Origin of the sequence: Planotetraspora silvatica, from assembly GCF_016863315.1 — a bacterium.
In the GTDB taxonomy this organism is placed as follows: domain Bacteria; phylum Actinomycetota; class Actinomycetes; order Streptosporangiales; family Streptosporangiaceae; genus Planotetraspora; species Planotetraspora silvatica.
Window position 1 is genome coordinate 1 of sequence record NZ_BOOQ01000044.1, and the last position, 57,671, is coordinate 57,671.

Annotated in this window: 49 protein-coding genes (1 of these 49 running past the window's edge); 19 read left to right on the top strand and 30 right to left on the bottom strand. The window is 70.6% G+C overall.

Annotated features, from left to right (window positions below; translation table 11 throughout):
• Positions 1–292 precede the first annotated feature (292 nt).
• Both Psi02_RS29760 and Psi02_RS29765 read left to right on the top strand, forming a co-directional pair.
• Positions 293–1,318, top strand: a complete 1,026-nt coding sequence (locus Psi02_RS29760) for a sensor histidine kinase (protein ID WP_203979157.1) — start codon at positions 293–295, stop codon at positions 1,316–1,318.
• Positions 1,315–1,962, top strand: a complete 648-nt coding sequence (locus Psi02_RS29765; protein ID WP_203979158.1) for a response regulator — start codon at positions 1,315–1,317, stop codon at positions 1,960–1,962. Before Psi02_RS29760 ends, Psi02_RS29765 begins: the two co-directional genes overlap by 4 nt.
• A gap of 10 nt (positions 1,963–1,972) precedes the next feature.
• On the opposite strand, the gene Psi02_RS29770 is transcribed toward Psi02_RS29765, so the two are convergent.
• From Psi02_RS29770 to Psi02_RS29800, 7 genes are all read right to left on the bottom strand, one after another.
• Entirely contained in the window at positions 1,973–3,244 is a 1,272-nt protein-coding gene (locus Psi02_RS29770; protein ID WP_203979159.1) for a DUF6114 domain-containing protein, read from the bottom strand.
• A gap of 103 nt (positions 3,245–3,347) precedes the next feature.
• Complete coding sequence (locus tag Psi02_RS29775) at positions 3,348–3,944, bottom strand: DUF6230 family protein (RefSeq protein WP_203979160.1); 597 nt, start codon at positions 3,942–3,944, stop codon at positions 3,348–3,350.
• A 270-nt stretch (positions 3,945–4,214) separates the two neighbouring features.
• Positions 4,215–5,153, bottom strand: a complete 939-nt coding sequence (locus Psi02_RS29780) for a cation diffusion facilitator family transporter (protein ID WP_203979161.1) — start codon at positions 5,151–5,153, stop codon at positions 4,215–4,217.
• A 43-nt stretch (positions 5,154–5,196) separates the two neighbouring features.
• Positions 5,197–6,339, bottom strand: coding sequence for an SIS domain-containing protein (locus Psi02_RS29785; RefSeq protein WP_203979162.1), 1,143 nt, complete (start codon positions 6,337–6,339; stop codon positions 5,197–5,199).
• Complete coding sequence (locus Psi02_RS29790) at positions 6,336–6,509, bottom strand: Trm112 family protein (RefSeq protein WP_203956999.1); 174 nt, start codon at positions 6,507–6,509, stop codon at positions 6,336–6,338. The genes Psi02_RS29785 and Psi02_RS29790 overlap by 4 nt, the downstream gene beginning before the upstream one ends.
• A gap of 5 nt (positions 6,510–6,514) precedes the next feature.
• Complete coding sequence (locus Psi02_RS29795; RefSeq protein WP_203979163.1) at positions 6,515–7,870, bottom strand: phosphomannomutase/phosphoglucomutase; 1,356 nt, start codon at positions 7,868–7,870, stop codon at positions 6,515–6,517.
• 94 nt (positions 7,871–7,964) lie between these two features.
• Entirely contained in the window at positions 7,965–8,330 is a 366-nt protein-coding gene (locus Psi02_RS29800; RefSeq protein ID WP_203885029.1) for a DUF3499 domain-containing protein, read from the bottom strand.
• 128 nt (positions 8,331–8,458) lie between these two features.
• Between Psi02_RS29800 and Psi02_RS29805 the strand changes: the two genes are divergently transcribed.
• On the top strand, positions 8,459–8,932 hold the full coding sequence (locus tag Psi02_RS29805; RefSeq protein WP_373317707.1) for a metallopeptidase family protein: 474 nt from the start codon (positions 8,459–8,461) through the stop codon (positions 8,930–8,932).
• 11 nt (positions 8,933–8,943) lie between these two features.
• On the opposite strand, the gene Psi02_RS29810 is transcribed toward Psi02_RS29805, so the two are convergent.
• The 4 genes from Psi02_RS29810 to Psi02_RS29825 all read right to left on the bottom strand — a co-directional run bounded on the left by Psi02_RS29810 (position 8,944) and on the right by Psi02_RS29825 (position 15,805).
• Positions 8,944–10,497, bottom strand: a complete 1,554-nt coding sequence (locus Psi02_RS29810) for a DUF5719 family protein (RefSeq protein ID WP_203979164.1) — start codon at positions 10,495–10,497, stop codon at positions 8,944–8,946.
• Positions 10,494–13,397, bottom strand: coding sequence for a glycosyltransferase family 2 protein (locus Psi02_RS29815; RefSeq protein WP_239095273.1), 2,904 nt, complete (start codon positions 13,395–13,397; stop codon positions 10,494–10,496). The genes Psi02_RS29810 and Psi02_RS29815 overlap by 4 nt, the downstream gene beginning before the upstream one ends.
• A gap of 178 nt (positions 13,398–13,575) precedes the next feature.
• Positions 13,576–13,833, bottom strand: a complete 258-nt coding sequence (locus Psi02_RS29820) for a WhiB family transcriptional regulator (RefSeq protein WP_203885026.1) — start codon at positions 13,831–13,833, stop codon at positions 13,576–13,578.
• Between the two features lie 190 nt (positions 13,834–14,023).
• Entirely contained in the window at positions 14,024–15,805 is a 1,782-nt protein-coding gene (locus Psi02_RS29825; RefSeq protein WP_203979165.1) for a hypothetical protein, read from the bottom strand.
• Positions 15,806–15,977: 172 nt separating this feature from the next.
• On the opposite strand from Psi02_RS29825, the gene cofD reads away from it, so the two are divergent.
• Together cofD and Psi02_RS29835 are read left to right on the top strand one after the other, a co-directional pair.
• A complete protein-coding gene (cofD, locus tag Psi02_RS29830; RefSeq protein WP_203957004.1) occupies positions 15,978–16,916 on the top strand; it encodes a 2-phospho-L-lactate transferase in 939 nt (312 codons plus the stop codon).
• 108 nt (positions 16,917–17,024) lie between these two features.
• Positions 17,025–18,350, top strand: a complete 1,326-nt coding sequence (locus Psi02_RS29835) for a coenzyme F420-0:L-glutamate ligase (protein ID WP_203979166.1) — start codon at positions 17,025–17,027, stop codon at positions 18,348–18,350.
• Positions 18,351–18,387: 37 nt separating this feature from the next.
• Here the strand turns inward: Psi02_RS29835 and Psi02_RS29840 are convergent, their stop codons facing one another.
• The 7 genes from Psi02_RS29840 to Psi02_RS29870 form a co-directional block, all read right to left on the bottom strand.
• Positions 18,388–20,145, bottom strand: coding sequence for a substrate-binding domain-containing protein (locus Psi02_RS29840; RefSeq protein WP_239095275.1), 1,758 nt, complete (start codon positions 20,143–20,145; stop codon positions 18,388–18,390).
• 156 nt (positions 20,146–20,301) lie between these two features.
• On the bottom strand, positions 20,302–22,953 hold the full coding sequence (locus Psi02_RS29845; RefSeq protein ID WP_239095276.1) for a bifunctional FO biosynthesis protein CofGH: 2,652 nt from the start codon (positions 22,951–22,953) through the stop codon (positions 20,302–20,304).
• A gap of 65 nt (positions 22,954–23,018) precedes the next feature.
• Entirely contained in the window at positions 23,019–23,981 is a 963-nt protein-coding gene (locus Psi02_RS29850) for a DNA-3-methyladenine glycosylase family protein (RefSeq protein ID WP_203979168.1), read from the bottom strand.
• An 80-nt stretch (positions 23,982–24,061) separates the two neighbouring features.
• Positions 24,062–25,165 (bottom strand): mannose-1-phosphate guanylyltransferase, encoded by a 1,104-nt coding sequence (manB, locus tag Psi02_RS29855; RefSeq protein WP_239095277.1) that lies wholly within the window; start codon positions 25,163–25,165, stop codon positions 24,062–24,064.
• A 15-nt stretch (positions 25,166–25,180) separates the two neighbouring features.
• Positions 25,181–26,308 (bottom strand): glycosyltransferase family 4 protein, encoded by a 1,128-nt coding sequence (locus tag Psi02_RS29860; protein ID WP_239095278.1) that lies wholly within the window; start codon positions 26,306–26,308, stop codon positions 25,181–25,183.
• 260 nt (positions 26,309–26,568) lie between these two features.
• Positions 26,569–27,498: a lysylphosphatidylglycerol synthase transmembrane domain-containing protein gene (locus Psi02_RS29865; protein ID WP_239095279.1), complete on the bottom strand. Its 930-nt coding sequence runs from the start codon at positions 27,496–27,498 to the stop codon at positions 26,569–26,571.
• Between the two features lie 5 nt (positions 27,499–27,503).
• Complete coding sequence (locus tag Psi02_RS29870; RefSeq protein WP_203979170.1) at positions 27,504–28,355, bottom strand: class I SAM-dependent methyltransferase; 852 nt, start codon at positions 28,353–28,355, stop codon at positions 27,504–27,506.
• A gap of 124 nt (positions 28,356–28,479) precedes the next feature.
• On the opposite strand from Psi02_RS29870, the gene Psi02_RS29875 reads away from it, so the two are divergent.
• Positions 28,480–29,478: a lysylphosphatidylglycerol synthase transmembrane domain-containing protein gene (locus Psi02_RS29875; RefSeq protein WP_203979171.1), complete on the top strand. Its 999-nt coding sequence runs from the start codon at positions 28,480–28,482 to the stop codon at positions 29,476–29,478.
• A 14-nt stretch (positions 29,479–29,492) separates the two neighbouring features.
• Here Psi02_RS29875 and Psi02_RS29880 read toward each other — a convergent pair whose 3' ends face one another.
• The 3 genes from Psi02_RS29880 to Psi02_RS29890 all read right to left on the bottom strand — a co-directional run bounded on the left by Psi02_RS29880 (position 29,493) and on the right by Psi02_RS29890 (position 33,815).
• A complete protein-coding gene (locus Psi02_RS29880) occupies positions 29,493–30,572 on the bottom strand; it encodes a glycosyltransferase family 4 protein (protein WP_203979172.1) in 1,080 nt (359 codons plus the stop codon).
• 13 nt (positions 30,573–30,585) lie between these two features.
• Positions 30,586–31,485 carry a glycosyltransferase family 2 protein gene (locus Psi02_RS29885; protein ID WP_203979173.1) on the bottom strand — a complete coding sequence of 300 codons (900 nt, stop codon included), beginning with the start codon at positions 31,483–31,485 and terminating at the stop codon, positions 30,586–30,588.
• A gap of 110 nt (positions 31,486–31,595) precedes the next feature.
• Positions 31,596–33,815, bottom strand: coding sequence for a hypothetical protein (locus Psi02_RS29890; protein WP_239095280.1), 2,220 nt, complete (start codon positions 33,813–33,815; stop codon positions 31,596–31,598).
• A gap of 139 nt (positions 33,816–33,954) precedes the next feature.
• On the opposite strand from Psi02_RS29890, the gene Psi02_RS29895 reads away from it, so the two are divergent.
• The 5 genes from Psi02_RS29895 (at position 33,955) to Psi02_RS29915 (ending at position 41,792) form a co-directional block, all read left to right on the top strand.
• Positions 33,955–35,385 (top strand): phospholipid carrier-dependent glycosyltransferase, encoded by a 1,431-nt coding sequence (locus Psi02_RS29895; RefSeq protein WP_239095281.1) that lies wholly within the window; start codon positions 33,955–33,957, stop codon positions 35,383–35,385.
• A gap of 260 nt (positions 35,386–35,645) precedes the next feature.
• A complete protein-coding gene (locus tag Psi02_RS29900; protein WP_239095282.1) occupies positions 35,646–37,649 on the top strand; it encodes an LCP family protein in 2,004 nt (667 codons plus the stop codon).
• A gap of 275 nt (positions 37,650–37,924) precedes the next feature.
• Positions 37,925–39,679: an acyltransferase family protein gene (locus Psi02_RS29905; RefSeq protein WP_203979175.1), complete on the top strand. Its 1,755-nt coding sequence runs from the start codon at positions 37,925–37,927 to the stop codon at positions 39,677–39,679.
• Positions 39,680–39,787: 108 nt separating this feature from the next.
• Positions 39,788–40,924, top strand: coding sequence for a glycosyltransferase (locus Psi02_RS29910; RefSeq protein ID WP_203979176.1), 1,137 nt, complete (start codon positions 39,788–39,790; stop codon positions 40,922–40,924).
• Positions 40,925–41,033: 109 nt separating this feature from the next.
• Positions 41,034–41,792, top strand: coding sequence for an acetoacetate decarboxylase family protein (locus Psi02_RS29915; RefSeq protein WP_203979177.1), 759 nt, complete (start codon positions 41,034–41,036; stop codon positions 41,790–41,792).
• Between the two features lie 25 nt (positions 41,793–41,817).
• On the opposite strand, the gene Psi02_RS29920 is transcribed toward Psi02_RS29915, so the two are convergent.
• The 6 genes from Psi02_RS29920 to Psi02_RS29945 form a co-directional block, all read right to left on the bottom strand.
• Positions 41,818–42,708 carry a glycosyltransferase family 2 protein gene (locus Psi02_RS29920; protein ID WP_203979178.1) on the bottom strand — a complete coding sequence of 297 codons (891 nt, stop codon included), beginning with the start codon at positions 42,706–42,708 and terminating at the stop codon, positions 41,818–41,820.
• A gap of 190 nt (positions 42,709–42,898) precedes the next feature.
• Positions 42,899–43,657 carry a CDP-alcohol phosphatidyltransferase family protein gene (locus tag Psi02_RS29925; RefSeq protein WP_203979179.1) on the bottom strand — a complete coding sequence of 253 codons (759 nt, stop codon included), beginning with the start codon at positions 43,655–43,657 and terminating at the stop codon, positions 42,899–42,901.
• Positions 43,635–44,675 (bottom strand): iron-containing alcohol dehydrogenase family protein, encoded by a 1,041-nt coding sequence (locus tag Psi02_RS29930; protein ID WP_203979212.1) that lies wholly within the window; start codon positions 44,673–44,675, stop codon positions 43,635–43,637. Before Psi02_RS29930 ends, Psi02_RS29925 begins: the two co-directional genes overlap by 23 nt.
• A gap of 83 nt (positions 44,676–44,758) precedes the next feature.
• Positions 44,759–45,490 (bottom strand): phosphocholine cytidylyltransferase family protein, encoded by a 732-nt coding sequence (locus Psi02_RS29935; protein ID WP_203979180.1) that lies wholly within the window; start codon positions 45,488–45,490, stop codon positions 44,759–44,761.
• A 134-nt stretch (positions 45,491–45,624) separates the two neighbouring features.
• The gene (locus tag Psi02_RS40850; protein WP_275415292.1) at positions 45,625–46,230 is read right to left on the bottom strand and encodes a DUF5941 domain-containing protein; all 606 of its coding nucleotides are present in this window, start codon (positions 46,228–46,230) and stop codon (positions 45,625–45,627) included.
• Between the two features lie 37 nt (positions 46,231–46,267).
• Positions 46,268–47,851, bottom strand: a complete 1,584-nt coding sequence (locus tag Psi02_RS29945; RefSeq protein WP_275415293.1) for a CDP-alcohol phosphatidyltransferase family protein — start codon at positions 47,849–47,851, stop codon at positions 46,268–46,270.
• 98 nt (positions 47,852–47,949) lie between these two features.
• Here Psi02_RS29945 and Psi02_RS29950 point away from each other — a divergent pair, with 98 nt between their 5' ends.
• Together Psi02_RS29950 and Psi02_RS29955 are read left to right on the top strand one after the other, a co-directional pair.
• The gene (locus Psi02_RS29950) at positions 47,950–49,356 is read left to right on the top strand and encodes a bifunctional cytidylyltransferase/SDR family oxidoreductase (RefSeq protein ID WP_203979182.1); all 1,407 of its coding nucleotides are present in this window, start codon (positions 47,950–47,952) and stop codon (positions 49,354–49,356) included.
• Between the two features lie 34 nt (positions 49,357–49,390).
• A complete protein-coding gene (locus Psi02_RS29955; protein WP_203979183.1) occupies positions 49,391–51,253 on the top strand; it encodes a CDP-glycerol glycerophosphotransferase family protein in 1,863 nt (620 codons plus the stop codon).
• Here Psi02_RS29955 and Psi02_RS29960 read toward each other — a convergent pair.
• Positions 51,158–52,216: a glycosyltransferase family 2 protein gene (locus tag Psi02_RS29960; RefSeq protein WP_203979184.1), complete on the bottom strand. Its 1,059-nt coding sequence runs from the start codon at positions 52,214–52,216 to the stop codon at positions 51,158–51,160. The two genes, Psi02_RS29955 and Psi02_RS29960, sit on opposite strands and share 96 nt — an antisense overlap.
• 59 nt (positions 52,217–52,275) lie before the next feature.
• On the opposite strand from Psi02_RS29960, the gene Psi02_RS29965 reads away from it, so the two are divergent.
• The 5 genes from Psi02_RS29965 (at position 52,276) to Psi02_RS29985 (ending at position 56,404) form a co-directional block, all read left to right on the top strand.
• Positions 52,276–53,820, top strand: a complete 1,545-nt coding sequence (locus tag Psi02_RS29965) for an LCP family protein (RefSeq protein ID WP_203979185.1) — start codon at positions 52,276–52,278, stop codon at positions 53,818–53,820.
• Between the two features lie 216 nt (positions 53,821–54,036).
• Positions 54,037–54,861 carry an ABC transporter ATP-binding protein gene (locus tag Psi02_RS29970; protein ID WP_203979186.1) on the top strand — a complete coding sequence of 275 codons (825 nt, stop codon included), beginning with the start codon at positions 54,037–54,039 and terminating at the stop codon, positions 54,859–54,861.
• Entirely contained in the window at positions 54,858–55,637 is a 780-nt protein-coding gene (locus tag Psi02_RS29975; protein ID WP_203979187.1) for an ABC transporter permease, read from the top strand. The genes Psi02_RS29970 and Psi02_RS29975 overlap by 4 nt, the downstream gene beginning before the upstream one ends.
• A 42-nt stretch (positions 55,638–55,679) precedes the next feature.
• Complete coding sequence (locus Psi02_RS29980; protein ID WP_203979214.1) at positions 55,680–55,874, top strand: helix-turn-helix transcriptional regulator; 195 nt, start codon at positions 55,680–55,682, stop codon at positions 55,872–55,874.
• Entirely contained in the window at positions 55,871–56,404 is a 534-nt protein-coding gene (locus tag Psi02_RS29985; RefSeq protein WP_203979188.1) for a hypothetical protein, read from the top strand. The genes Psi02_RS29980 and Psi02_RS29985 overlap by 4 nt, the downstream gene beginning before the upstream one ends.
• A gap of 32 nt (positions 56,405–56,436) precedes the next feature.
• Here the strand turns inward: Psi02_RS29985 and Psi02_RS29990 are convergent, their stop codons facing one another.
• Positions 56,437–56,973 carry a GNAT family N-acetyltransferase gene (locus Psi02_RS29990; protein WP_203979189.1) on the bottom strand — a complete coding sequence of 179 codons (537 nt, stop codon included), beginning with the start codon at positions 56,971–56,973 and terminating at the stop codon, positions 56,437–56,439.
• A 53-nt stretch (positions 56,974–57,026) separates the two neighbouring features.
• The gene (locus tag Psi02_RS29995; RefSeq protein ID WP_203979190.1) at positions 57,027–57,173 is read right to left on the bottom strand and encodes a hypothetical protein; all 147 of its coding nucleotides are present in this window, start codon (positions 57,171–57,173) and stop codon (positions 57,027–57,029) included.
• Between the two features lie 196 nt (positions 57,174–57,369).
• Here Psi02_RS29995 and Psi02_RS30000 point away from each other — a divergent pair, with 196 nt between their 5' ends.
• A protein-coding gene (locus Psi02_RS30000) for a glycerophosphodiester phosphodiesterase (protein ID WP_239095283.1) crosses the window boundary here: on the top strand, positions 57,370–57,671 show its 5' portion. 604 nt of this gene lie beyond the right edge of the window; only the first 302 of its 906 coding nucleotides appear in the window; the start codon lies at positions 57,370–57,372; its stop codon lies off the right edge, out of view.

The window sequence follows — 57,671 nt, forward strand, 5'->3', positions numbered from 1 at the left end:
GACCCCACGACCCCAGTGACCCCACGACCCCAGTGACCCCACGGCCCCGGCGACTCGGGTGACCCCGCGACTCGAGTGACCCCGAGGTCGCTCTCTGGAGTGACGACACCTCAGGGAGATCGGCGGACAATTCCAGGCGTGAACCTGACGACAGGAATCGACCAGGTCGAACGGAACATCGCCTCGTTCGATCTCCGCAAGGCGCTGAGTTCCCCCATGGATCTCCTGATCGGCGTCACCCTGGCCGTTCTTCGGGCTCCTGGGCGCAAGGTACGCAAATGGGGCCATAGAGATGGCGGGCATCGTCCTGGCGACTGGACCGCAGGTCATGCGCCGCGCCTACCCGTGGCTGACCGTCGTCCTCACGTTCCTCGGCGCCGTCCTCATCGCGATGTTCCCGCAGATGCCCGCCGCCTGGGTGCTCCCCGTGCTCATATCGGCGGCGCTGTCCTTCTACACGATCCAGCGCGAACTGAACCGGCGGGCGGCCTGGCTCTTCGCGGGGGTCATCGGGGTGCCCCTGTTCCTCGTCGCCGCCGGTGGCGCCTACGTGTACCGGTACCCCTTTTTCCTGATCGCGGCCGTCGGCGGAGCGGTCCTGCTCGCAGGGGTGACCATGCTGGCCGACGTACGGCGGAGCCGGACAGAGGTCAGGGAGGTGCGCGCGGACAATCTGGAGACGCTGCGGGAGCAGGCGGCCATGGCCGAGCGGGCGCGGATCGCCAGGGAGATGCACGACGTCGTCGCCCATTCCATCTCCATGGTCGCGGTCCAGGCCGAGACCGCGCCGTACACCATCACGAACCTGAGCGACGAGGCCAAGCAGGAGTTCGCGGAGATCGCCACGGCGGCCCGCGGGACGCTGACCGAGATGCGGCGGCTGCTCGGGGTGCTCCGCGCGGACGTTCCTCCGGAGATGGCACCGCAGCCGGGGCTGGCCCAACTGCCCGAACTGCTCGAACATCACGGCGGTGACGTGGATCTCGACATCGTCGGGGAGGATAAGGAACTCCCGCAGGCCGTGGACGTGTCGGCCTACCGGATCATCCAGGAGTCCCTGACCAACGCCAGAACACACGCTCCGGGGGCCCGGGTCTCCATCGAGATCACCTATCGGCCCACGCTGCTCGCCCTCAGGATCGCCGACGACGGCCCCGGCCCCTCGGCGCAGGAAGACACCGCGGACAGACCGCGCGAGACTCCGGGGCACGGGCTGATCGGCATGCGGGAACGGGCCGTGGCCCTGGGCGGCTGGTTCGTCGCCGGACCGGCCCCGGCCGGAGGCTTCCTCATCCAGGCAGGGCTTCCGCTCGAATGATCAAGGTTCTCGTGGCCGACGACCAGCCGGTGGTGCTCAGGGGGTTCACCGCCGTGCTCGCCGCACAACCGGACATCGCCGTCGTCGGCGCCGCCGCCGACGGCGGAGAGGCCGTACGGCTCGCGCGCGCCGAACGTCCCGACGTCGCCCTGCTCGACATCCGCATGCCGGTCATGAACGGCATCGAGGTCGCCCGGGCCGTCACCGGGCTGGGCGCCAAAGCACTCATGATCACGACCTTCGACCTGGACGAGTACGTCTACGAGGCGCTCCTCGCGGGGGCGAGCGGCTTCCTTCTGAAGGACATCCGGGCCGACGATCTGGCGGACTCGGTGCGCGTCGTCGCGCGTGGGGACGCGCTGCTCGCACCACAGGTGACCAGGCGCCTGATCGCCGAGTTCACCGCGCGACGGCGGGCCGCGGCGGCGACGTCGCTCACGCCACGGGAATCGGAGGTCCTCCAGTTGATCGCCCGCGGGTTGTCCAACTCCGAGATCGCGGCGGAGCTGGTCGTGACCGAGCACACGGTGAAGACCCATGTGGCACGGCTGTTGGCCAAACTCGGCCTCCGCGACCGCACCCAGGCCGTGATCCACGCGTACGAGACCGGGCTCGTCCGGGCCGGGGACCGTGACCCCGGCTGACCCCGGCGGGTCAGGGCGCGACGACCAGCCGCAGGCCCTCGGCCTGGAGGGAGTCCGCCGTGACGTACGGCTGCTCGCTCACGATGTCGGTCATGGTCAGCGGAAGGTCCAGCCTCGGCACCAACTTCAGTGCCCTGACCAGCACATTGGGGTGCTCGGCCGTGAACTCCTGGTGCAGGCCGAGGAGCGTGCCGGTCATCTTGGTCGTGTAGATGTCGACGTTTCCAGCGAAGGTGAAGGTGCTCCCCGTCAGGGTGGTGCGTCCCATCGTCTGCCGCGGCCCGGACAACACTGCCCGGTCCATGGTGAACCACAACATCTTGACCGTGCCGTTCTGGGTGGGCAGTTCCACGACGCCGTGGAACTTCATCCCCGTCATGGTCAGCGACGGCGCGCTCACCGACGCCGCCTCTGTGGCCACCACCGGCGCCGCGGGACCGCTGATCGCCCCGGTCGCGTGCAGCGCGGTTCCGGACATCAGGACCAGCGGCAGTGCGGCGATCGCCAGCACCCTGCCGCCAGGGCCCGCCTTCCCGCCCGGTCCGGCACCCGAACCGCCGCCACTAGGACCGTGACCCAGACCGTGACCCGGGCCCGCCGTACCGTCATCCGGACGGCCGGCGCTGTGGGCACCGCCGCCACTGCCGCCACTGCCGCCGCTACCGCCACCACCGGTCGAACCACCGTCGCCGGGCAAGGGCTCCCGGCCCGGCGCCGCGGACCCCTCGGCTCTAGCCGAATCACCGCCCGAATCACCGGCTGAGACACCGGCCGACGCGTCCTTGACCCGCCCGATCCACACGCTCGAGGCGCCACCGGAGGGCTCGTCAGGAGAGGCGGGAAGCGCGTTCGCGAGTTCGTCGCCGCTGACGACGCGCCGCCGCGTGAAGGTCAGCCCCGTCGCCGCCGGCGGGGCCTGCGAGTCAGCCGGCTCGTCCGCGGCGGGCTCGGGGGTCCAAGCCGCCGCGAGCGCCCCTCCGACGAGGCCCAGCAACATGCCGACGAGGAATCCGCCCAGATTGGCGTAGACGAAGGACGCGAGCGACACGAGCACGGCCACGACGCCCAGAAAGATCCGCTGGCCGGGCTGCCACCACAGCAGCAGGCCGACGGCGATCAGCACCAGCGCGATCAGATAGCTGGCCCCGACCGTGCCCGACTGGATCACCAGGGGCAACGCCTGCGAGGCGAACGGGATGCTCAGCAGTTCCACCCCGCCGAGGATGGTCAGCAGGCCGCCCCAGAAGGGCCGGGTCCTGCGCCACGGCGTCGCATCGCTCACGAACGCCTGCCGAAACGGCCGGACGACGTGTCCCCGGGCAGAGACACCCGAAGCGGCACCCGGAGCAGAGGCACCCGGAAGACGGGCCCCGACGGCGAGGACATCAGAAGCACTCGTGCTTACCGGGCTCGACCGTCAGCTTGAGGCCGGGCAACTTGAAGGTCGCCGCATTGACGGCCCACGAGACCTGCTTGAAGCCGGTGATCGTGACGGCACTGGCCTGCTGCCCGAACATCCCCGAGGCACCCGCTCCGCCGGAGACCGCGTCGAGGGTCCCGGCGTCCCTGCCCACCTGGATGCGCGTGAAGACGGCGTTGCCCTGCAACTGGGACGCATCGACGATCATGTTCTCCGCGACCACGGGGCTCTTGCCCGTCCCCGCGGTCAGCTTGATGGTCACCGCGCCCACCGGCGAGTCGACCAGCACGGTCTGGCACATGTTCGTGAGCGTGGCGTGCCGGATGCCCGACACCGCGACGGGGATCTTCTGGCCCTTCTTGTTCTGGACCAGGCTGCCGTACTGGACGAACCCCTGCCCCCGGAGCTTGTCGGCGGAGACCTTGAAGGTGTCGCCCGAGACCACGAACGACGCTCCGATCGCGCCTTCCGCGGTGGCTCCGACGAGCACCGAGGCGATCGCGATCGCGGGCACGAAGACCAGCGCGAAGCGCTTCCATCGCACACGTCCCTGCTCGACCATGGGCACCTCCCGCGAGGCAAAATGGGTAAAGCCCAAGTTACCCACGGGTACGGAGAGGTAAAGGAAACACGCATCACATTTTCGTCACGCTGCGCTCCAGGTCGCAGTGCGATCGGCGGGTACCACTGTCGCCCTCAACCTCGAAAGATTCCGAGATATCCCGATAAATCGCGACGAGTTATGTCCCCGGCGCACCATCACGGCGCAGCGGAGAGGCGCAGCGGACGCGAGAGCGGCCGGTGACCCGACGGGGCGTCGAGGGTCGTCCCGTCACCGCACCTGCGATGAGGGCGCCTGCTCGGCGCGATCGAGGTCGGGCTCCAGGTAGATGACCCGGGCGATCGGGACGGCGGCGCGGACGCGCTGCTCGGCCTCGTCGATCCCCCTGGCGATCTCGGTCGCCGTGTCGTCGTGGTCGACCGCGATCTTCGCCGCCACGAGGAGCTCCTCGGGGCCCAGGTGGAGCGTGCGGAGGTGGATGACCTTGGTGACCTCGGGGGCGTTCTCCAGGGCCGCGCAGATCTGCTCCTCGACCTCGGGCGCGGCGCTCTCCCCGATCAGCAGGGACTTGGTCTCCATCGCGAGGACGAAGGCGATGACGGCGAGCAGCACGCCGATCATGATCGTCCCGATGCCGTCCCAGACGGCGTCGCCGGTGACCACGGCCATGGTCACGCCGAATAGCGCGAAGATGAGGCCCAGCAGCGCGCCGAGGTCCTCCAGCAGGACGACGGGCAACTCGGGGGCCTTGGCCCTGCGGATGAACCTCACCCACGACGCGTCGCCCTTGTGGGGCAACGACTCCTTGATGGCGGTCCTGAACGAGAAGCCCTCGGCGATGATGGCGAAGATCAGCACACCGAAGGCCCAGATGGGCGACTCCACGGGGTGCGGGTCAGCGATCTTGTGCCAGCCCTCGTAGATGGAGAACAGCGCGCCGATGCTGAACAACACGAGGGCCACGACGAAGGCGTAGAAGTACCGCTCACGGCCGAACCCGAACGGGTGGGTGCGGGTCCGCGCCCGCTCCGCCCGTTTGCCGCCCAGCAGCAGCAGAGCCTGGTTCCCGGAGTCGGCCACCGAGTGGACGGACTCCGCGAGCATCGATGACGACCCCGTGAAGATGAACGCCACGAATTTCGCCACCGCGATCGCCAGGTTGGCGCTCAGCGCCGCGATGATCGCCTTGGATCCGCCACTCGCACTCACAAGAACTCCTCAGGAATCGGCCAAAAAGATCCTAGAGCGAAATTCAGGCCCTGAGTTCCGTGACGTCCGAAAACGACTCCGGGTCGATGCCGTATCCCAGCGCGGCATAGACGGCCGCGTAGTCGCCCAGACCGATCAGCGACGCGAGCCGCTCCAGCGGCTGGACGCCGTCGGCCACGACCTCGGAGACGGGAACGCCCCTGTCCTCGGCCAGCCCGACGGCCGCCGTACGGTTCCTGACGACCTGCTCCTGCTCCTCGGCGTCACGCAGCAGGACGAGGCGCAGCTTGGCGCCCTCGCCACCCGGCTCGTCGGCGAAGGGGTCGGCGAAGACGTCCCGCCCCGCGAGGGGCCCGCTGAACGCGGCGAGCTGATGCCGGCTCTCCGGGATCTCTCCCCAGATGGCCGGATATTTGGCGATCTCGTTGAGCCGGAACGCCAGCCAACGGGCCGCGGCCCCGGCCAGGGGTGAACTGCCCCAGATCATCGGGACGCTCCCCGCCAGCTCGGTCGCGAGCGTCTTCCCGGGGTTGATGAACGACTCGCTGGACGGCCGGCATCGGTGGGCGATGTCCTCCAGCCGCACGGCCGCCGCCTCGAACACGTCCTCGCCGGCCTCCACCAGCCCGAGCGCCGAGGCCGCGACGACCAGCGGGACGGCGAGTTCCCACAACGTCCCGCCCGGCCGCGCGGCCTCGCCCTCCAGCGGCACGTACGGCCCGCCGGCCCGCGTCACCACATGCTCGAGCGGGGACCGCGCCGGTCCGACACCCATGATCGAGGCGCCGCGCCGGGCGGCTTCCGCCGCCGGGGCGAAGGTCTCCTCGCCGTCGCCGGGACGCGAGACCGCCATGACGATGTCGGCGGCGCCGACCCAGCCCGGCAGCCGGTGGCCGCGGACGGTGACGACCGGCAACGGCGCGCCGTACCCGATGACGGCGTCGAGCACGTCGCCCGTCACGGCGGAGCCGCCCGTGCCCACCACCACGATCGCCCGGGGACGGCCGAACCGCGCGAGGGAGGCCACCTGCGCCTCGACGGCGGCCCGGTAGGCGGTGCGCACCCGAGCCGCCGAGGACGCGACGGCCCGCAGCACGCCCGAGGGATCGCCCTCGGCCAGATATGCCTGGTCGTCGAGGCGATCCGGCTCGAACACCGTGCCGGGCGCCGCTCCGGCGTCGGTCATGCCTTGCGAGCCTCGTCGACCAGGAGAACCGGGATGTCGTCGCGGACCGGATAGACCAGCCCGCACTCCGAGGACGTGCAGGCGAGCTCGTCGGTGTCGCTCTCCACACGCAGGGGGGACTTGCACGCCGGACAGGCCAGAATGTCCAGCAGCCAGTCGTCGATCTTCAACTCGGTCAGCTCCTTACCACAGCGAGCACTTCGTCGCGCACGGTGGCCATCATGTTCTCGTCGGTCGCCTCGGCGTTGAGCCGCAGCAGCGGCTCGGTGTTGGACGGGCGCAGGTTGAACCACCAGCCGGAGCCGGTCACGGTGAGACCGTCCAGCTCGTCGAACCTAACACCCTCTCGTCCCGAGAATGTCGCGCGAACCCTGTCGAGCGCCGCGCCCTGGTCGGAGACCGTGCTGTTCAGCTCGCCCGACGCCGCATACCGCGCGTAGGGCGACAGCGTCTCCGACAGCGGCCTGTCCTGTTCGCCGAGCGCCGCCAGCACGTGCAGCGCGGCCAGCATCCCGGAGTCGGCGAACCAGAAGTCACGGAAGTAGTAGTGGGCCGAGTGCTCGCCCCCGAAGACGGCGCCGGTCCTGGCCATCTCGGCCTTGATGAACGAGTGCCCCACACGCGTGCGCACCGGGACGCCGCCGTGCTCGGCGACGATCTCCGGGACGCCCTGGGACGTGATCAGGTTGTGGATGACCGTGGCCCCCGGATGCCGGGCCAGCTCCCGGACGGCGACCAGCGAGGTGATCGTGGACGGGGAGACCGACTCGCCGTTCTCATCGATCACCCAGCAGCGGTCGGCGTCGCCGTCGAACGCCAGGCCGATGTCGGCTCCCCGGTCGACGACCGCCTGCTGCAGGTCGCGCAGGTTCGCCGGCTCGAGCGGGTTCGCCTCGTGGTTGGGGAAGGTCCCGTCGAGCTCGAAGTAGAGCGCGGTCAGCTCGATCGGCAGCCCCTGGAAGACGGGGGGAACCGTGTATCCGCCCATGCCGTTGCCGGCGTCGACCACGACCTTGAGCGGCCGGATGCCCGACAGGTCGACCAGCGATTTGAGGTGCCCGGCGTAGTCCGTCAGCAGGTCCCGCCGCGTCACCTCGCCCTTGCCCGGGACGCCGCCCAGACCGGCGGCCAGCAGCTCGGCGGCACGGTCGCGGATCTCGGTGAGGCCCGTGTCCGCGCCCACAGGCACCGCGCCGGCCCGGCACATCTTCATGCCGTTGTACCGCGCGGGGTTGTGGCTGGCGGTGAACATGACCCCGGGGAGCCCGAGGGCGCCGCTGGCGTAGTAGAGGAGGTCCGTCGAGCCGAGGCCGGCGTTCACGACGTCGGCGCCGCGCGAGGTCGCCCCGCGCGCGAAGGCCGCGGCCAGCGGGACCGAGGAGGGCCGCATGTCATAGGCCATCACCATGGCCGCGGCATCGGTCACCTCGACGAACGCCGCTCCGACGGCCTCGGCGGCCTCCTCGTCGAGCTCGTCCGGCACGACGCCGCGCACGTCGTACGCCTTGAAAATCCTGCTGAGATCGGCCACGACAGTCCCCGGACTCCTTGATGTCTCGCACATGAGCCTATAGCGCCTGATCGTTCCGTACGGCGGGTGAAATCGCGGTGCCGTTACGAGGAGGTCACCGCTCCCGGTTGGGCTGGGCCGACTTCAGGACCCGGAGGTGCCCTCGCCTGCCGACCTCGACCGCCTGGCCGATGGGCTCCCCCGCGGCGGGGGCGGGGCGGGCGGCCTCGCGGACCGCGTTGGCGAGCGCCTCGAGATCGTCTCCGCTGGGCGAGCCGGCCTCCGACGGGAGGCGGACGACCTCCCAGCCGCGTGGCGCAGTGAGCCGTTCCGCGTGCTCCGCACACAGGTCGTAACAGTGCGGCTCGACGTACGTCGCCAGGGGCCCGAGGACGGCGGTCGAGTCGGCGTAGACATACGTGAGTGTGAAGACGGCAGGCTGCCTGCAGGCGGTACGGGAACAGCTGCGGACGGGGCTCACGGAGGGACCGTATCCGGTCCGCGTGCACATTGCCACCACCCCGAAGCTCTTATCGAGCGTGTCGCCACAATTCGGACAGCGGCGATACGGCTCGCCGCGCGTCACGGGCGGCGCTTTAAGCTGACTCCGTGACAGAGCCGAGCGAGCGTGGCGACATGCCGCAGCCGAAGCGACGCGTGCGCCGACGTGATCGGCACGGCCGCGGGATGCGCGGCCCGCTGGCCCCATCTCACGTGCCCATCTCGAAGTCCCGCGGCGAACGGTTCGACGACCTGGTGCTCGAGGCGGTCGACCGGCTCAAACCGCGCTGGGGCGCCCAGCTCGCCTCCGTCGAGTTCGCCGTCGAAGAGGTCCCCCCGGTGAACGAGCTGATCGACGGGCCCGCGAGATTGTCGTCCGACCCCATCCCCTTCGGCAGGGCCGATCCGGCGAGCGGTGGGGATCCCGCCGCGGTGGTCGTCTATCGCCGCCCCCTCGAGGCGCGCGCACGAGACCGGGACCAGCTCGGCACGCTCGTCTTCGACGTCGTCGTGGAGCAGGTCGCCAGCCTTCTCGGTCAGACCCCCGAGACGATCGACCCCGGATACGACGACCGCCACTAGAGCGGCCCTCTTCACGGCAGGACGGCGCTCGGCGAGTCGGCGGTGGGCGGGACGAGCGCCCAGATGGTCGCGGGAGCGAGCGGCTGGACCGTGATCAGCTGACCGCTGGGGGTGTCCTCGATGAGCACCCGTCCGCCGTACACGGGTCCCGACCCGGGCTGCGGCTGGATGACGACGCTGAACCCCGACTCGCCACCCGGCGGTGCGGCCAGCTTGATCTCCTTGGTCCGGGCGGCGGGCACCTTGACCTCGACGGGCTCCGGCACGGCGCCCCTCTTCGGCACCAACTGGACCTTGAGCGTGGCCTCCGCGGACGGGGCCGACAGGACCAGACGTGACTCCTGCTTGCGGGTGACCCGGTTGTCCGCCACGACGCTGCCCAGATCGATGGGCGACGCCCCCGCGGTGAAGGCGACGTCCTGGCTCAGGCCCGTCCCGGTGATCTTCATGCCCGCGATGATCGGGACGTCCGAGGTCAGGACGATGGCGGCGGGCTGGCCGCCGATTCCCGTGGACAGGTCGAAGGTGCTCGTCGAACCCGCCAGGACATCGACGGTCTCCTTGTTCTTGAGCGCGTAGGAACCGTCCTTGAGCACGGCCTTCACCTGGACGACGGTGTCCTGCTCGCCCGGAGCCGTCACATAGAGCTCCCGGAGCCCGGCCATACCCGGGATCCCGGGGACCACGACCTGGGTGGACGGAGGCGCGGCCACGGGCAGCCAGTCGACGCCCTTGTCCTTTCCGAGCACCGCCTTGATCGCGGCCGCCACGCGTCCGCCGCTCGTGCTGACCTCCACGGCCATCACCAGCGGAGAGGGGGCGAGGTCGCTCAGCTTGACCGTCCGGTGCTCGCCCGGCTGGAGGACCATGCCGCTCCCCCGGTCGCTGAGCACCGGTCCCTCACCGGCGTAGATCATGACCTCTACGTTGGCGGGGGCGGAGTCGGCGTTGGTGAGGTACAGCGTCATGGCGGCCGCGGCGGGCCCGGGCCCGACGAACCAGGCGTCCGCCCCCGGCTCGACGCACCGCGTGGACGCCAGGCCCCGCTGGCTTCCCGCGTCCAACCGCGCCGTCTGCGCGGCCTCGAGTCCGGCCGCCATCGATCCGGTGCCCGCGACGGCGAGCGGGGCGGTGCCGGCCTTCATGTCCTGCTGCCACAGGACGCCGGGCTGCTCGAGCGCCGTCGGCGGCTTCTCCGCCTTGTCTGCGGCGCCCTTCTTGGCGCCCTTCTGAGGAACGCCCTTCTGAGGAGCGCCCTTCTGCGGGGCGTCCTTGCCTGGGGGGTCCTGGGGCGGGGCGCCCTCACCGGGGGCCGGGGCCTCCTTGATCTCGCCCACGGTGGCACTCCCCTGGCCTTGGGCGCCGGGCGGCGTCACCACGCTCACCCTGCTGCCGCCAGGAGACGGGCAGACGGTCGTCAGGGACTCCATGAGGGCCCGGACGGGCTTGGGCGGCGTGTGGACCACCGGGGCGGGCCGGCTCGCGTAGGCGACGCCGTAGAGGGCGCCGAGCGCCACGAGCACCAGCGCGAGCAGGCCGAAGCGGTTCTCGATCAGACTCTTCACACCGGCACCCGATCCTCACCAGCCCGGCGGCGTCCCCGGGGTTCCTCCTGTGGCACGTCGGCGTACTGCTCCTCGGCCTCGGCCGTACGGGCGCCCGGCGAGGCCAGGATCAATATGACGAGCAGGATGGTCGCCTGAGCCCACAACCAGATCCTGTGCATGGAGTCGCCTCCCGACGGAGGAGGCGGCGCCGGAGCGGGCTGGGCCAGCCGCCACAACCCCCCGGCCGCCGACAGGCTCATCCGCACCAGAGCCGGTTCGGAGTCCAGCGTGCGGTGCAGGGACGCCTCGACCGGCCCCGGCACGCTGACGAACTGCACGCCGTACTGGGCGAGCGTCTGGGCGTAGGTGCCGCCGCGGCCGGAGGCGAGGCCGGCGACGGCCGTGCCGAACCGCTGGGAGGCGTCCTCCGGAGACTCGAGATCGGACTCCCCGATCAGGGGGGCGCCGCCGCGCAGGACGCTGTAGGTGACGACGCCGTCCCTCGGGCGCAGCACCAGCGTGCCCTGCCCCTTCGCCGATCCGACGGCGGCGAGCAGGGGCATGGGGTCGCGCACCCCCCGCTGGAGCGGTTCTTCCGCGCCGGACCTGACCCACACCGCCGCCGCCGCGAGAGGCGTCGCGAACGCCACGACGACGATCAGCCCGGCCGCGACGCGGCGGAGCCTGCCCGTGGCGGCGAACTCCCCGATCCAGCGGGCCGGGCGGGCGGCCGCCACGAGCAGCCCGGTGGCGGCGAAGGCCAGGGGGACTCCCGGCCAGACGGGGACGCCGTGGACCGTCAGGCGGCCGACGACGATCGCCACCAGGACGCCGAAGAGCATGACTCCCCAGCCGATCGCCACGACCATCTGGTGACGGCGTACGAGCAGGGCGGCGAGCGCGACGGCCACCAGGCCCGCGGTGACCCAGATCGGCGGCGTGCCGGGGCCGCCGGGGCTCAGCATCAGCAGGTTCTCCGCCCCCAGCCGGGGGTCGGTCAGCGCGATGTCGTGCAGACCCGACTCGAGCAGGATCCGGCCGGGGTCCTGGACGAGCCGGCCGAGCCACGGGAAGAGCAGGACGATCGGGGTGCCGAGGCCGATCGCGAGCGCCACGCCCACGCCTTTGCGCACGCCGGCGAAGGACACCGCCGCGAGCGCGCCCAGGATGGCCACCAGCACGTAGAGGAGCGGGACGAAGGCCGTGCCGACCGCGAGGAGGAGGCCGAACCCCCAGGCCGCGCGGCGTGAGCCCGCGACGATCCTGGTCGCGAGCGCCGCGTAGACGGGAAGCAGCACGAAGACGATCGCGGTGCCCAGGCGCCCGCTCGCGATCACCCCTGTCGCGACCGGCAACAGGGCGTAGGTGGCGGCCAGCCACACCCTCGCGGGCGTGTACGAGATCATCTTCTTGGTCGCCGCGTATGCGGAGAAGCCGGCCAGCGGCACACAGCCCAGGAGCAGGACGGAGACCGCCAGCCACGTCTTGCCCAGGAAGATCGTGGAGACCAGGGCCAGCAGCGCGACGTACGGAGGGGCCCAGGTGTCCGAGCCGAGGCCCGTCACGTGGTGGCTCTCGGTGTAGAGGCGCCAGAGGTCGGAGGCCCCGCCGGTGATCGGCACCAGTGAGCCGCCGCCGAGGAGGCCGCCGTAGAGAAGCGACCTCTCGGCCGCCAGAGTGACGGCCAGGAGCACGAGGCAGAGCAGGACGCCGGGGCTCGTGAACATCCGCTGCATCAGGCCGGAGTCGCTGAGCAACTCCTCGCCGTCCTCCTCGTCCGTCTCCGCCGCGGCGTGGTGCCGGCCGGCCGAGTCGACGGGCCCGGCGCCCGCGATGAAGCTCTGCACCATGTCGGCCAGCCGCCTGAACGCCGCACCCGAAGGGGTGAGCAGTCGCGCGACCGACGGGTATCCCTGCTTACGCCACTGTCTGCGCCGTCTGCGCGCTCGCATCAGCCGTCCGGGACGGCCGATGACGGAGGCCAGCGCGGCCATCTCGTCGAGGGCGTTCGCGGGTTGCTTGGCCACGAGGAACAGGACGGTCCTGAACACCGATCCGAAGATGTTCCGGAAGATCGACCGCATCAGCGCCCAGAGCGGCAGGTTCGCCATGATGACCAGCAGCGCGTTGCGCCGGTCGAGCCTGCGCGGATGCTCGTTGCTCACCGAGAGCCGTCTGCGGCGTCGGGTCGCGGCCTCGGCGTGCCAGGCCACGGCCTCCGTCACGTTGACCACCCGGTGCCCCGCGGCCCGGGCCCGCCAGCACAGGTCGAGGTCGTCGCGGAACAGCGGGAGCTCCGGGTCGAGGCCGGACAGCTGGTCCCAGACGTCGCGCCGGATCAGCATGCCCGCCGTCGAGACCGACAGCACGTCGCGGAGGCCCTCGCCGTCGTGCTGGCCCTGGTCGTACTCCCTCGGTTCCAGGCCGGTGTCCCGCATCCCCGATCGGCTGACGGTGACGCCGATCTCCAGCAGCGAGCGCCTGTCGAGCCAGTCGAGGAGTTTGGGCCCGAGGATCGCGGCGCCCGGATCCTGGTCGGCGGCCCACAGCAGGGCCTGCAGCGCCTGGGGGTCGGGGGCGCAGTCGTCGTGGAGCAGCCAGACCCACTCGTCGACGTGCGGTTCGTGTCCCTGGGCGCGCGGAAGCCTGTCCAGGACTTCGTGGACGGCCTCGCCGAAGCCGGTGGACCTCGGCATGGTCAGCACGTTGCCGGCGCCGAAGGCCTCGGTCAGCATCTGCCCGCCGCCGTCGCGGCTGCCGTTGTCGACGCCGACGACGCGGTCAAGCGGCCGGGTCTGGCGCCGGACCGCCGCCAGTGTCTCCTTGAGCCAGCGTGCGCCGTCGTGAGCGACGACGATCGCGGTGACCGATTGCACGTCAGGTCCTTGGGGGTCGTCGTACGGCTGAGCGCCGCCCACGATACGGCAACCTGGGACAGCCGATCACATGTGCGCCGAACCGTTAGATCCGATAGATCCGAAGAGGCCCGGCTCGAACCGGCTGATCACCCGTATGAAGCACTGAGCGGGGGTCACGCGTTCCGATCCGGAACGTGTGACCCCCGCCCAGTGTTCACAACGTGGTTCTCAAGATGGTTCAAACAGCCTGACGCTTGATCCTGCGACGTTCCCGCTCAGAGAGCCCACCCCAGATGCCGAAGCGCTCATCGTGCTCGAGCGCGTATTCCAGGCACTCCGCTCGCACTTCGCACGAACGGCACACCTTCTTGGCTTCTCTGGTGGAGCCACCCTTCTCGGGAAAGAACGCCTCGGGGTCGGTCTGAGCGCACAAAGCGCGCTCCTGCCACCCAAGATCCTCACCATCGAGCGCCTGTGCCATGACCGGATCGGCCATTGCACACCTCCCTGTCGCTCGCCCGCCCACAATGGAGCCCCCCAAAACGCCTCCCCCGTACCCACCCTCGGGGAGGCGTAACAACACGTCTGTAATTACACGCGCGTGCCGCGTGTGGCGTCAAGCGGCATAACGATACCCGGGGAAAGACGCGCTTGCCCCGGTTCGTACGCCCAGTTGTTCGGTCCTATCAGCGTTCGGAACCATACCAATGGGGGCTGGTGTCGGCTCCGTGCCCGGCCTGATCAGTGCCGGAACCTTCCTCATACTTTGCCTGGGACCGTTCGGGGGCGTAGATGGCCGTCGGGTCGAGGGGCTCTTCCCTCCTGCTGGGGCCGCTGAGCGCGTCTCCCTGGTAGGCGGGAGGGTCCAGGCGGGTGGTCTGCTGGTCCGAAGGCGCGCCACCGGGTGTCGTGTAGGGCGCCGGCTGCTGGGGGTGGCCCAGAGGGTTGCCGTAGTAGTCCGCCGCCGGAGGCGCGGCGGGGGTGGGGGGATAGTCCGTCGGCGTTCCGAGCTGCTGGTAGCTCTGTGCCTGCTGATAGGCCTGGGCGAGCTGCTGCTCCCGGGGGTCGGCGGGGGCGGGCTGATCGTAGGCGGGCTGGGGGGCGCCGTCGAAGCCGCCCTGGGCAGGCGCGTCACCGGCGGGCGGGAACGGGGCGCCCGAGTAGCCGGAGAAGGACGAGCCGCCCTGCTGGCCGTACTGCTGGGCGGGGTCGGCCTGCTGGCCGTACTGCTGGGAGGGGTCGGCCTGCTCGTACGGCCTGGCGTCGCCGGCGGCGTGGGATCCCGAGGGCCCGGCCGGGGCGGGAGCGGCGTGGGAGCCGGACTGTCCGAAGGAGGAATCCTGGTAGGGGCTCTGGGCGAACCCGCGCCCCTCGGTTCCCTGAGACTGCTGGAAGCCGCCGCTCTCCTGCTGACCCCCGAAGGGCTGCTGGGCGTAACCGCCGGCCTGCGGCTGCTGAGACTGGGGCTGCTGCTGTGACGCGTATCCGTACTGGTCGTACGCCGGGGACTGGGGGTAGCCCTCGTACGTCTGGCCGGGAGCGGTGGAGTCGGGCTGCTGTCCGTAGGACGCGGCGGCGGGCGCGTCCGCGCCATATCCCTGGTTCGAGCCGTAGGCCTGCCCGCCGGGGCCCTGCTGGTAGCCGGCCGAGCCGTACTGGTCCGAGTAGTGCGCGCCCGTCTGGAAGTCCGGCTGCGGCTGCGCGTCCGGGGCCGAGGCGGCCGACTGGGGGTAGGGCGTCTGGGCCGCGTACCCGGCCCCCTGGGCGGCGGCGGGAGCGCCATAGCCCTCCTGCGACCTGTCCGGCGCGTACAGCGACGCGTAGGGGTCCTGCGCGTACTGCTGGTCGACGGGGGCGGGCAGCTGGGCGTACGGCGACGCGACGTCAGCGGCCGGCTGGCCCTGCGGCGTCTGCGCGTACCCCTGGCCGTATCCCTGGGCGGCATACGGATCCTGGGGGTAGCCGTTGCCCTCACGCTGGGCGTCGTAGAGGCCCTCACCGCCGGTCTTGGCCGGCCGGACGGCCGCCGGGAATCCCGCGGCCGAATTGGCCGCGAAGGCCAGGCCGAGGAATACCAGTCCGGCTGACGGGAGGCCGACGATCAGGCTCTCGAACTTGTCGCGGAAGGTCAGGACGTCGCCGAACAGCACACCCAGCACGGTGACGAGGCTGAACAGGAGGCACACGGCCAAGGTGCCCGCGGCGATGCGACCGACCAGTTGGGCCCGCGGCGTCCGCTCACCGAACTTGATCACGAGCAGGACCGCGATCACGACGAGGGCGATGGAGGTGGGCGCGGTGAAGGTCTTCAGTGCGGTGGCGGAGCGCAGGCCGAAGGAGTTCGCCGACGCACCGGACCCGACGGGAATCAGCAGCCGCATCAGGCCGGTGAGGACGTTCGTGATCGCGACCGCGAGCATGACCAGCGCGGCCGGCTCACGGAGCCGTCCGGTTTCGACCTTGAGCACAACTACCCCCATCGGTCCAAAAGGCACCAGGGCAGTTTCCCACATGCCAGACATTGGTGTCGGCTGACCCAAGAACCTCATTCGGCGCAGATGTACATATAGCCCCGTTTGCCGCACATGTCGGGGGGTGGGTGTTCGCAGTCCGCTGAACGGCCGGTGGAAGACTGTCGGCATGCGCATCGTGTCCCTGGCCGGAGGAATCGGCGGCGCCCGGTTCCTTCGCGGCCTCAAGGCGGCGGCCCCCGGCTCCGACATCACCGTCATCGGAAACACGGGTGACGACATCACCCTCTTCGGCCTCCGGGTCTGCCCCGACCTGGACACCGTCATGTACACCCTCGGCGGCGGGATCGACGAGGAGCAGGGCTGGGGCAGGTCCGGCGAGAGCCACGTCGTCAAGGAGGAACTGGCCGCCTACGGCGTGGAACCCCAGTGGTTCGGCCTCGGCGACCGCGACTTCGCGACCCACATCGTGCGAAGCCAGATGCTCGCGGCGGGCTACCCGCTCTCCCAGGTGACCGAGGCGTTGTGCGACCGCTGGCAGCCGGGAGTGCGGCTCCTGCCGATGTCCGACGACCGCACCGAGACCCATGTGGTCATCTCGGACGAGAACGGCAGGCGGGCCGTCCACTTCCAGGAGTGGTGGGTCAGACTGCGGGCCTCCCTGCCGGCCGAGCAGATCGGTCTGGTGGGCGCGGAAGACGCCACGCCGGCTCCCGGCGTCCTCGAGGCGATCGGCGAGGCGGACCTGGTGATCCTTCCCCCGTCGAACCCGGTCGTCAGCATCGGGACCATCCTCCAGATCCCCGGCATCCGGGCGGCGCTGGAGGACAAGACGGTCGTCGGCGTCTCCCCGATCATCGGCGGCGCGCCGGTGCGGGGCATGGCCGACGCCTGCCTGACCGCGATCGGCGTCGAGACCAGCGCGCAGGCGGTGCTCGAGTTGTACGGCTCCCGCCTCATCGACGGGTGGCTGGTGGCCGAGGAGGACAAGGGCGTCGCCCTGGACGGCGTGACCGTCGAGGCCAGGCCCCTTCTCATGGACTCCCCCGAGGCCACCAGGGACATCGCCGCCGCGGCCCTCTCCCTCGCCCACACCCTCCACGCGTGATCATGCACAGGTTCGGAGATCACCCTCCCCACCTGCGAACACCCCGGTCGTGATCATGCGCACCTTCGGCGGCGGCCCCGCCCACCAGCGAAAACGCGTTTCGTGATCATGCAGAGAAGACCCGCTACCGAGAACACGCTCCGAGAGGAACCCGTGGCCATCACCATCACCGGCATTCCCGGACTGCCCGAGGTCCAGGCCGGGGACGACATCGCCCGTCTCGTGGCGGAAGCCGTCCCCGCCCTTGAGGACGGCGACGTCCTCGTCGTCACCTCGAAGATCGTGAGCAAGGCCGAGGGCCGCGTCCGCGAGGGCGACAGCCGTACGGCGGCGATCGAGGAGGAGACCGTCCGCGTCGTGGCGCGACGCGGAGACACCGTCATCGCGCAGACCAGGCACGGTTTCGTCATGGCCGCGGCGGGCGTCGACGCCTCGAACACCTCGCCGGGCACGATCCTGCTGCTGCCCGAGGACCCCGACGGCTCCGCCCGGCGGATCAGGGACGGACTGCGCGAGGCGCTGGGCGTCGAGGTCGGCGTGATCGTCTCCGACACCTTCGGACGTCCCTGGCGGCACGGCCTGACCGACGTGGCGATCGGCGCCGCCGGAGTGCGCCCCCTCGACGATCTCCGCGGCCGGACCGACTCCTACGGCAATCCGCTCAACGCGACCGTCACCGCACTCGCCGACGAGATCGCCGCGGCGGGCGAACTGGTGAAGGGCAAACTCGGCGGCGTCCCCATCGCGATCGTGCGCGGCCTCGCCGACCTGGTCACCGCCGACGACGGCCCGGGCGCCCGCGTTCTCATCCGGCCCGCCGACGAGGACATGTTCCGGTACGGCTCGGCCGACGTCGTCTTCGCCCGCCGGACGATCCGCGAGTTCTCGCGGGAAGAGGTCGACCCGGCGGCCGTACGGCGGGCGGTGGCGGCCGCCGTCGCCGCGCCCGCCCCCCATCACACGACGCCGTGGCGTTTCGTGCTGCTGGAGACCCCGCGGGCCCGTACGGAGCTGCTCGACGCGATGAGGGCCGCCTGGATCGACGACCTGCGCTCCGACGGCTTCAGCGAGGAGTCGATCGCCCGGCGGGTCAAACGGGGGGATGTGCTGAGGAACGCCCCCTACCTGGTGGTCCCCTGCCTGGTCATGGAGGGTTCGCACACCTACAGGGACGACCGGAGGAACGCCTCGGAGCGGGAGATGTTCGTGGTGGCGACGGGCGCGGGCGTGGAGAACCTGCTCGTTCAGCTCGCGGTGGAAGGCCTCGGCTCCGCATGGGTGTCGTCCACGATGTTCTGCCGGGATGTCGTGCGCAAGGTGCTCGATCTGCCGCAGGACTGGGATCCGATGGGGGCGGTGGCCGTCGGCCACGCGGCGGGTCCGGCGCGCGAGCGGCCACATAGAGATGCGGGCGACTTCATTGTCACCCGCTGAACCATGCTAAACCATGACAAACGGCACTAAGCACGCATCAACCCTGCGGTGACCCGCAGGTCGGATGACACAACCGCCGGGCCAGCGCGGAGAGGAACACGTCGATGATCTGGCCCGGCTCCTGTGCGACGTAGAGCTGGCCGTTCGTCACGGAGACGATCTCGTTCAGCGCACCCTGGTCGGCGCCCTCGCCGAACGCGACCACGATGACCTGGACGGGCTTGTCCGGATCCCACTCGTCCCGCAACTCCTCGACGAGCTTCTCGCGGGAGACGCCCTTCCCGTCGTCGCGACCGGCGGTCAGCAGGAGCAGCGAGTTGTTCATCAGCGGGTCGTAACCTTCGGACACCGAGCGGAAGCCCCGGAGGATCGCGTCGTAGAGCGAACTCGACCGGCCGGGCGCGGCCTTGATCGCCTGGACCGTCCGCAGCAGCCGGGTCCGCCGGATCTCCTGGCCGCCCGCCGGCTCCGCGATCGGGCCGAGGCTCACGAGTTCGCGCTCGTCCCGCCCGGCGCCGAGATCCCTGGCGAACTCCCACAGCCCGAGATCGGTCCCGTCCGGGAACAGTTGCAGGCCGAGCGTGGCGGCCTCGACGGCGACGTCGTGCCGTGTCCTGCCGCCCTCCCTGATGGGCTCCGCGGTCTCCTTGGACGCGTCGGCCAGGACGAGGATCCGGCTCGGCGGGGCGAGACGGCTCCAGGCGTCCAGCGCCTCGTCGATGACCTCGGGGGTGATCGACGGCCGGGGTTTCGGCTGCTCCACCGGGATGTCCGTGCCCGGCCAGTACGGAGGCTCCTTCCCGTCCGCCGTCCGGAAGCCGTCGTGCCGCATCTCCTCCTGGACGGCGGGCGTGCGCAACCACCGCGCGAAGAGCCGGGAACCCTCCGCCCTCCCCCTGTCCGATGCCGTCACGACGTACGGATAGTCGAGGTCGATCGTCCCCTCGGTGGGCTGGAGTGCGGCAACGGGTTCGACCGACACGTCGCGGTTGTGCGACCAGACCGTCTGCTCGGGCACGATCGCCACGGGACGGGTCCACAGGCCCGTGTCGCCCACGGCGGCCAGAGTGCTCCTGTAGTCGGGGGCCGATCCGGCCTGGGCCATCCGGACGAAGGCGGTGAGGTCCTTGTCCGCCTTCTCCCCCGTCCCAACGAGGTCCCGCGCGGCGGCGACGGTCGCGATGCCCGCTCCGGACGTCGACGGGTCGGGGATCCGCACGATGTCCGGCTCGTCCTCGGTCGGCTGCAACCGCCCGTGGACGGTGGCGGGGAAGACCATGTTCCAGCTCATCGCCGTACGGCCGGCCGCGAACTTCCTGGCGAGCGCCCGCGTGGTGGCGAACACCAGCGGAGACGTGGCGACGACGGCCTCTCCGGGTGCGAGGTCCTTCGCTCCCTGCTTGCGGGCGAGCCGCACCCAGGCGGTGGAGTCGGCCACCCAGCCGTCCGGCCGCCCGGGAAGGACGCCGGCGCGGTCGCCGATGAGCGTCCGCAGAACCGGCGCGGGCGGCTGTTCGGCCACCTGGACCCGCACGCAGCGGCCGTCCACCCCCGCGTTCGAGGCGTTGAACCCGTCAGCCGCCTCCATCACGGGCGCCGCGACGTCGACCGCGGACGCCACGCTGACGATGATCGGATCCCGGGCGGAGCACGCTCCTCCGGCCCTGTTCACGATGGCGAAGACCGCTCCCGCGAGGACGGCCACGACGGCGAGGCTCGACACGGCGCCCCGCCACATGGCCTGCCGGCGGCGCCGTTCGGCGGTGAAGCCGGTGCGGTGTCGACCGGATCGCACGGTGACCATCCTTCACAACGTCGGTCAAGTTTCCTTACTCGAAGCCATGATTGTGTCAAGCACCCCCACATCCGGCGCAAGTGTCGTCAGCCGGAAACGTAGAACTTGTTATAACCCACCCGGCCCCGACACCATGCCCGGACTGAAAAAGCGGGACTAGGCGACTGGCCGCCCCGAGCCCGCCGGACGAAGCGAGACCAGAGGCACCGTACGCCGGACGCTCCCGCACACTCCGTCGCTCCGCCGGGCCGCCTCCATCCGCTCGGCGCTCGGCGTGCCGTACGACGTGGTGCGCTGCCGGAGCGTCCGCCCGGTCGGCGCGACCATGTCGGCCATCTGACTGATCGTGCGGTAGGACCCGTTCTCCGATCCCGCCATCCGGCTGATCGTCTCCTCCATCAGCGTTCCGCCGAGGTCGTTGACGCCGCCGTCCAGCACGGACCGGCACAGGTCGTCCTGCAGCTTGACCCACGAGCACTGGATGTTCGCGATCGCGCCGTGCAGCATGATCCGCGCCAGCGCGTGGACGGCCCGGTTCTCGCGGGCGGTCGGCCCCGGCCGTGCGATCCCGGCGAGGTAGATCGGGGCGCTGGTGTGGACGAACGGCAACAGGACGAATTCGCTGAAGCCCCCGGTGTCCTCCTGGATCGACCGGATCAGCCTGATGTGCCGCACCCAGTGCTCATGGGTGTCCACGTGGCCGTACATCATGGTCGACGTCGTCGGGATGCCCACCTTGTGCGCGGTCGTGACGACGTCCACCCACTCCCGGGTCGGGAGCTTGCCCTTGGTGAGCACCCAGCGCACGTCGTCGTCGAGGATCTCGGCCGCGGTGCCGGGCAGGGAGTCGACTCCGGCCTCCTTCGCGGCGTGCAGCCACTCGGCGATGGACAGGTTCGTACGGCTCGCGCCGTTGATGACCTCCATCGGCGAGAACGCGTGGACGTGCATGTCGGGCGTGCGTTCCTTGACCGCCCGGGCGATGTCGAAGTAGGCGGTGCCCGGCATGTCGGGATGAATGCCGCCCTGCATGCACACCTCGGTCGCGCCGGCGTCCCAGCCCTCCTGCGCCCGGTCGGCCACCTCGCTCAGCGACAGCGTGTAGGCGTCCGCGTCGGTGCGGCGCTGCGCGAACGCGCAGAACCGGCAGCCGGTGTAACAGACGTTGGTGAAGTTGATGTTGCGGTTGACGACGTAGGTCACGTCGTCTCCCACGGCCTCCCGCCGCAGGCCGTCCGCGATCCGGCACAACTCGTCCAGGCCCGCGTCGTCGGCGCCGGCTCCCGACGGATCGCCCGCCAGGTCGATCAGCGCCAGCGCCTGGTCGTCCGTCAGGCTCGCGGGGTCGCTCTCCGCCTGCCGGAGGGCCGCCCGCACGGTTCCGTCCACCCGGCCCGTACGGCTGAGGCCCGCGCTGGGGAGGCGGTCGCGCAGGGCCTCCCAGTCGCCGTAGACGTCGTCGAAGTCGTCGCGGCGGTCGTGCGTCCGCCCCTCGGAGTCGATGGCCGTGTGCAGGTCGGACCGGCCCGAGGTCCGCAGACCGCCCTGGAAGCCCCCATCGGGCTCCTGCCACGGCCGGCCCTCCAGGACCGCGTCCGGCCGGGCGAGGCCCGTCTCGGGGTCGGCCAGGGCCTCCACGTGGCCGAGCAGGCGCGGGTCCAGCCAGGGCTCACCCGCCAGCACGTACTCCGGATAGATGGTCAGGCGTTCCCGCAACTCGAACCCGGCGTCGGCGGTCCGGGCGGCGAGGTCGTCGATCTGGGGCCACGGGCGCTCGGGGTTCACGTGGTCGGGCGTCAGCGGGGAGACGCCGCCCCAGTCGTCGATGCCCGCACGCAGCATCAGCGCGAACTCGTCGCCGATCAGGTTGGGCGGGGCCTGGATGCGCACCTTTGGGCCCAGCACCAGGCGTGCGACGGCGATCGTGGCGGCGAGTTCGTGCAGGTCGGCGTCCGGCATGCCGCGCATCGCCGTGTCGGGCTTGGCGCGAAAGTTCTGGACGATGACCTCCTGGACGCCGCCGTACTCCCGCGCGACCCGGCGGATCGCGAAAATCGACTCAGCCCTGTCCTCGATGGTCTCCCCGATGCCGATGAGGATGCCGGTGGTGAACGGCACGTTCGACCGTCCGGCGTCCTCGAGCACGCGGAGCCGTACGGCCGGGTCCTTGTCCGGGGAGCCGTAGTGCGCCTGGCCCTTCTCCGTGAACAGCCGCTCCGACGTGGTCTCGAGCATCATCCCCATCGAGGGGGCGACCGGCTTCAGCCGCTGGAGGTCGCGCCACGTCAGAACGCCCGGGTTGAGGTGCGGAAGCAGCCCCGTCTCCTCCAGCACGCGGATCGCCATCGCGCGGACGTAGGACAGCGTGTCGTCGTAGCCGTGCGCGTCGAGCCATTCGCGGGCCTGGTGCCACCGGTCCTCAGGACGGTCCCCCAGGGTGAAGAGGGCCTCCTTGCAGCCCATGGCCGCCCCCTGGCGGGCGATCTCGAGGACCTCGTCCGGCGACATGAAGGCGCTGTCGAGCTTGTGCGGCGCGGTGGCGAACGTGCAGTAGCCGCAGCGGTCCCGGCACAGCCGCGTCAGCGGGATGAACACCTTCCGGCTGTAGGTCACGATCCCCGGCCGTCCCACGGCCGACAGCCCGGCGTCCCTTACGCGCGCGGCATGGTCGAGAAGAACCTCGAGGTCCTCGCCGCGCGCCTGCAGCAGGATGGCCGCCTCGGCGACGTCGAGCGTCTTGCCGTCCCGGGCACGCGCGAGCGCGCGCCGAGTCCCGTTGTCACCGTTCATGGCCCTGTGTCCCGTCATACGCGCACACTACGACCCCCTGAGTACGCCAGGCTTACTCAGCCCCCCAAGAGCATTTACTCGGGTCAGAAGGACCGGTAGTCGCGGGGGGCCATTCGGGGGCCGCGGGCCGGGGGTCGCAGGCCGCTGAGCTCGATCAGCTTGACGACCCGATGACGGTGGCCCCGGAAGGGCTCGAGAAGCTCAAGCATGCCCGCGTCGTCGGTCTTCTCGCCGGTGAACGCCCAGCCGACCATGCCCGGCAGGTGGAAGTCCCCCACGCTCGGCGCGTCGGGGTCTCCGTGGCTCCGCTGGCGCACCTCCGCCGACGTCCACACCCCGATGCCGGGAAGGGCCCGCAGCAGCCGGTCCGCCTCGGCGGAATCGAGGCCGCCGAGAGCCGTCGCCTCCAGCTTCTCCGCATGATGGGCGGCATTGATGATCGTCCTGGCCCGCACGGCCTCGGCCCCGGCCCGATGCCAGTCCCAGGACGGGATCGCGCGCCACACCTGAGGCGGCGGCATCACCGCCATCCCCTCCGGCGCGGGCCCGGGGGCGGGCTCGCCGTACTTGCGCATGAGCCAGCGCCACGCCCGCCAGGCCTCCCTGCCGACGACCTTCTGCTCCAGCACCGCCGGCACGAGCGCCTCGAACACGCGGAGCGTCCGCCCGATCCGCAGCCCCGGATGCCGGGCGGCCAGACCGGCGACCAGCGTGACGGCGGCGTCCCGCCGCGTGGCGGTCAGCGACCCGGCGAATCCGGAGACGTCGTCGTCGGCGCCCAGTGCCTGCGGAAGCGTCTCCAGCAACCACTCCGCCCCGGGCCCCCAGGCCTGTCCGTGCACCTCACCGCGACGGTCCGCGACTCGCAGCGTGCCGGGCCCCTCGGGTGTGCGGGACGTCCGCCAGATCGCTCCGTCAGGCGTACGGCACCACGCGGGATCGCCTCCCCCGCGCCGGTGCGGCGACAGCGTGAGCCCGACGTCGATCGTCGTGGGCGGGGTCCATCTGCGCTCCCTGAGCACCGTCGCTGCGCCGGCTGACGGCATCGGCCTCGCCTCCCCCGTCCCAGCATGCCGCCGGGCGGCAGTGTGGGGAACCCCGGCGGTCCCGTCGCCGATCGGCATGCTCAGAGGTCGCTCGAGAACCGCACCGAGCACTCGGGCAGGGACACACCCGGCCAGATGCGCAGGCCCGACATGAGTTCGTTGCCCTCGCCGATCCGCGCGCCGTCGCCCACGACCACTCCGCGCAGGACGGCCCCGGGCGCGACGTGGGCGCCCACGCCGACCACCGAGTCGACGACGACGGCCCCGCAGCCCACGACGCAGTCGTCGGCCAGGACGCTGCCGCGGACGCTGGCTCCGGCCTCGACCGTCGCGCGGGCGCCGACGACCGTGCCGCCCGTCACCTTCGCCTCGGGTGACACCACGGCCCCGTCCAGCAGGAGGGACTCGCCGGCGGCACCAGGCAGGGCCGGAGACTCGAGCCTGCCTTGGACGAGGTCGGCGGAGCCCTGCACGAACGCGGCCGGCGTGCCGACGTCGAGCCAGTAGGACGCGTCGGCGTAACCGAGCACCATCTGGCCCGCCTCGATGAGGCCCGGGAAGGTCTCCCGCTCCACCGACACGACCTCGCCCTGGGGAATCAGGTCGATGACCGATCGCTGGAACACGTAGCAGCCCGCGTTGATCCGGTTGGTCACCGGATTGGGCGTCTTCTCCAGGAACGCGGTCACCACGCCGTCCGGAGAGGTCGGCACGCAGCCGAACCGTGAGGGGTCCTCGACCTCCGTCAGATGCAGCGTCACCGCCGCCCCCCGGGAGCGGTGGAAGTCCACCTGGGCCGAGATGTCGTGGCCCGAGAGGATGTCGCCGTTGAGAATCAGCACGGGGGCGTCCTGCGGGCAGGTGAGCGCCTCGGCGGCGTTGCGGATCGCACCGCCGGTGCCCAGCGGCGTCTCCTCCGTCATGTACACGATCTCGAGCCCGAACGCCGCCCCGTCGCCGAACGCGTCGGCGAACATCGAGGCGCGGTAGGAGGTGGCGAACACGACCCGGCGAACCCCGTGCGCCTGCGCCTTGGCGAGCATGTGCGCCAGGAAGGGGACACCGGCCGTGGGAAGCAACGGCTTGGGCGTGTGCAACGTCAATGGCCGTAGTCGGGTCCCCTGACCCCCTACGAGCAGAATCGCCTCGAGGGGCTCCGGCGACCGCAAAGAACTCTCGCTCACAGCCGCGAGGTTAGCCTAGCTCTCGATCGCCCGCTGGTATGCCACGAGATGGGCTTCCGCCGACAGCCGCCAGGTGAACTCCTGGGAACGGGCGGCGCCCGCCGACGCCAGAGCCTCCCGGCGTTCCGGCGACTCCAGGAGCGCCCGCAACGCGTCGCCGATGGCGTCCGCCTCGGGTTCGGTGTAGGCCACGGCGTCGCCTCCGACCTCCGGCAGCGAGGTCCTGTGCGTCGTCAGCACCGGCGCCCCGCAGGCCATCGCCTCCAGCACCGGCAGCCCGAACCCCTCGCCTCTGGACGGGAACGCGACGACGAGCGCGCCGCCGAGGAAGCCCGGCAGGTCGGCGAAGGGCAGGTAGCCCGGCCGTACGACCCGGATCTTGGGCGGCAGTTCCGCGACCACGGCGTCCACTTCGTCGTCCCAGTTCGGGCCGCCCGCCAGCACCAGCGCGGGCGGCTCGTCCAGATGCCGTACGGCCCTGGCGAAGCCCCTGATCAGGTTCGGGACGTTCTTGCGGGGTTCGATCGCGCCGAGATAGGCGACGTACGGGTGACCATGGATGCCGAACCGGTCGGCCACCCGCTTGGTCTCGAGCTCGGTGGGCGGGTGGAACAGCGCCGGGTCCACGCCGTGGTAGGCGACGTCGATCCGCGTGGGGTCGGCCGCGAGCACCCTGACCAGCTCGTCTCTCGTGGCCTTGGACGGCACGATCATCCGGGTCGCGTGGCGGACCGCCGTACGGGTCGCGGAGCGGAAGAAGGAGGCGTTGACGGTGCCGTGCTGCTCGGCGTCGGTGAAGCAGGTGGCGTCGTGGACGGTCGCCACGGTCGGCAGGCCGGACCGGAGCGGTATCGAGTAGAAGGGGGCGTGGATCACGTCGGCGCCCAGCTGGCGGGCCAGGACGGGCACGCTGGTCTGCTCCCAGACGAGGCGGGCGCCGCGGTTGGTGATGGCGGGCGGTCCCGGAAGGATGCGGGCGGAGGGGGCGAGCTTGCCGTACCTCTCGGCGTCGGACCGCTGGCAGATGACCGCGAGATCGGCGCCCGCCTGGTGGAGGGCGGCGACCAGTCCGTCGACGTATCGGATAAGAGCACCACGATCGGTGGGAACGGCCGCCGCGTCGACGACCACACGGGGTTTCAAGAAGATCGCTCCCCTCAGCGAGGCTCACGACCAGGGGTCTCCTGATCGACTTGCCTCTCAGCCGGGTGTCATCCCGGAGAGATGGGCCTGAGGGCGGAACTCCCGTCAGCCAACGGGCGCCTCCTTCCCCCGGGCCACCCTTCAGCGTTCACTCTATGGCTGGCTTCCCCGCAACCGTGAGGGATATCACACGCCTATCCGTGTCACTCTGGCGGAATCATCGGTGAATTCGCACCTAACACACGAATTGCCAGTGATGATCAGTGCTTTTCGGCAGGTTGACTCGTTTGGGGGACCGAACCGCGCGCCGCCGCACCGGCCATCCCCGCGCACACCAGGTCGCCCACCGAGACGATGAGCCGGGAGCACAGGGCCGCCGCGATGGCGGAACCGCGGTCCAGCACCGGGGCGAGCGCGGCCACCATCGCCACCTCACGGACTCCCGCTCCGGCGGGGAAGACGATCGCCAGGGTCCCCAGACACCACGCCAGCGCGAAGGCGCCGAAGCTGAGGATCACCGCGTCGGTCCCGGTGGCGCCGAGACCGTGGACGATCAGCGCGAGGTGGGCGCCGTACAACGCCCAACCGGCGAGCGCCCACCCGACGGCGGCGAGGATGCCGCGGCGGGTCAGCGGCCGTTCGAGGGGCGGCCTGCGCAGCCGCCTCAGCCCGAAGCCGATCACCGCGTTCACGATCGCCGGATGGAGGGCCACGACGAGCACGGGGACCAGGAGCAGCAGCCAGGCGTAGCGCGCGACCGAATCGCCGCCGATCACGGGGAGGGTGACCACCCCCACGAGCAGGCCGCTCGCCAGATAGATCGGATACGTCAGGAAGAACGCCGCGGCGCTGCGGGATCGCGGGATGCCGTGATCGCGGCCCATCTCCATCTGGGCGAGCATGACGTGGACCGCCGAGCCGGGGATGTACTTGCCGAGCTGGCCGATGAAGAAGATCTTGGCCGCGCTGGTGAGCGACAGGGGTGAGCCGAATTCGGCGAGCAGGGAGCGCCACATCATCATCCCCGCGCCCAGTGCCCCGAGCACGGCGACGAACGCCCCTGCCAGTTCGGGCCATGACAGCCGGGCGAAGCCGTCGGAGACCGCCCCCCACTGCCCCGCGAGGCTCCAGGCGCCGAAGCCGAGGGCGACGAGCAGGAACAGTCCTCGTACGGCCTTGCGGCGGCTCATCCGGCTCATGGGGTGCGGACCTGCTCGGGGGGCTGCGGGAGCGCGGCGCCGAGCGGCCGGCCCTGGGTCTTCGTCGCCACCCACAGGTAGGTGGGGACCACCGGCCGCATGGCGGTCAGCGCGGGCCGCGGAGCCCGCTCGAGCACTCCCTTGGCCGCGCGGCCCACGGCCCCGGGGAAGAGCTCTCCACCGGCGAACCGGTCCGGCGAGGCGAGCACCGGGAAGGTGTAGTCCCACACGTGGAAGGCGGAGAGCATCCGGCGCAGCCCGCCCCGCGTGCGGAAACGCTCGTAGTAGTGGTCGGCGCGCCCGAACGCCCGCACGTAGCGGTCGGCGGCGCCGGCCGGCAGGTAGGACAGGAAGGGCAGCTTGTAGTGCGGCTCCATCACGCCGAGCCGATTGCCGAGCCCGAGATAGAGAACGCCGTCGTCGGACAGCACGCGGTGCATGTCCGCGATCACCGAGTCGGGGTCCACCACGTGCTCGTAGATGTGGTTGAACACGAGCACGTCCACCGATCCGTCGGGGAACGGCAGGGCCCCGCCGTCCGCACAGACGAACTCGACCCGCTCGCCGAACCTCTCCGACGCCTTCCTGAGACCGGGGACGTCGATGTCGACGCCGAAGGTCCGGCCGGCGCCCGCGGCCGCGAGCTCGTCGGCGATGAATCCGGCCGAGCAACCGATGTCGGCCACGGTCAGCCCCGACAACACGCTGCCGGGCTCGGCCGCGTCCCTGCCCAGGTAGTGCGCGAGCACGGCGAGGATCTTCGCGGCCTTGCGGCGCCGCTTCTCCTCGTCGAGCATCGCGCCCTGGAACTCGGAGTACTCCAGCTGGGCGGCGCGTTCTCTGCTCACCGGTCGATCACCGCTACCTCCGTCCGTCAAGGTGCCCCACAGTACCGCCGACAGGCCGCGGCGCCGGTCCCCGTGACCGAGCTGGGCCTACCAGCGGGTAGCTTCCACGCCCTACCATCGGCGGATGCCGAGCCACCCCCCGGGCCCCGTGTCTTCAGCGCAGACCAGCCGTCCGCCCGCCACCCGGCTGGAACGTCTGCGGTCGAGCCGCGTGCCCAGAGTCCTGCTGGTCCTGGTCGCGCTGGGCTTCCTCGCGCACGGTCTCGCCGGGAACTGGCCGGGCACCACCGCGGCGGTCTCCCGCCTGTCCTGGTGGTCGCTGGGGGTGTGCTTCGTCTCCGTTCTCGTGGGCCTCGGGTTCATGCTCCTCGCCTGGCGCGAGATCCTGAAGGGCCTCGGCTCCCCGCTGCCGCTCGGGGTGGCGTCCCGGGTGATGTTCGTCGGCCAACTCGGCAAGTACGTCCCCGGCGGGATCTGGGCGTTCGCCGCGATGATCGAGCTGGCCCGCGACCACGGCGCCCCTCCCCGGCGCACGTTCAGCGCGACGGCCCTCGGCCTGGTGACCTCACTCGGCTGCGCGCTCGCCCTCGCCGCGGCCACGCTCTCGGGCCAGATCCTCAGAGAGGGCTGGTACCTGCTGGCCCTCATCCCTCTCATCGTGGTCGGGCTCCACCCCCGGGTGATGACCTGGGGGCTGAACCTGGCTCTGCGCATCGCCAGGAAGGAACCGCTCGACCAGACCCTGAGCGGGGCGGTCATGGCGAGGGCCGCCGGCTGGACCGTGATCGGCTGGCTCGTCTACGGCGTCCACCTATGGGTCCTGGTCGGCGGCATGCGGCCGGGCGGCCTCTCCCTGTACGCGGTCGCCGCCGGGGCGTACGCGCTCGCCTGGACGACGGGCATCCTGACCGTCGTCGTGCCCGCGGGCATCGGTGTGCGCGAGGGCGCGATGGTCATCGCCCTGGCGCCGGTCCTCGACGCGCCGAGGGCCCTGGTCGTGGCCGTGGTGTCACGGGTGGCTTTCACACTCGCCGACGTCACCTGGGCCGCCCTGGGGGTGATCTCGCACAGGCTCACGCGCGCCCCGTCCGACGTCCCCGCCGGTCAGGCGCCCGTCGGATGACCCTCAGCTGATCGTCAGATGACCGCGGCGAGGAGGGTGCCGAGGTACACGGCCCAGAACGGGTCGGGATCGACCGCCTTGACGCCGCTCCGCAATCGCGCGGGCGTGCCCGGCTCGTAGAAGCGCTTGAGCGCCTCCGCCAGCGCGCCCGCCGAGCCCGGCTCGACGAGCAGCCCGTCGACGCCGTCGTTCACGTTGTCCGCCAGCGCCCCGACACGGGTGGCGATCACCGGAACCCCGTGCTCGTGACCCAGCCACACGTTCTGACTGGCCGTCGCGGAGCGATAGGGCAGCACGAGGGCGTCCGTCTCGGCGAACAGCCCCGGCACGTCCTGCGCCGCGACATACCCCGGGCGCAGGTCGACGCGGTCCGCCAGCCCCAGCTCGGCGATCAGGGCCTTGGTCCCCTCCAGCCCTCCCCAGAACTCGCCCGCGACCGTCAGCCCGACTCCCGGAATCTGCGCCAGTGCGCGAAGCAGCAGATCAAGCCCCTTGTACGGCCGGACGATGCCGAAGAACAGCAGCCTGCCGTACGGCTCAGGCCCTCCGGAGGCCCTGATGTCGCGGGTGGGCAGGTGCGGGGCGAGGCCGGCCACCCGCACGGGGACGGAGGTCAGCCCGCGGGCCATGCCGGCCTGCTCCTCGGAGTGGACGAGGACCTCGTCCACCCTGCCGAGCAGGGCTTTCATCAGCGGCCGGTCGTACGGCTTGCGCTCGTGCGGCAGCACGTTGTGGCACAGCGCGACCACCCTGGCCTTGCGGCGCAGGCCGTACAGGATGCCGAGGTAGGCGGGCACCTGCACCGGACTGAGCACGGCGAGGACGACGAGGTCGAAGCCCCGCAGCCGTCTCCCGCAGCCGATCCACCCGTCGGGGCGGCGCCAGTCGAGCTCCCGCCGGGTGTCCGGGTACGGCTCTCCCTCGGGCGCGTCGATCGTCTGCTGCCCGGGATAGAGGAAGCCCGGATACTGCGCCCTCCACGACTCGATCACGACCTCGTGGCCCTCGGCGCGCAGCCGGCGGGCCAACTCGGTCGTGTGATGGGCGCCGCCGCCCTTGTAGGGATACGTCGGACCGACGATCGCAACTTTCATCGACGCGGGTCGCCTACTCGCCCCTGGACCGGACGATGAGGTCGGCCAGGAGCGCGAGCGACCCGATCAGCAGGCCGGACAGGAAGATCACAATGGTGTTGCTGGTCAGGTAGAAGCCGTAGCGCACCACGTCGTACACGCCCTTGACCAGCCCGATGCCGACCAGCCAGAGCGCCGGGGGCATGAGCACCTTGAGCGGATTGAAGTACATGACCATCCGCAGGACCTGCAGGATGTAGCGGTAGGCGTCGGAGACGAAGCTGAACTTCGACTTCCCGGCCCGCTTGGCGTACTCGATCGGCAGGTAGTACACGTCATGCTGGTTCGACAGGAACGCCAGCGTGATCGTCGTGACGCAGGAGAACCCGGGCGGCAGCAGCCGCAGGTACGGCTTGGCGACCGACTTGCGGAACGCCCGCAGGCCCGAGTTGAGGTCGGGGATCCGCTGCCCGGCGAGCCGCTCGGCGACCTTGCGGATGAACCACTTGGCCGGCACCCGCAGTAACTTGTGCGACCCCTCCTCGGTGGTCCTGGCGCCGACGACCTGGTCGACGGTGTGATCCTTCTCGAGGATCTGGACCAGCTCGGGGATCCGCTCGTTCGGGTAGGTCATGTCCGCGTCGGTCCACACGACGATCTCGCCGCGGGCCTCCTGGGAGCCGATCCTGCGGACCGTGCCCGACCCGCCGTTGCGGTGGAACGCCTTGATCCGCATGTTCGGGTAGTTCGGCGCCGCCTCCTGGAGGCGGGCGAGGGTCTGGTCGCTCGAGCAGTCGTCCACGGCCACGAGCTCATAGGTGTAACCGCTCGCGTCCATGGCCGCGCAGATGCGCTCGACCTCGTCGACCACGTGATCCTGCTCGTTGTAGCACGGCAGGACGATCGTCACGTAAGGGTTCTCCGCGGCAGTCACAGCGCTTCCAAGGTCTCGGGCGTGGTCACGTCCGGTCAGGGTACTCTGCCCAGCCGAACGGCGACCCAACATCTCCGACTCGTACGGCCCCGCCCTCGGGGTCGCCGGCGTCAGGCGGGCATGGTCATCCAGACGTCGATGGTGAGCGACCAGGTGCCGTCGGGCGGGTCGACGAGGGAGCGCTCGTCCTGCCGGCTGCGCAGTTTCACCACCTGCGTGGGCGGCCCGTACGGCCAGAGCTGGTCGGGCTCGGCGGCGAGCAGCACGGGGAGGCGGCCCGTCTGCCTGACCTTGTCCACCAGGCGCTCGATGTCGGATTGCATGGGCACGTCGCTGCCCTGGGGATAGGCCACCCGGGCGGTCGGCACGCCGCACTCGCCCCGGACGACCTGGGTGATGCGGTCGCCCGTCGCCCGCTCGACGATCAGCACGGACGCGTTCGGCGGGATCGCGGCGCACAACCCCGCCACGGCGGCGGCCTCTCCCCTGTCCACAGGGGTGAAGGCGGTGCCGATCGAGGTGATCGCGGCAGGCACGACCAGCAACACCGCCCCCGCCGTCACCAGCAGGCGTGAGCCGTACCCCCAGCGGTGCGCCCGCCGCCGGACCCAGCGCAGGCCCCACACCGCGAGCAGGATCATCCCCGGGATCACGATCGGCACCAGCCGCCGCGACGCCCACGGGTGGTCAGGCGTGATCGCGGGCCGCCAGAGCGTCGTCACCGTCGTCCAGCCGATGATCGCCAGAGGCAGGAGCCAGCCGAACTCCCTCCCCCTGGCCATCCGGCGCGCGAGCACGGCCGCGGCGAGCGTGGCGAGCACGACGACGGGGACGCCGACGTACCAGATCACCCAGTACAGCGAGTCCTCGTAATAGAGCCGGGTGGGATCGATCGGCAGGTGATTGACCTGCTGCGTCTTACTGATGAAGTTCGCGGTCAGCTCGTCCTCCGGCGTCATCGCGACGCGGCGAACGGTCTGCAGCCACGGCCGTACGGCCAGGCCCGCGACGACCAGCACGACGAGACCCGCGGCGATGTCGGGCACCCGGCGGGCGAGCCGTCCCTCGGAGAGCGCGCTCACACGTCCCGCGATCCAGGGCGCCAGCGCCGCCGCGACGACGGTGAGAACGAGCACCGCGACACAGATGGCGATCAGCGGCTTGAGCGAGCTGGACAGGTAGCTGAGGTAGGGCCGCGCGAGGGCGTAACAGGCGGCGAACCCCAGCCCCGCGCCGCACAGGAGCCCGATGAGCAGGGGCGCTCCGAGCCTCCCCTCGGGCGCGCGCTCCTTCATGGCGTCTCGGGCGCGTGACAGCCGGGCCAGGGCGATGAGCAGTCCGGCGTAGGCCAGCACCGGCAGGACGTCCCTGAGCCCGTCGATGCGCACGAGCACCGTCAGCCCGAACGCCAGGCCCGCGAACGCCGCCATCAGGCGGGCGCCGGCGGGCTGCGCCCTTCGCGCCGTCTCCGCGGGTGTGGCCGGTGCGAGGTATCCGAGACCGAGGAGCCCCGCGCGGAGGCGGAAACGGGCGTCGAGCAGGAGGCTCATCGCGCCGAACACCAGGATCAGTGACGGGATCTCGCTGAACGTCGTCCGGGACGTGTACAGGACGGGCATGCTCACGGCGAAGACCAGCGCCGCCAGGGGCGCCCAGCGCGCGCCGACGAGGCGGGCGGCGGTCCCGCCGACGGTGAGCACCGCGAGGGCTCCGAGGATCGGCGGCACGAGCACGAGCCCGGGGACGCCGCCGAGCCAGTAGCCGATCGCGTGGATCATCGGGGGGCCGGCCATGAACTGCGGGACGATCCCGCCGTCCCACGCGTAGAAGCCCATGCTCGCGAACCGCAGCGCGGGGTCGGAGCCGCCGAAGTCGCCCAGGGGGATCGGCAGCGAGCCGTGCCTCGCCAGCCAGATCGCGTATTGCGCGTAGGTGGCGGGATCACGCCGGACGATCAGTTGCTCGCCGTGGAGGAGCCCGTTGAAGATCCCCGAGGCGGCCGCGATGCCGAGGACGGCCGCCGTGGGCCATGCCGCGGACTCCACCACCTCGGGCAGGCGGCGCAGGCCGAACCAGCAGAAGGCGACGGCCAGCGCGCCGCCGGCGATCAGCATGGGCAGTGGCCTGAACCAGCCGAGCAGCAGCAGCGGCAGCCCGGCCACCAGCCACCCGCTGAGGGCGAGCGCGGGCACGGCGGAGGCGACGGCGAGCAGCCGGCCCGCCGACGGCCATGTCGTCCGCCGATGGGCGAGATCGAAAGCGTTCTTCAGGATGAGGTGAGCGTAGCCGTCCCGTCCGGCGATCGCCCTTCGTGACGGCAAGCCGATCATGAGTCCTCCACGCGAACGCAGGTCACGACCGGTCCCGGGAGCCGGTAGCGTACGCGGGAGATCTCCGGCAGCGGGAGTGAAGGTGGCGCAGACGGGGCGAATCACATCGTGGACCCGGCGACACGGGTGGTTTCTCACGGTGTTCGCGCTGGGCTCGGCCCTCCGGATCGTGACGATGGCCGGCTTCCGGCCCGCGCTCTGGTTCCCGGACTCCTACACCTACGTCGTGACGGCCATGCGCCCCCGGCCCGACCTGGTCCGCCCGGCCGGTTACTCGATGTTCCTGCGTCTGCTGGAGCCGTTCCACAGTTTCGCCGCGGTCACTCTCGTGCAGCACCTGCTCGGCCTGCTGGTCGGCGTCCTGATCTACGTGACCGTCCTGCGCGCCGGAGGGCGCGCCTGGCTGGCGGCGCTGACCACGGTCCCGGCGCTGCTCGACGCCTATCAGATCCAGCTGGAGCACCTGCTGGTCTCCGACTCCCTGTTCACCCTGCTCGTCGTCGCGGCCGCCTGCCTCCTGGCGCGCGGCCCCGCCGTCTCCCCACGTACGGCTCTCGCGCTGGGACTACTCCTGGCCGCGGCGACCCTGACCAGGACCATCGGCCTTCCGCTGATCGCCGTGTTCGGGCTGTACGTGGTGTGGCGCGGCGTCCGGGAGGGGGGCTGGAGACGGCTCCCCCGGACGCTCGGCGTGTTCCTCCTGGCCGGCCTGATCCCCATCGGGGCGTACGGCGGCTGGTTCTACGCCACCTACCACCGAGTGGGCCTGGTGGGGTCGAACGGGGTGTTCCTCTACTCCCGGACGATGATGTTCGCGGACTGCGCCACGATGCGGCCGCCTCCTGACCTGGCCGTCCTGTGCGATCCGCGGCCGCCGTCGGCTCGGCCGTCGCCTCCGGACTACATCTGGAACGCCGCGTCTCCCCTGGTCCGGCTTCCCGGCATCACCTTCTCCCAGGCGAACGACGCGCTCGCCAACCGGTTCGGCATGCTCGCGATCCGGAGCCGGCCGCTGGACTTCGCGGGCTCCGTGCTGACCGAGTTCGCCCGCTCCTTCACCCTTGGCCGGCCCGTCTACCCGGACAAGGCGACCTACGAGTCCTATGAGTTCCCCGTCGTCGCTCCTCCCCCTCCGGACCGGGACCCGGCGGTGGCCGGGGCCGCCCTCGCCGAGCGGTACGAACGGGGCCCGCTCACGGTGACGATCGCCGAGCCGTACGCGGGGTGGATGCGGGCCTACCAGGGCGTGGCCTACCTGCCGGGGGCGCTCCTGCTCGTCCTGCTGCTCGTGCCGCCGGCGGCCGTCCTCCTGCGCCTGCGGAGTCACGGGGCGCGGCGTTCCCCTGGCATCGAAGGCGGGGACGGCCTGGCCACATGGGCCGTCTGGCTGACCGCGGTGGCCCTGCTGGCGGTGCCTGCCGCCACGGCGGCCTTCGACTACCGGTACGTCCTGCCCGCGGCGCCGCTCGCCTGCCTGGCCGCCGCTCTGGCCGTCGTCCGGGCGCTCCCCGGCGCCCGTACGACCTCTCCCGACCCGGTCGAGACCAGCGATGATCAGGTCGTTTTGTGAAATCCCAGTAAACCTGGAGTTTGCCGCATACCCTGAAATGTCCTGGTTTTAGTATGCTCGGCCCTCGCACCATTACGGTGCGGAGCACCGCGATCAGGGCTTACGACTCACCGATCGGGGCGCCTTGTGTGCTTCCGTGACCTAATCTCGGAGCGCGGCAAAGTGATCGCCATTCAAGGAGGACACGTGTGCAGGCGAAGCAGTAGTCCCTCCCACTGTTCGCCCGCCGGTCCGATGGTCGACTCGGCGAAGGAGGCCCGGTGAGCGACCGCCGTCGCGTCTCCCCCGGCGACCCGACTCCCCCATCTGGCGACCAGAGGGTCTGGAGCGACCCGCGCGGCGGCCGGGATCACTTCGGGCAGGACTCGAACGGCTTCGGCGCCGACCCGTTCGGGGGCGACTCCTACGGGGGCTTCTTCGGTGACGACGCCCATGGGGCGGACTCTTTCGGCGCGGACTCGTTCGGGCAGCCCGCCCACGACGCCCCGCGCGGCCGGCGCTCCGATGCCAGAGCGGGCGACGTGCCCGCCGGCCGGGACGCGTACGACGACCTCTACGAGGACGAGGCGCCCAAGCGCCGCCGCAGGCGCGGAGGCGGGGACGAAGAGGACGAACTCGCGTCCGTCGGCGCCGGCGCCCGGTCCAGCCGTGCACGCGGTCGTGGACGGGGCGGCGATTCGGCGGAGCCCGCGCTCGCGACCGGGTACGGGGCAGGCGGCACGGGAGACTTCGAACCGCCGGACGGCAAGTCCGGCGACGGCGCGAAGCGCACCCTCGGCGTCGTGGGCTGGATCAGCATCGTGCTCACGAGCGTCCTGGTCCTCGGCACGCTGACCGCCTACAAGGTCTACCGGGACACCTTCGGCCTCATCAAGCGCGGAGCCTCGACGGACGACCTCGACAAGAACCGTCCCGTCAACCAGACCGGCGCGATCAACGTGCTCCTCGTGGGTTCGGACACCCGCGCCGGGGACAACGCGAAGTACGGCAAGGGTCTCGTCAACGACGGCGAGCGCACGGACACGATCATGCTGCTGCACGTCGCACCCAACCGGGACGGCGCGACGCTGGTCAGCTTCCCCCGCGACTCCATGGTGCAGATCCCCCAGTGCCGCAACACCCAGACCAAGGCCGTCACGCCGGCCCACCTCGGCATGATCAACTCCGCGTTCTTCGACGGCGGGATGATCTGCACGCGGCGGACCATCGAGACGCTCACCGGGATCCCGGTCGACCACTACGTGAAGATCGACTTCACCGGCTTCAAGAACATCGTGAACGCGCTGGACGGGATCACGATCTGCGTGCCCCAGGACGTGAACGACGACCAGGCCAAGCTCCACCTGAAAAAGGGCACGCACCTGGTGAAGGGCGAGACCGCCCTCGCCTACGTGAGGGCGCGGCACGGTCTGGGTGACGGCAGCGACATCTCCAGGATCAGGCGGCAGCAGGTCTTCATCTCCCAGATCGTCAAGAAGGCGACGAGCAGCTCGATGCTCACCGACGTCGGCAAGCTCAACGCGTTCATCAAGGCCACCGCCGCATCGGTGACCATGGACGACGCGCTCAACGCGGGCGAGATCCTGCAGATCGCACAGAGCGCGCAGAAGCTGAGCGCGAGCGGTTTCAAGGCCACCACGGTCCCCTGGGAGGCGTACACCCCCGACCCCAACCGGGTGCAGTGGAAGCAGCCGGCCGCGAACAACCTGTTCAACGCGATCAAGGGTGACACCGTGGTCGCCAGCCCCACGCCGAGCCCCGCCAAGGCCACCGCGCCTGCCGGCGGCACGAGCACCGGCACCACCGGCGGCACCGGGACGACCGGCACGCCGGAGGCCCCCGTCACCAGGCCGCAGCAGGTGAGGGTGGCCGTGTACAACGGCACCAACACCGGCGGCAAGGGCAAGGAGGTCGCGGACGAACTCACCGCACAGGGCTTCAAGGTCGTGAGCATCGGCAACGCCACGAAGGCGGGCGGCGCCGACCAGCCGAAGACATTCGTCCGCTACGAGGGTGCGGGCGCGGCCTCCACCAAGATCCTCACCGCCAAGCTGCTCAACGAGGTGACCCCGGAGATCGGCAAGGTCACGGCGAGCGCCCCGTCGACCAAGTACACCCCCTCCACGCCTCCTCCGGGCCCGAAGGCCAAGGCGAGCGGCCCGACGCTCCAGTTGGTCGTCGGCGCCGACTGGAAGGGCATCCGCATCCCGCTCAAGGTGGGCGACGACGCGGTGACGTCCAAGACCAACATCTGTGCCGGCTGAGGTGAGCCGCGGCCGGGCGGGCATACCCGCCCGGCGAGTTCGCTTGACCACTCCAGTCGACTGGTGTCAGATGTGTCATGTTTCACCTCGTGCGCGACATCCGATCTAGGGGACGTTAAGGTAAAGAACCGGTGAACGCGCCCTGTTCACCCATTCGACTGATCCGCAAGGGCGCCTTCGCTAATGTCCGATACGGGCCGCGCCGCGGATCCCCAGGATCCGCCCCCGCATGAGCAACCGCCGATCCCCCCGACAGATAGCAGAGCGTTTCTCTCGTGAGTGACTCCCGCCACCAATCTCCGGTTCAGCCTTCGGGATCAGGTGTCACCCCCGATGCCGAAGACGGGCCCACCGGCGTGATCAGCCGCATCTCGGGCGATCGGCCGCCACCACGAGGGGACGGACTCGAGGCGGGCCGCCGCGAAACCGGTCCGGCCTCAGGGCCCTTCGATGTTCCCGCTCCGATCGACAAGCCGCCGCTGCCCGTACGGCAGCCGCGCAGGCGGGGAGCCGTCGCGGCGGCCGGCCAGGCGGATCAGGAGACGCCGGCTCAGGGGTTCGACTACTTCGCCGCCTCCGCCTCGCCCAAGAGCGGCGGTTCCGACCCCCGCTCACCGGAGACGTCGGGGGCGTGGGCGCTCCAGGGCACCGGGCCGCACGCCTTCCCCGCCTCGGCCCGGGACCCCCGGGCCCCGCAGTGGCCGGATACCACGCAGGCCGGCGGGCCCGCCGGCCAGTGGGATCCGTGGAGCCGGACGGCGCAGGACGGCAACGGGGGCGCCCGGCAGGCCTTCGACGGGACCGGGACCACCGACAGGCCGACCCGGGACAGGCCGATGCGGGACCGGCCCATTCGGGATCTGCCCGACGAGGACCTCTCCGTGCCCGCGTGGGCGTCGGCACCGGCCCGGACGGCCACGGGACCGCTTCCCCAGGAGTTCACCCAGGGGACCCGCCAGGCCGCACCGCCCGGATGGGACGGCCAGGAGCCCGAGCGGGAGCCCGAGCCCGCGCCCCAGAGCAAGAAGCGGCCGCGCGAGCCTTTCCTCGACAACGTCAAGTTCGTCCTGATCGCGCTCGTCGCCACCGGCCATTCACTCGTCCCGACCCTGGCGGCCGACTCGTCCCGCGCGGCCTATCTGTTCATCTACGTCTTCCACATGCCGCTGTTCGTCACCATCAGCGGCTACCTGTCCAGGAACTTCTGGAACTCCAGCACGAAGACCACCAAGCTCATCGACAACTTCCTGATCCCCTACGTCGTCGTCGAGATCGGCTACGCCGGACTCCGCACGGCCTTCGGGCACAAGTTCAGCATCTCGATCACCGATCCCGCCTGGCTGAACTGGTACCTGCTCGCTCTGCTGCTCTGGCGGCTGTCGACGCCCGTCTGGCAGCGCGTGCGCTTCCCGCTGGTGATCGCGGTGATCATCTACGTGGTCGCGGGGATGACGGATCTCTCCGGCGACTTCAGCGTCGACCGGTTCTTCGGGCTCCTGCCCTTCTTCGTCCTGGGACTGGTGATCAAACCGGGCCTGTTCGAGTTCCTCGCCCGCGCGTGGGTGCGGGTGCTGTCGGTCCTCGTGATCGCCGGTGCCGCCGCCGTGGCCGTCTACCTGGTCAAGAACTACTCCGTGAAGCTCGGCCCGATCTACTACAGCCAGAGCTACCCGGATCTCCACCTCATCTGGTGGAAGGGCATGGTCCTGCGGATGGCGCTCCTCGGCGCCGCGCTCACGATGTCGGCCGCCGTGCTCTCGCTGATCCCCCGATCCGAGACCTGGTTCTCCGACCTCGGCACGCGCACGCTGTACTGCTACCTCCTGCACGGCGTCCCGGTGATGATCGCGAAGGAGATGGGCTGGCTGAGCGCCCCGTGGCTGTTCGGCCCGCTCGGAGTGGCGGCCATCGCGAGCGCCTGTTTCGCCCTGGCGATCGTGCTCTGCATGCCCATCACACGCACGTTCTTCAAGTGGCTGCTGGAGCCCCGGCTCAGCTGGCTCTACCGGAAGTCCGAGCAGCCGGCCTAGCCTCTCGGGGCCGCCGACCGGCCGCTACAGCCGGAAATTAAGCAGCAGTTCGGCGGCCATTCACCCGGCGCATTCGGACACTTCGGACCGAACAGCAAGCCTCCCCCTATGAGGGTATGCGTCGGCACGATAGTCCATCATCCGGAGGACGCACGGATCACCCACCGGCAGATCCGTGCACTGCTCGACGCGGGTCATCAGGTCACCTTCATCGCGCCGTTCACCCACTGCAACGTGACACCGCCGCCGGAGATCCGGCCCATCGACGTCCCTCGGGCCGTGGGCCTGCACCGGAGGAAGGCCATCAGAGCCGCCCGCACGGCGTTGAAGCGGGGCGTGAAGGACGCCGACATCCTCCTCATCCACGACATCGAACTGCTGCTGGCGCTGCCCCGTAAGAGGCCGCCGACCGTCTGGGACGTCCACGAGGACACCGCGGCGGCGATGGAGGCCAAGACCTACCTCCCCGAGGCCATGCGGAGCGTTCTCCCTCCGCTGATCAGAGGCATGGAGGGCCGGGCGGAGCGGCGCATGCACCTGTTCCTCGCGGAGGAGTCCTACCGGGACCGCTTCGTGGGCGACCACCCGGTGATCCCCAACCTCACCTATGTGCCGGACACCCCTCCCCAGGCCCCGGGTGACAACCGGATCGTCTACATCGGCCAGCTCGCCCGGGCGCGCGGCGCGCTCGAGATGATCGAGCTCGCGCGGCGGCTTCGCGGCCACGGGATCCGGCTCGACCTGATCGGCCCAGCCGACGCCGACGTCCGGCCCCTGCTGAGGGACGCGCAGCGGGAAGGCGTCCTCGACTGGTTCGGGCACGTGCCCAACCAGCACGCGCTCAGGATGGCCGAGGGCGCGCTCGCGGGGCTCTCCCTGCTGCACGACCTGCCGAACTACCGGGGGTCGACGCCCACGAAGGTCATCGAGTACATGGCGCGAGGCATTCCGGTGATCACTACGCCGCTGACCAGGGCGGCCTCCCTCGTCGGGCGGGTCGACTGCGGCACCATCGTCCCGTTCGGCGACGTGGAATCCGTGGTGAGCGCGGTGACGCAGGCCGTGCTCCGGCTCCGCGACAACCCCGAGCGCCGCAACGCGATGGGGGCGCGCGGCTATTTCGAGGCGCTGCACCACCACCACTGGCCCCTGGTGTCCGGCGAGTTCGTCGGCCACCTGGAGCGCTGGGCCGACACGCCGGGCTCGTCACAGGCCCGGCAGCCCGACCGCGCCATCCCGGTCTGACCGCGCGAGCCGCCGAATCGACCGGCCCGCACGGCCCGCACGGCCTGACAGCATGACCTGGCAGCACGGCGGCTACCGCGGGGTCACCCGGGCTTGCTGTACTGGGAGCATGGCAAGCCATCTCATCCTGGGCCGCCGGGTCGACATCCCGCTGGAGATTCGCGACGCCACGGTGTGCAGCGCGACCTACCTCGTGCGGGCCGACGCCGCCCGGGCCGTCCTCGCATACTCAGGGATGGACGTCACGGAGCTCCTGCCGGGCAAGGCGGCCTGCACGCTGGTCTTCGCGCAGTATCGGGACTCGGCTCTGGAGGACTACCACGAGTTCGGCGTCGCCTTCCTGGTACGACCGCCGGAGGCGGAGCCTCCGCCGTCACGCGGCCTCCTGGCGGGCGTCAGGGACATGCGCAGGGCGGGCTTCGGCACCTTCGTCCACTGGCTGCCGGTCGACCGGAGGCTCACGCTGGAGGCCGGCCGGGCCATATGGGGCTTTCCCAAGGAACTCGCCGACATCGAGATCCGGCTCGGCACGCCGTACAAGCGGTGCATTCTGCGCAAGGACGGGCGATTGGTCATCGACCTGCTGATCCGGCCGGGCACACCGCTTCCGGGGACGGGCTCGATCGCGATGGACGCCTACGCGCATCTCGACGGGGTCACCCGGCGCGTGCCGTGGTCGATGCGGCCCCGGGGAATCCGCGCCCGGCCCGGCGGCGCGCTGATCCGGCTGGGCAACCATCCGATAGCCAAGGAGCTGAGCGAACTCGGGCTGCCCAAGCGGGCGTTGATGACGAGCTCGATCAGCCATCTGTCGATGTCGGTCGGTGAGGCCCGCCCACTGCCGTCCTCGCGGCCGGCCGAGGCCTGACCGCACGGACCGTCCGCTGCGGGATCTAGACGATCGGCGGGCGGCCGAGGCGGAGCATGCGCCAGGCGGTGCGCCAGGCCATCGGGCGGCGCTCGCCCGCGGGCTGGCGCAGCCCTTCGCCGAACCCGTGGAACCACGCCTTGAGCGCGCTCGTCGCCCGGACGCGGGCGAGGGTCAGCGCGATCCAGTTGAACAGATACAGGACGGCCAGCGGCCACGGCAGGTTCCGCCGGGCCAGCCAGACCCGGTTGCGGGCGTTCATCCGGTAGAACTCGGCGTGCCGGCTCGGCAACACCAGGGGGTGGTACATGACCGGCTCGGCGTCGTACTCGATGCGGTAACCCTCGCCGAGCAGCCGCCAGGCCAGGTCGGTCTCCTCGTGCGCGTAGAAGAAATTCTCCGGCAAGCCGCCGACCTGCAGGTACGCCGACTTCCTGATCGCGCACGCGCCGCCGAGGAAGGTGGTGACGGGCGAGGACCGCTCCGGGTCCCCCGCGCGCAGCCGGGGAACGTGCCGCCGTTGCACCGAGCCCCCCTCCGGCTCCATGACCCGGAAGGAGATGACGGCGAGGTCGGGCTCGTGGGTGAACCTCTCGCGAACATGCGCGGCGACCTTGGAGCCGGCGTACCAGCCGTCGTCGTCGAGGAAGAGGACGACGTCGCCCGAACACTCCTGGACGCCTCGGTTACGCCCCTCGGGTATGCCCACGTTGTACGGAAGCCGTACCGTCTTGATCGCAGCGGCCGAATCGGGCAGCGGCTGGGCGGTCAGTCCCGGCACGTCGGCGCCGTTGCCGACGATCACCACTTCGACGTCGCCGTCGGTCTGGGTCAGGGCGGACTCGACCGCCCGGTCGAGCTCGGCGACCCTGTTGCCCATGGTGAGGATGACGCACGAAAGCTTCACCGCGGTCATCGCCTCAGCATCGGGACGGCTACATACGATTTCATGATCACCGAGTCTGTATGGCCGGGCAATCCGGAATCCGCCTTATTTACTGAAAAATAAGAGTATCGGAACTCCCGGGAAACCCCTACCAAACCACGCATGTACGGACGACCGGTTTCCCCTTGGCCATCGGTCCGATACGTGCGCGCGGTGTTGATCACGAGAGCCGCCTCGACGCGAGGATGCTCACCAGATGCAGGATGAGCTGGAGGACGGCGATGATCGCGCACGCGACGACGAGGATCCGGGTGGCGGGGAACCAGAAGTCCAGAACGGCGGCCACCACGACGATGATCGACAACTCGATGGCCTGGATGACCCGGTGGAACCGGAGCGCTCCGACCACCTTTCTGGCCAGGCCGAGACGGCTCGACGTGAACTCCCCCGCCGACGTCTCGGTCGCCGCGACGAGGCCCGAACGGGCCCGGGCGACGTCCACGAGGTCGGTCTCCGACTTGATCAGGATCGCGCCCAGAGCCGCGGCGAAACCGAGGATGGTGTACCAGTCGGGGACGGTCTCCGAGGCCCGGAAACCCAGGCCGATGAGCAGCGCGGCCTCGGCGAAGTAGTGACCCACCCGGTCCAGGTAGATCCCGGTGATCGACGTCCGGCGCGTCCAGCGGGCGAGCTCGCCGTCCGAGCAGTCGAGCAGGAGGTAGAGCTGGATCAGCAGGGCCGCCGCCAGCGCCGCCCAGAACCCCGGCAGGGCCAGTACGGCTCCCGCCGCAACTCCGGACACGATCATCAGACCGGTGACCTGGTTGGGCGTGATGGGCGTCTTGGCCAGCAGCCAGGTGGCATAGATGGACAGGTGCCTCATGTAGAGCAGGCCCGCCCAGTGTTCACCACTGCGGCGGTCCATCGTGGTCTGCGGTTGGGCGACCGCGCGAAGCTCAGCGACCGACGGCGTGGACATATCCCTCAACTTTCGCGCGGACCTCGGTCTCCGAAAGCCGAAGGTGCTCGAGGATGGTGTAACGGCCGGGCCGCGTGCTCGGAGCCAGCATCACCGCGGCGGTGAACTGCTCGAGGGTCAGGCCGACATCTCCCGGGACGACGGGCAGATCGTGGCTCCTGAGGCAACCGGCGACGTCGTCGAGCCGGCGGGAGTCCTCGCGGAGGTAGAAGCAGAACGCCGCGCCGATCCCGGCCAGCTCGCCGTGGTTGGACGTTCCGGGGTAGAGCTGATCCACAGCATGCAGGATCTCATGATCACCGCCGCTGCTCGGCCGGCTTGACCCGGCGATGACCATAGACATGCCAGACAGAATCAAAGCTTCCGCGAGGACGGTCAGGAAGGCGTCGGACTCGATCGAGTCCGACCGCCCGAGCACCGCCTCCGCCGCCGTGCGCGCCATGGAGATCGCCAGCCCGTCGATGGGCTCGCCGCGCTCGATGTTGCCGAGGTGCCAGTCCTCGATGGCCGACAGGTTGCTCACCACGTCGCCGACGCCGCTCCTGACCAGGGCGGCCGGGGCGTCGTGCACGAAGTCGAGGTCGACCATGATCGCCAGCGGCATGGGCACGCCGAACGAGCCCTTCCCGCCCTCGTGGATCAGGGAGGCGACCGGCGAGCAGATGCCGTCGTGCGAGAGGTTGGTCGCCACCGCCACCATCGGGATGCCGGCCAGCGAGGCGGCGTACTTGGTCGCGTCGATGGTCTTGCCGCCGCCGACTCCGACGACGGCCTCATAGGCGCCCTTGCGCAGGTCGGCGCCGAGCGAGACGGCCGCGTCGACGGTGCCGTCGGGCACCCGGAAGACCCGCGCCTCTCCCAGCGAGGGGGCGATGACCTCGGCGATCCTGTCGCCCTGGCTCGTGCCCACGGCGACCGCGACCCGGCCGGAGGTGGCGACCCGGCTGTCGGCCAGCAACGCGCCGAGTTGGGCTATCGCGCCCCGCCGGACCTCCATCGTGAGGGGGGCGGGGAGCATTCTTGCCAGAATCGGCATGAGAACTCCTCAGGCGGCGAGAACGTCGTGCGCGTGGGGTCGGGGAGCCGGGCGGCCCGGTGGTCCTAGTAGCGGCATGCGATCTCACGGGCCTTCGCAAGGTCGTCGTGGTTGTCCACCTCGACCCAGTCGACCTTGCCGATCGGCGCCACCGCGATCTTCTCTCCACGGGCGACCATCTCCTGGTAGCCGTCCTCGTAGTAGAGCTGCGGGTCGCGCTCGAACGTCGTCTGGAGGGCGTCGGCCAGCCGCTCCGCCGCTCCGGGCCTGATCAGCGTCGCGCCGATGTACTCGCCGTACGCCTCGGACGGCTCCATGAGCTTGGTGATCCTCTTGAGCCGGCCGTCCTCGAGGGTGACCTTCATCTCCTCGTCGCCGAGGGACTTCACGTCGTCGACCGCGAGCAGGACGTCCCCGCCGTCGTCAGCGGACAGCAGCGTCCGCTCCACGGAGACCGGGTGGACGGTGTCCCCGTTGACCAGCAACGCACCCTGCCCGAAGTAGTCACGCGCGCACCACAGGGAGTACGCGTTGTTCCACTCTTCGGCCTTGTCGTTGTGGACGAGCGTCAGCGTGACCCCGTGACGGCGCTCGAGGTCGGCCTTGCGCTCGTGTACGGCCTGCGCCTGGTAGCCCACGATGACCACGACCTCGCGGAGGTCTACCGCCGCGAGGTTGCGCAGGGCGATGTCGAGGATCGTGGTCTCACCGTCGACCGGCACCAGTGCCTTGGGCAGGGTGTCGGTGTACGGCCGCAGGCGGCGTCCAGCCCCTGCTGCCAGCACCATTCCGAGCAATTTCTCGCACTCCTCGAGGTCGACCGTCAGACAGTAACCTCAAAGGTTAGTTGGCTTTTGGTCCGGATTGTGTAAGCCAGAGTTGGCTTGTAGTTAACCATGCGTGCCGTACCGGTGTGTTCGCGGAATGCGGCTCAGCCGGGCTCCGCGGCGCCCGCCACCTCCGCCCGACGGGGTACGGCGAGCCAGGAGGTGAGGCTCTCCCAGAGGAACAGGCCCCACAGGTAGACCGCGAGAATCCAGAAGTCAGCGGTCACCGCGCCGAACAGGCCGCCGGCGGCGATGACCAGCATGCGACCGTCCCAGCCCAGCCCGGCCATGGCGAGCCACTGCGGCGGATAGACGTGCTGACGCACGCGGTAGACGGTGTCGTAATGATGGAAGGCCATGGCGCCCAGCACCGCCATGATCAGCAAAGGTGGCACGGAACGGGCGAACCCGATCGAGGCGACGAAGCCGTACTCCGTGAGCCGCAGGATCGGTGGGACGAGCCAGTCGAGCCGCCCGTCGTGCCGGTGCGAGCTGCCCGAGCCGGCCAGCAGCAGGGCCGCCGCCGGGGCGAACACCGCGACGTCGTCGACGCTCGCCACTCCCATGACCAGGAGGACCCCGGTCACGAAGGCCCCCACGAGCGCTGGAGGAAGCGGGGGCAGCTGGCCGACGACCAGGAGACCCATGCTCCTCGCCAGCAGCCCGTCGTCGCGGTAGGCCACCACGGCGCTGCGCGGCACGGGTGTCATCTGTACGGAGATCATGAATTGCCTCGCATCATGCTCATCATGCGAAGGACCTCGCGATCCGGCCGGCGAGCGTGTAGAGGAGCGCGCCACCGCCCCAGGTCAGCAGGGCCAGGAACGTCACCCGGGCGTCGAACAGTGCGGCCGTGACGGCTATCAGCGCCATCCGCTCCCCGATGGGCAGCACGATGATCTTCTTGAGCCAGTAGGCCGCACCCGAGTCGAGCCGTCTCGACAGTGCGAGCACGGACGCGGCCCCGGTGGCCGGGGGACGCGTTCCCTGCACGGTGTCCCACGCATCGGCGAGCGAATACTCCCGTTCCGCCGGGTCGGCCGCCTTGGCGGCGTCCGCCACCGACCCCGAATAGGAGAAGTCGACCAGGTGCCTGACCGTCTGGAGGATCATCACCGCGACGGCCAGCGTCCAGATGCCGCGGGGCCCCTCCGGCGCCGCCGCGTAGCCTACGGCGAGGCCCGCGTACACGACGTACTCCTTCACCCGGTCGGAGATCGCGTCGAGCCAGTTCCCCAGCGGAGAGAACGTGCGGGTGTAGCGGGCGAGCTGTCCGTCGACGCAGTCGAGCACGAAGGACAGGTAGAGCGCGAGGGCGCCGATGATCTGGGCGAGCCGGTCGCCCTCGGAGAACCAGACCGCGGCGATGGCGGCCAGGCCGATGGAGATGCCCGTGACCGCGTTCGGCGTGAGGCTCAGCCGGGCGGCCGGCCGTACGAGATGGCGCGACCACGAGCTGACGCAATAGGTCGCGAAGAAACCGTCACCGGTCTTGATGGCCGCGTCCAGCCGGGCCGCCTGCTCGTCGACCTCGGCGAGCCGCTGAACGGCCGCGTCCGCCGCGATCTGACCGGCGACCCTCTCGCAGTGCAGCGGGCCGATGGCGGCGGCGCGTACGGGCACTCCCGCACGCACGAGCCCGGCCAGTAGCAGGTCGGCGACCTCGGTGTCCCCCGCGCGGCCGAGCTGACGGCTCTGCGCGAGCCGGGCGAGCTCGTCGGCCACATCGGCGAGGCTCCCGAGATGCGCCTCCCCCACCTGGAGGACTCCGCGGAAGGTGCCGTTGGCCCACTCGACCTGGTGGAAGGAGTTCCCCGCGGAGAGCACCGTGCTCGACTCGGTCCTGACCGGCGGGCGGAGCGGCCCCGCCTCCCCGTTCCCGACGATGGCGCCGGTGCCCCTCGACGGATGCTCGAGCAGGGCGGCCAGCGCCTCGGTGTGGGCGACCACGTCACCCGACAGGACGGCCACCGCGCTCGTGGACGACCTGGCCACTCTCGCCACGATCCGCAGGTCCTCCGCGAGCCCGTCGCTCGCCGTGACGGTGTGCCGGAACTCGGCCGCGCCGTCCAGGCCCGCCACGTCGTCCAGGCCCCGGAAGCTGTCGTCCCCGCGCGTGACCACGTGGACGTCCCGGACCGGCAGCAGGATCAGCTGACGCGTGAGCCTGCCGAGGAGGCTGCCGCCCGCGCAGGCCAGCCCGGCGAGCGGCGTGGTGGCGAAGACCACCACCACACTCCGGGCGGCCTCCGCACGGGACACGAGATTGTCCGAGACGCCGTGCCTGCTCAGATCTGCGCCCATCGCGTTCCCGCTTCCCAGCTCGACCACCCCCCCGAGAGTCACATCGCAACGTAACCGAGTGATCACGAGGTGGCAATCGCCTTGCCCTTCTCCTGACGCGGGTATGGTCAGGTGGGGAGGAGATCATGATCGCGGAGTCACGCCTTCGGACGGTCGGAGTGGTGCTTGCCGGAGGTATCGGGCAGCGGATGGGCCTGAACACGCCGAAGCAGCTACTGAAGATCGCCGGCAGGACGATCATCGAGCACACGCTCGACACGTTCGACGGCCATCCGGAGATCAACGAGGTCGTGGTGCTGATGGCCCCCGGCTTCGTCGACGAGGCCGCGGAGCTGGTGCGCAGGAACGGCTACACCAAGGTGAGCAAGATCCTCGAAGGCGGCGCGAGCCGTACCGAGTCGACGTGGCGCGCCCTGCAGTCGCTGGGCGAACAGGAGTGCGACGTGCTGCTGCACGACGCCGTCCGGCCGTTCGTCGAGCCGCGGGTGATCAGCGAGTGCGTCGCCGCGCTCCGCCACCATGAGGCCGTGGACGTGGTGATCCCGTCGTCCGACACCGTCCTGGTCGCCGCCCCCGGGCCGCACGGCGACATCGTCCACGAGATCCCCGACCGCTCCCTGCTCCGGCGGGGACAGACCCCTCAGTGTTTCCGGTTGTCGGTCATCCGCGAGGCCTACCGGCGGGCCTTCGCCGACCCCGGGTTCGGCGCGAGGCCCGCGACCGACGACTGCGGCGTCATGGTGCGCTACCTGCCGGACGTGCCGATCCACCTGGTCGCGGGCAGCGAGCAGAACATGAAGGTCACCCATCCGATCGACGCGTTCATCGCGGACGGGCTCTTCCGGCTGCGTGGACGGGCGGCTCCGGCGCTCACCGACGACGAGTGCCGCCGCGGTCTCGACGGCAGGACGCTGGTGGTCTTCGGCGGCGGGCACGGCGTCGGAGCCGAGCTCGCCGACCTCGCCAAGGGTTACGGCGCGACGGTCCGCTCGTTCTCCCGGAGCCGGGGCGGGGTGCGCGTGGAGGACGCCGGCGCCGTGGACGACGCGCTCGCGCACGTGCACGCCGAGACCGGCCGCATCGACCACGTCGTGAACGCCGCCTCGGCCCTGCACGTCGGCAGGCTGGCCGACACCGGGCAGACCGCCCTCGCCGAGATCGTGGCGGTCAACTACCTCGGCCCGGTCAACATCGCCAGGGCCTCGCTCGGGTATCTGGCCGAGACCCGCGGGCGCCTCCTGCTCTGTGCGTCGTCCTCGGACGTCCGCGGGCGGGCGGGCCGCAGCCTCAACTCGTCCACGGCGGCCGCCGTCGTGAACCTCGCCGAGGCGCTCGCGGACGAATGGGCCCCCCAGGGGGTCCGGGTCAACTGCCTGAACCCCGAGCGGGCGGTCACGGCCACTCCTGTCGCGCCCTCGGCGGACTCCGGTGTCACCGGCACGATTCCACCGGAGGCCGTCGCCCGCACCAGCCTCGACGTCCTGCTGTCCGACCTCACGGGACAGGTGGTGGACATCCGCCTCAGGCGATGATCGGAAACGCCCTCCCCTGGGTAGGCAGCGGTGCATGGAGGGATCGTTCACGGGGAGAAACGCCCTGCTCATCGGGGTGTTGCTCGCTTCTTATCCGGCATTGCTCGCGGCCGCGCTGTGGCCCGCCACATGGGCCTTCGCGGTCGCGGCGGCTCTGTCGTACGCGGCGGAGGCCGGCCTGCGCAAAGCCGTCCGCGACCGACTCGGCAGGATTCATCTCGGATCGATGCTCCGGTACACGGCCAGGGAACTCGCCGTCGTGGTGCTGCTCGCGCGCGTGGCGGGAACCGAGTCCCGCGGTTTCCTCCTGTTCGCCGGCGGGCTGTTCGCCCTCCACTGCGTGTGCGTCGCGCAGACCGCGCTGGCGACCTATCTGAACAGCTGTCACCACCTCATGCCGGTCACCGCGGCGAACCTCGACCTGTCGGCGCTGCGGATCCCGCCCGCACCCCCCGCGAGGCTCGTGGCGTGGCGTGGCACCCGGTTGCTGCCCCTCGACGCGCTGCCCGTGGGGCTCGCCGCGTTCGGCGCGCTCTCGGCCACCCCCTGGCCCGGCGTCGCCGGCGCGGCCGCCGCGGTCCTCGTGGTGCTCGCCGCCGCCCTCACACTCGTCCCGCACGTACGGCGGGCGACCCACCTGCGGGACCGCGCTCAGGTCATCCAGGCGGTCGACGAGCAGGTGCGCGCGTACGCGCCCGAGGTCCTGCTCTATTTCTCCGGCTCGGTGAAGTCGGTCTACCAGGCGACCATGTGGCTGGAGACCCTGGAGCGCATCGGCCGCAGGACGGTCGTCGTCCTGCGGCAGCGCAGCCTGCCCGCCGTCCTGGGACCGACCACGCTGCCGGTGGTGTGCATCCCCTCGGCCGTCGACCTCATGAACTTCCGCGGCCTCGACTCGGCCGGTGTCGCCCTGTTCGCGGCCAACGTGGGCAACAACATCCACCTGCTCAGGAAGCCGGGCGTCACCAGCGTGTTCATCGGGCACGGGGACAGCGACAAGGAGGCCTCGTTCAACCCGTTCACGAAGGTGTACGACGAGGTCTGGGTCGCGGGCCCGGCCGGGCGGGAGAGGTACCGGCACGCCGAGGTCGGGGTCCGTGACGAGGCCATCGTCGAGGTGGGCCGCCCCCAACTCGCCGCGGTGCTTCGCGGCAGCCCGTACACCCGGGGGACGCTGCCGGTGCCGACGGTTCTCTACGCGCCGACGTGGGAGGGCTGGACCACCGACCTGTTCCACACCTCGATCGACCTCATGGGTCCGCGTCTGGTGCGGGCGTTGCTGAACGAGCCCGTCCGGCTGATCTACCGGCCCCATCCGCTGACCGGCCACAGGTCGGCGGCCGCGCGGGCCGCGCATCGGAAGATCATGGCTCAGCTGCGGGACGCCCACGCGGACGGCCCGTGGGCACACGTGGCGGTGACCGGCGGAGGGCCCGATCTCTACGAGTGCTTCAACCAGGCCGACCTGCTTATCGGAGACATATCGAGCGTCGTGTCGGACTTCGTGGCGAGCGGCAAGCCGTACGTCGTGACGAACGTCGCGGGGCTGCCCGACGACGAGTTCCGCGCGCGCTGTCCCAGCGCGCGTGCGGCCTACCTCCTCGGCCATGACCTCGGCGGCCTTACCGGCGTCCTCGCCTCCCTCAGGGAAGGCGAGGACACCATGGCCGCGGCCCGCCGCGAACTGCGCGCCCACCTGCTGGGCCCCGACGAACCGGACGCGCTCACCCGCTTCGACGAGGCGGTCGGCAGAGCGGTCGCCCGTTCACGTGCCGGACGGGCCGTCGGGACCGGCGGAGCCTCAGTCCTCGAACAGGTCCTGCAGGCGCGCCCGCTCGGCCTCGGGCCGGGTCTTGCTGAGCCGGGACGGGCTGGTGAGGAAGCCGGTGCCCCATGACAGGTGCATCGTCGCGTAGACGAGCGGGAGCCGCAGGAGCGCGGCCGGGGACAGGCCTCGTCCGGTGAGCACCGACCCGGCGAGGATCGCCACGATGTAGGCGGCGGGAATCAGCAATCCCGGCCAGAAGAACGGTGAGACGACCAGACCGAGGACGATGGCCAGCACCGCCGCGGGCGGGGCCAGGTAGCGCAGGTTGATCGTGCCCTTGTGGGTGCGCGAGACGACCCGCCGCCACCGGCCGTAGTGGAAGTACTGCTTCGCCAGCGCCCGGGCGTTCGGCCGGGGCCGATAGGACACCCGCATGCGCGGCTGGAACCACACCAGGCCGCCGGTCTCCCGGATGCGGTGGTTCATCTCCCAGTCCTGGGCACGCTGGAAGTGCTCGTCGTAGCCGCCGACCCGGTCCAGCGCCTCACGCCGGAACACGCCGAGATAGACGGTGTCCGCCGGGCCGGCCTCGCCGCCGGTGTGGAACCGCGCGTTGCCGACACCGATCTTGGAGGTCATCGCGCACGCCACGGCCTGCTCGAACGGGCTGACCCCTTCGGCGGCCATGATGCCGCCGACGTTGTCGGCGCCGGTCTCCTCCAGGGTCTCCACGGCTGCGCGCAGATAGTCGGCTGGGAGCATCGCGTGCCCGTCGACCCGGGCGATGACGGGATTGCTCGAGGCGGCGACGGCCACGTTCAATCCGTTGGGAGTGCGGCCGGTCGGGTTGGCCACGACGACGACGCGGGAGTCCTCGGCCGCGATCGCGTCGGCGACCTCCTGCGTGCGGTCTCGGGACGGGCCGACGCTGATGACGACCTCGATGGGACCGTCGTACTTCTGGTCGAGGACCTGCATGACGGCATCGCGCAGGTGCCGTTCCTCGTTGAGTACCGGCATGATCACCGATATGGGGGGCCAGTCGCGCGTGGGGGTCTGGCCAGTTTGGCGCGAGTCGGGAAAGGGCTTCATGGCTGCGCTCACGCTACTGTACGGAGGGGTGGAGACGGCAACCGAAAGGGTGACCGCGAATGCCTGGCGACGACGATGAGATCGGCGACTCCGGCGTCCACGTAGGCGGCGACGCCTACGGCGGGATCAGGATCGCAGCCCGTCGCGCCCGCCGAAGCCGGACGAACCTCCGCTCTCTTCTCATCTCGGGCTCGTTGTCCAGCGCCGTTCTGATCGGATCCGGCGTGCTGTGGGTGATCCCCAACTACGCGGCGAGCCAGATCCAGTCCGTCGACGCGGGCACCACCGACACCCCCGCGCAGGGGGCGATGAACATCCTGCTCGTCGGCGTCGACAAGCGCGACGACCTCAGCAGGCGGCAGCAGAACCAGCTCCACCTCGGCCGCGAGGCCGGCGAGCGCAGCGACACGATGATGGTGCTCCACCTTTCCGAGGACCACAAGAAGGTCACGGTCGTCAGCCTGCCCAGGGACACCTGGACCGAGATCCCCGGCAACGGCACGCACAAGATCAACTCGGCGTACCAGTTCGGCGGGGCGAAGCTGGCGGTGAAGACGGTCGAGCAGGCCACCGGGCTGCGCATCAACCACTACGTCGAGGTCAACGTGCTCGGCTTCATCGACGTCGTGGAGTCGCTGGGCGGCGTCACCGTCTGCACTCCCATCGCCATCGACGACCCGAAGACCAAGCTCTCCCTGCGGCCGGGCACCTACAACCTCAACGGCGTCGACGCGCTCGCGTACGCGCGTACGCGAGCCACGGCCCGCGCGGACCTCGACCGCATCGACCGGCAGCAGCAGGTCATCTCGGCGCTTCTCGGCAAGGCGCTCAGCGGCGGCACCCTCGCCAATCCGGCCAAGCTCGCCGGGCTGGTCAGTTCCACGCTCAAGACGCTGACCGTGGACAAGGCCCTGTCCGACGATCTGCTCGGGCTGGCCAACCAGCTCAAGGACGTCTCCACCGACGACGTGTCGTTCGCGACCGTGCCGCTGTCCGACGTGAACTACAAGGCGCCGACGGGCGAGTCCGCCGTGTTGTGGGACAAGCCGGCCGCGCGGGAGCTGTTCCGGCAGATCTCGGCGGACGAATTGCAGGCCGGGCCGGTCAAGCGCCGCTCCCCCGCCCCGTCCGCGCCGGTCTCCGCTCCGGCTTCCCCGCCCGCCTCCGCGCCGCCCTCCCCGGGCGCCACGCCGTCCGCGTCCGCGACCGCGACCGCGCTGACGATTCCCCCGGGACGCATCGCGGTCCGCGTCCTCAACGGCACCCTGATCACCGGGCTGGGCGCCAAGACCAAGGCGAGCCTGCTCGCGGCGGGCTTCATGGTCCCCTCGACTCCCGGTGACGTGCCCGAACGGAACGTCACCAACACCGTGATCCGTTATCCAGCCGGCCGCGAGGACTCGGCCCGGACGGTGGCCGCCGCGTTCCCCGGAGCCGAGCTGCGGGAGCGGAAGGACATCCAGAGCATCGAGGTCGTCGTCGGCCAGAAGAACAACAAGGTCAAGAAGGTGAAGGTCGCGACCGTCAAGCCGTCTTCCACGCCGGCGTCGATCCCCTCCGCCCGTACGGCCACGCAGAACATCTGCAAGAACCAGGCGAACTGACCAAGGCGCGTTGCCGCCGGAAAGCCTGAACCTCCTGTTCGCGGGGCGGAAGCCGAGACGGAGTCGCGCCCCACGGCCCACTTCGGCGCGCGCCGGCACGTCCACCGCGAATTGAGGATCATCCGCTGATTCGCGCCGCCAACCACGCACCCCACCATCACTATCGATCGTCATAGATATTGTCGAGTCTGTAGTAGATGTACTACATTCCATGGCATGGATACTGTGATCAACGTCCGCGGGCTGCGGATGTCGTACGGCGAGCGACAGGTCCTGCGCGGGATCGACCTGGACCTGCGACGGGGCGAGACCGTCGCCCTGCTCGGCCCGAACGGCGCCGGGAAGACGACCACGATCGAAATCCTCCAAGGGCTGCGGACCAGGACGGCGGGCGAGGTCCAGGTGCTCGGCGAGGACCCGGCGCGCGGCGGAGACGCCTGGCGGGCGAGGCTCGGCACGGTGCTGCAGGACTGGCGCGACCACCCTCGCTGGCACGTGCGGACCCTGCTCGACCATGTCGCCGCCCACTACCCCACCCCGTGGGACACCGGAGAGCTGCTGAAGACGCTCGGCCTCGACGGGCACGCGATCGCCAGGGTCCGGGAGTTGTCCGGCGGGCAGCGCAGACGGCTCGACGTGGCGCTGGGCATCGTCGGCCGGCCCGAACTGCTCTTCCTCGACGAGCCGACCACCGGCTTCGACCCGGAGGCGCGCAGGGAGTTCCACGAACTCATCGAGGGCCTGGACACCACGGTCCTGCTCACCACGCACGACCTGGCCGAGGCCGAGCGGCTCGCCGACCGCGTCGCCGTGCTCCTCGACGGCCGGATCGCCGTCTTCGGCACCCCGCAGGAGGTGGCGACAGCCGTACAGGCTCCCTCCCTGGTGCGGTGGCGGGACGGGACCGAGCAGACCGACGACCCGTCGGAGCTGGCCTGGCGGCTGCACCAGCGGTACGGCGGACCGGTCCCCGAACTGGAGATCCGGCGGCCGAGCCTCGAAGAGAGCTACCTCAACCTGGTGGAAAGGAGCGCGGCATGACCACGATGACGCTGGGGATCAGGCGCGGCCTGATCGAGCAGAACGCCATCCTGCGTGACCGCAAGGAACTGAGCACCAACATCGCGGGCCTGATCATGTACCTGATGCTCATCCTCTGGATCGGCCGCAACCCCGCAGGCGGCGGCGTCGGGATGACCGCGTTCATGACGGTGGGCTTCGTCGCGTTCACGGTGTTCTCCGCCGGGATCATGACGCTGCCGATGCTGATCGCGGCCGACCGCGAGGAGGGCGCGCTGCTCCGGCTGCGCATGCTTCCGCGTGGCATCCCCGTCTACATCACGGGCAGGGCGGTGTCGCTGACGCTGCACATCGCCGTGCACTCGGCGCTCATGCTGGCGATCGGCGGCGCGATCGGCGGCCTCGCGCTGCCCTCGAGCCTGTACGGCTGGGCGACGCTGATCTGGGTGCTGGGCCTGGGCGCGCTCTCGGTCATCCCTCTGGGGGCGATGATCGGGGCGATGTTGCCCACCGCCAAGGCGGCCGCGGCGGCCGTCGGCCTCCCGAGCATGCTGCTGATGATCGCTTCGGGGGTCATGGTCCCCATGACGATGATGCCCGCGCCCGTGCAGTGGGCCGCGCAGATCTTCCCGCTCTACTGGCAGGGACACGGACTGCGGGCGGCGTTCTTCGCCTCCCCCGGCGGCGAACTGCACGGCACGTGGGAGCTCGGCACGGCCGCGATGGTGATGGGCGCCTGGGCGGTCGCCGGTATGGTGCTGGCACCGTGGCTGCTGCGCAGGGTCACAGGCAAGTGAGGATTCCCGGTGTCCAACGAGGTCGTCTACAACAGGATCCCGATGCTCAGGGCGGAGCGTGGGATCTCCCGCAAGGATCTGGCCACGGCTCTGGGTGTGCACTACCAGACGGTGGGCTACCTGGAGCGGGCCGAGTACAGCCCCTCGCTGTTCCTCGCATTGAAGATCGCCGAATACTTCGAGGTGCCGGTGGAGGTCGTCTTCTCCCTCCATCCGTTCGCCAGGCTGGGGTCGTGATGAACACGTGGGAGAAGCGGCGGGACCGGCTGGAGAGCCTCCCGGCCAATCGCTGGTGGTCGACCAGGCCGGCGCGGCGGCGTCTGGTGGTCGCGGGCACGGCGGCGCTGGTCGTCCTCTGGGCGGGACTGGTGGTGATCGCCCAGTACGCGCCGAGCGACCTGGCGCGCAACGTCTACCTGTCCATGTTCGGCCTCAGCCTGGTGGTCGGACTCCCGGTCATCAGCTGGCTGCACGCGGCCACGCGGGGCGCCCTCTACCTTCCTGAGCGCTTCCTCGACGAGCGTCAGCTGATCGAAAGACGCCGGGCCTACACGTCGGCCCACGGCGCCACCACCCTCGTCCTCGGCACGCTGTTCGTGCTGGCGAACTTCGTGAGCTGGCAGGACGGCCCTCTCTCGATCACCATCCCAATGGCGCTGATCGCCCCGACGGCGCTGACGCTGGCCGCGACCCACTACACGATGCCGCTGCTCATCGCCGGCTGGCGCCTGCCCGACCCGCCGCCGGACGACGACGAGGACGAGTAGGAGAAGCAGGACAAGCAGGGGGGCGTCGGCGATCAGGCGTGAGACGCCCATTCCCCGGCGAGAAGGCCCAGGACTGCCTCATCCGCGTACGCACCCCAGACCCAGGCGGAGCGCCTCAGCGTGCCCTCCCGGACGAACCCCGCTCTGATCGCGGCCGCGATCATCGGGGCGTTGTCCGTGAGGGTCTCGATCTGCAGACGCCGCAATCCGAGTACGGCGAACCCGTACTCGGACAGCGCGCCGAGGACATCGGCGGCCAGCCCGCGGCCGCGGAACGCGGGTCGCAGGGAGATCCCCACGTGGGCCGTCCTGTTGTGCGTGTCGATGCCCCAGAGCAGGGCCTCGCCGGCCAGTTCCCGCGACTCCGACTCCACCACGGAGAAGCACGCCGCGTCGTCCGACGGCGCGGCCACCGCGTACGGCGAGTGCCCCGAGGCCGGCGCGATGGGGCGCCACGGACGCGAGTCCGCCCGCGACCGTGTCACCACGTCGTCGTACAGCTCGGATTGGAGAACGGGGACGTCACCGTCATGCCGGGCCCGCAGGATGACCCTCTCGCCGTGTATCACGGAGCATTGCTACAGGAGGGGCCGTAGACGATCAACCGGATAACCCGCGGATGCTAGGGGAGTATGTCGGCATTGGTCCGCGGTCCCATGGTCATCATGCGCTCGATCTGCCCCTCGGTCGGCGGCCCCGGCAGCTCGCCGGGCACGGCCTTGGGGAAGACCCCGCCCTCCCCGCGGACCGGAAGACGGGGTTTTCGCATGTCAGCGGCTACTTCAGCAACTTGCGGGCCATCACCTGGCCAGGCCACTGGGATAGGGGTGACAAGAGTTGGCCACGCGGCGCTCGAATGCTCACCTGCCGGGAATCAATGGGGTTACTCGCCCATTCGCCTGCAATCGTGATCAATGGTCGAGTTCAGATCGTGGCAGGCCTGACCGAGTACGGGGAGATCTGAGTTGCGCCGAGTCGGCCTCATCGTCACGACCGCCCTGGCCGCCATGGCGGTGGTCGCGACCACAGCGGCCGCCGATCCATCAACGGTGATCGGCGTCGCCCACCGCGGAGCGTCGGCGTACGCGCCCGAGAACACCGTCGCGGCCTTCGAGCTGGCCGCCGAGCAGGGCGCGGACATGTTCGAGCTCGACGTTCAGGAGACCAAGGACCACAAGCTGGTCCTGATGCACGACACGACGCTGAACCGCACCACAGACGCGGAAAAGGTCTTTCCCAACCGGAGCTCCTGGAAGGTGGGCGACCT

Bases quoted from the DNA above. Each gene is read 5' to 3' on its own strand.
- Psi02_RS29760 (WP_203979157.1), top strand. From the start codon at position 293: ATGGCGGGCATCGTCCTGGCGACTGGACCGCAGGTCATGCGCCGCGCC.
- Psi02_RS29765 (WP_203979158.1), top strand. From the start codon at position 1,315: ATGATCAAGGTTCTCGTGGCCGACGACCAGCCGGTGGTGCTCAGGGGG.
- Psi02_RS29775 (WP_203979160.1), bottom strand. From the start codon at position 3,944: ATGGTCGAGCAGGGACGTGTGCGATGGAAGCGCTTCGCGCTGGTCTTC.
- Psi02_RS29785 (WP_203979162.1), bottom strand. From the start codon at position 6,339: ATGACCGACGCCGGAGCGGCGCCCGGCACGGTGTTCGAGCCGGATCGC.
- Psi02_RS29820 (WP_203885026.1), bottom strand. From the start codon at position 13,833: ATGGCCGATCCGGTCATGGCACAGGCGCTCGATGGTGAGGATCTTGGG.
- cofD (WP_203957004.1), top strand. From the start codon at position 15,978: ATGCGCATCGTGTCCCTGGCCGGAGGAATCGGCGGCGCCCGGTTCCTT.
- Psi02_RS29835 (WP_203979166.1), top strand. From the start codon at position 17,025: ATGCAGAGAAGACCCGCTACCGAGAACACGCTCCGAGAGGAACCCGTG.
- Psi02_RS29845 (WP_239095276.1), bottom strand. From the start codon at position 22,953: ATGACGGGACACAGGGCCATGAACGGTGACAACGGGACTCGGCGCGCG.
- Psi02_RS29850 (WP_203979168.1), bottom strand. From the start codon at position 23,981: ATGCCGTCAGCCGGCGCAGCGACGGTGCTCAGGGAGCGCAGATGGACC.
- Psi02_RS29865 (WP_239095279.1), bottom strand. From the start codon at position 27,498: ATGAGCCGCCGCAAGGCCGTACGAGGACTGTTCCTGCTCGTCGCCCTC.
- Psi02_RS29875 (WP_203979171.1), top strand. From the start codon at position 28,480: ATGCCGAGCCACCCCCCGGGCCCCGTGTCTTCAGCGCAGACCAGCCGT.
- Psi02_RS29880 (WP_203979172.1), bottom strand. From the start codon at position 30,572: ATGAAAGTTGCGATCGTCGGTCCGACGTATCCCTACAAGGGCGGCGGC.
- Psi02_RS29890 (WP_239095280.1), bottom strand. From the start codon at position 33,815: ATGATCGGCTTGCCGTCACGAAGGGCGATCGCCGGACGGGACGGCTAC.
- Psi02_RS29910 (WP_203979176.1), top strand. From the start codon at position 39,788: ATGAGGGTATGCGTCGGCACGATAGTCCATCATCCGGAGGACGCACGG.
- Psi02_RS29915 (WP_203979177.1), top strand. From the start codon at position 41,034: ATGGCAAGCCATCTCATCCTGGGCCGCCGGGTCGACATCCCGCTGGAG.
- Psi02_RS29920 (WP_203979178.1), bottom strand. From the start codon at position 42,708: ATGACCGCGGTGAAGCTTTCGTGCGTCATCCTCACCATGGGCAACAGG.
- Psi02_RS29925 (WP_203979179.1), bottom strand. From the start codon at position 43,657: ATGTCCACGCCGTCGGTCGCTGAGCTTCGCGCGGTCGCCCAACCGCAG.
- Psi02_RS29930 (WP_203979212.1), bottom strand. From the start codon at position 44,675: ATGCTCCCCGCCCCCCTCACGATGGAGGTCCGGCGGGGCGCGATAGCC.
- Psi02_RS40850 (WP_275415292.1), bottom strand. From the start codon at position 46,230: ATGACACCCGTGCCGCGCAGCGCCGTGGTGGCCTACCGCGACGACGGG.
- Psi02_RS29950 (WP_203979182.1), top strand. From the start codon at position 47,950: ATGATCGCGGAGTCACGCCTTCGGACGGTCGGAGTGGTGCTTGCCGGA.
- Psi02_RS29955 (WP_203979183.1), top strand. From the start codon at position 49,391: ATGGAGGGATCGTTCACGGGGAGAAACGCCCTGCTCATCGGGGTGTTG.
- Psi02_RS29960 (WP_203979184.1), bottom strand. From the start codon at position 52,216: ATGAAGCCCTTTCCCGACTCGCGCCAAACTGGCCAGACCCCCACGCGC.
- Psi02_RS29965 (WP_203979185.1), top strand. From the start codon at position 52,276: ATGCCTGGCGACGACGATGAGATCGGCGACTCCGGCGTCCACGTAGGC.
- Psi02_RS29970 (WP_203979186.1), top strand. From the start codon at position 54,037: ATGGATACTGTGATCAACGTCCGCGGGCTGCGGATGTCGTACGGCGAG.
- Psi02_RS29975 (WP_203979187.1), top strand. From the start codon at position 54,858: ATGACCACGATGACGCTGGGGATCAGGCGCGGCCTGATCGAGCAGAAC.
- Psi02_RS29980 (WP_203979214.1), top strand. From the start codon at position 55,680: ATGCTCAGGGCGGAGCGTGGGATCTCCCGCAAGGATCTGGCCACGGCT.
- Psi02_RS29995 (WP_203979190.1), bottom strand. From the start codon at position 57,173: ATGCGAAAACCCCGTCTTCCGGTCCGCGGGGAGGGCGGGGTCTTCCCC.